The organism is Endobacter medicaginis, from assembly GCF_014192375.1.
Lineage (GTDB): Bacteria > Pseudomonadota > Alphaproteobacteria > Acetobacterales > Acetobacteraceae > Endobacter > Endobacter medicaginis.
Genome location: NZ_JACHXV010000005.1, coordinates 112,404 through 168,841, shown reverse-complemented (window position 1 = coordinate 168,841; position 56,438 = coordinate 112,404). Strand labels below are relative to the sequence as shown.

Below are 56,438 nucleotides of genomic sequence, written 5' to 3'. Positions count from 1 at the left end.
ACCGCCGGCCGGTCGAGCAGCCCGGCGCGCAGCAGGTTGACCACCGGCACGCCACGCCGCTTGAGCGCGCGCAGCAGCAGCCTGTCCAGCGCAGTACGCCGCCGCACCAGCACCAGCATGTCGCCGGCGGTGATCGGCCTTCCCTCGGCGCCGGGCGTGCCGATGCGGGTGGCGATACGCTCGGCCAGCGCCTCGGCAAGCTGCTCGACCGGGGTGATGCGGCGCAGATTGCCCCCCGGCGCCCGCCACGGGCCGTCCGCCACGTCCGCCTCGCTTTCCGGCTCACCCTCATCCTGCGGCAGCGCCAGCGGCCACAGCTCGATGCGGCCGGGCACCCCGGCGCGGGAAGCAAGATGGCGCGGCACCGGCTCGCCCGGCTCGGCGACGCCGTCGGCGGCGACCGGATCGGCGAACACCCGGTCGACCAGGTCGAGCACGGTCTGGGTGGAGCGGAACGACACCACCAGCTCCGGCCGGCGCCACAGCAGCCCGGCGCCGGTGACGCGCTGCTCGAAGCGCTCGCGCCAGTCGCGGAACGCCTCCGGGGCCGCCCCCTGGAAGCCGAAGATCGACTGCTTGAAATCGCCGACCGCGAACACCGTTCGCGGCGACGCCGCGTCGTGCTGGCCGGCGCCTGCGAAGAAATCCGCCGTCAGCGCGCCGGCGATCTGCCATTGCAGGTCGGAGGTGTCCTGCACCTCGTCGAGCAGCACGTGGTCGAGTCCGCCATCGAGCTTGAACAGCACCCAGGCCGCCCCGGGTTCTTCCAGCAGGTCGCGCGTGCGGGCGATCAGGTCGTCGAACTCGACCGCACCGCGCGCCTGCTTGGCGAGACCGTGCGCCGCCAGCGCCGGCTCGCCGATTGCCAGCAACAGCCCGGTCAGCCGCACCGCCTCGGCCCCGCACAGCGCGGCATGGGCGGAGGCGACACGCTCGGCCTCCATGCCCAGCGTGTCGGCCAGCCCGTCGATCTTCCTGCCCAGCGCCTCGTAGCCGAGCGTACGCGGCTTCTTCGGCTGCATCTTCTCGGTCAGCCACGCCTTGCGCCAGACCGGCCAGTCGCGCGCCTGAGGCGGCAGGGCGAGCTGGTCGAGCAGCTCCAGCGCGATGCGCCGCCCTCCCTCGGCGCCCTTTTCCGACAGCACCATCAATGCGGCGCGCAGCCCGTCCGCGTCCGGCGGGCTGACCGCGGAGAGGCGCAGGCTGGCAAGATCGCCACCCGCCAGTTCGAGCGCGCGGCCCAGGGCCGCAACGAACAGCTCCGCCCCGCGCCCCTGCAAGGCGAAGGCCGGCAGCAGCCGCGCCTGCGCCGAGCGCAGCAGGCCGATCAGCTCGCGGAAGCCCGGCAACGCCGCCAGCGGCGCGAGCGCGTCGATCCCGGCCACCGCGCCCGCCAGCACCGCATCGGTCGCCTCGTGCAGGCTGCGCTCCGATTCGCCCTGTTCGATCAGCCGGAAATGCGGGCTGATCGCCGCCTCGAGCGGAAAGCGGCGCAGCAGCGACTGGCAGAAGGCGTGGATGGTCTGGATGCGCATGCCGCCCGGCAGGTCCAGCACCTGCGCGAACAGCGCCCGCGCCGCCGCCCGCCCGGCCGGCCCACGCAGCGCGCCGAGCTTGCCTAGGGCCTCGTCAAGTCGGGCATCGTCCAGCGTCACCCAGCCGCCAAGCTCGCGATTGAGCCGGATCGCCATCTCGGCCGCCGCCGCCTTGGTGTAGGTCAGGCACAGGATCCGCGTCGGCGCGGCACCCGCCACCACCCGGCCGGACGCAGCATCGCGCCGCGGCAGCATCAGACGCAGCAGCCGATCGATCAGCAGCTTGGTCTTGCCCGAGCCGGCGGAGGCGGACACGAACACCGAGGCCAGCGGATCGGACGCGGCGAACTGCGCGGCGAGGGCGGACGAGCGCTCCATGCTCAGGACGCCTCGCCGATCGTCGCCGCCCACTCGCCGTGGCGGGCGAGTTGCCGGTAGTCGGCATAGCGTGGCTCGCGGCCGGGACGCGGATGCGACAGATAGGCGCGTGCGGGATCGTCATACTCGGCGATCAGACGCAGCAGCCCCTCCCAGGCGGCCTCGGCAAGCGCACCCGGATCGCCCTTCAGCGGCTTCGACTCGCCGGCCGGCTCGCCACCGGACAGCTTCCAGTACGCCATCGCCTCGACGGTGGTCGCGGCGACGCCGGCGAACGCCCCGCGCAGCGCCATCGCCGCCTCCAGCGGAAGCTGCGACATCCAGCCGGCGGCGACATCCTTGTCCTGCGGCACCGTGCCGGTCTTGTAGTCGAGCAGCGCGACGCCGCCCGTCCGCGTGACATCGAGCCGGTCGGCGCGGCCGCTGAGGGTGAAGGGCGCATGCCCGTCCGCCGGCGTGAAGCGGACCTCGCCCCGGCACTCGGTGCGTGTGTCGGTCACGCCGAGCTCCGCCCGCCAGTCGCGTTCCGCCCCCGCCACCCACCCGGCGATGCGCCGCAGACGCGGCCGCCACCACGCGCCGAGTGCCGCCGAGACACGGGGATTGCCGGCCAGCCGCGCCGCCAGCGCCGCATCGAGCGCCTCGGCCAGCGCCGCCTCGGGCGCCGCACCGGCGACGAGCCCGGCCAGGCGCGGCCCGTCGCCAAGGATGTCCGCGAGCCCCTCATGCACGATCTGGCCGAAATCGCTCGCATCGGCACTCTGCTGCGGCGGGTCGAGGCGGCGCAGGCGCAGGATGTGCTTCGCGTGGATCGCATACGGATCGGCCTTGAGCGTGTCGATCTCGGTGACCGAGAGCGTGCGTGGCCGCAGCGCCACCGGCGGGCAGGGCTGCGGCGGCCGGACCGGCTCCGCGACACCCCCCTCCGGCCGGTCGAGCGCGCGCGCCCAGCCCAGCGCGGGATGCGCCGGCACCGCCTGCCCGCGCCCGGCGAGGAACGCATCCAGCCGCACCAGCCAGCGCGACGGCACCAGAGGCGCCCCCTCGCGACGGCGCGACACCGACAGCACGATCTCGGGCGCGGCACAGGCGAGGGCAGCAAAATCCGCCGCCGCCGCGCCCACCGCGCGCTCCGGCGAATCGAGCCCGAAGCTGCTGCGCATCGGCCGGCTCAGCCACGGACCCGGATCGGTCGCCGCCGGCCACACCCCCTCGCCCAGCCCGGCGAGAATCACCATGTCCACGCTCTGCAGCCGCGCTTCCAGCAACCCCCAGACGAACAGCCGCGGATGCTCCGCCGCCACGCCGCGCCCGCGCAATGCGCGCCGTGTGCGCACCGTCTGAGGCACGAGGGCCGTGTCGAGGAACCGCCCCAGCGAATCGCGGCGCATCGGCGGCAGCCACTCACTCTCGCCGATCAGCGCCGCCAGCGCGGCCGAGAGTGCTGCCCCCTCCTCGCCCGACCACAGCCCGCCACCGTCCGATACGCTCAGCGCCTCCGCCGCCTCGATCACGGCGGTGAGCAGCGTCGCCAGTTCCCCCTCCGCGCAGCCGAGCAGCGGTGCAACCGCCTGCTCGAGCCGGTCGATCAGCCCGACCAGTGCAGGATCGTCGCCTTGGCGCGAGGCCGCCAGCGCCGCCCGCAGCCCGGCCAGCCCCGGCGCCGGGCGCGGCCCGCGCAGGCAGGCCAGTTCCAGCCGCCGCGCCAGCGCCCGACATGACGCCGCGCCGAGCCCGAGCGTGACCAGGGGATGTTTGAGCAGGGCGAGCAGCGGCACCGGCGCGAAGCTTTCGTTCACCGCCTCCAGCAGCAGCCGGATCAGCACCGCCGGCGGCGTGGCGGAAAGTGGCTCGCCGACCGAATCCTCGACATGCACGGACCAGCGTCCCAGCGCGGTCACCACCCGTGCGGCGAGCGCGCGATCGGGCGTGACCAGCGCCGCCCGTCGCCCCGGGATCTCCAGCGCGTCGCGCAGTGCGAGCGCGATCGCCTGCGCCTCCTCCTCGGCATCCGCCGCCTCGATCCGCGACACTCCCGCAAGCTCGGCCGGGGCCCGATCGGCCAGCCAGTCGCCCAGGCCGGTCTCCGGCAGCAGCACCTGACGCAGCAGCGCCGTCCGCCCCTGCGGGACCACCGTCGATGCCGGCCACGCGACGACCTCCTCCCGCCGCGCACCGAGCGCTTCGAGCAGACGCCGCAGATCGGCCTGCGGGTGCGTCTCGCCCAGCGCCGACCAGTCGCGCTCCGTCAGGTCGAGATCGAGCCCCGGCAGCACCACCACGCCCTGCGGAGCGCGCGCGACCGACGCCAGCAGTGCTGCCGAAGCCGGGTTGGTGACCGAGATGCCCGCCGCGACCAGCCGCCCCGGAGGCGGCCTCTCACTCCAGGCCTGCGCCCGTAGCCGCAGCGCGCGCATCTGCCGCTCGACCGGGTCGATCAGCCCCTGTTCGGCCAGCCAGTCGGGCCAGAAGCGGGTGACGATGTCGAGAAACTCCAGCGTCACCCGCCAGTGCTCGGCGAAATCGGCCGCGAACCCCTCGCCGAGTGCGCCGCGCAGCGCATGCCCGAGATCGATCTCGGCGCGCTGCGCATCATCGAGCAGCCGCGCCAGTTCGCCCGCCATCTGCCAGGCCAGATCCGGCGGCAGCGCCCGGCCCGCCGCCCGCTCGCGCGCATCGATCAGCCGCGACAGCACCGCCAACCGGCGCACCGGCTCGACCGCCGGCGGCAAGGCCAGCACATCCGCACCGAAACCCGACCCCAGTGCCAGCGACTCGTCATCCAGCCCGCCGATCGCCGCGATCCTCGGCAGCAGCAACGGCCGCCCCTGCGTTACCCGCAGGAACGCCTCGCCCAGAGCACGCGCCGCACGCCGCGTCGGCAGCAGGATCAGCCCGTCGCCCGGGTCGTCCGGCGCGGCCAGCCAGACAGCGGCGAGCGTATCAAGAAAAGGTGCCCCCGACGGGATGGTCGCGATATGCATGCCAGCCTTGATTGTTCTTTCCCGAAAGAAAGAACCAAAGAACTTTCAAACGTCTTTTTGCTTCTTTTTCTTCAGAAAAAGAAGGTCCCTACCTCAGGTCGTCGGCACCAGATTGGCCGCGTCACGCAGCATTTTCTCCGCGTCCGGCAGGTCGAGCGGGCGGGTGAAGTGAAACCACAGCGAATCATGCACCAGCCCGCGCAGCCGGCCCGCCTCCAGCGCACGGTCCCAGGCCAGATTGAGGCTGAACGGCCCGGCAGGCATGTCCGCGACCAGGGCGGCGGTGGCGATCTGCACCCCGGCATAGAGATAGGGCACGATCTCGCGCTCCTTCGGTCGGCGCGGGATGCCGAGCGGATCGAGGGCGAAATCGCCGCGCGGCGAGGCGCTGCCGGTGACGAACGCCCCGCGGGTCAGCAGCATCAGGCTGTCCTCGCGCGCCGGGTCGAACGCCTGCGCCAGCCGGTGCAGGACGGGAATCGGGCCGTCGAGCCACACGCTGTCGGCGTTGACGATGAAGAACGGCGCCTCCGCCGGCAACAGCCCCTCGGCGAGGGCGGCGCGCACTGCCCCGCCCGTATCCAGCAGCGACGCCTCGCGACGCAGCGTGATGCGTGGATGCCCGGGCTCGCGGGCCTCGCGCGCGGCCAGGCGGGTGGCGATCTGGTCGGCGTGCCAGTGCGCATTGACCACCACCTCCGACACCCCGGCGGCGGCGAGCCGGTCGAGCGCGCGGTCGAGCAGCGAGCGGCGCTGCAGCGTCAGCAGCGGTTTCGGCAGCGTCTCGGTCAGCGGGCGCATCCGCCGACCCAGACCGGCGGCGAGCAGCATCGCCCGGCTCGGCATCGCGACCGCCATCAGCGCGGCCAGATCGCCGGGATCGCCGGCATCGGCGCCCCCGACAGCCGCACCACACGCGCCTCGGCCTCGCCGCCGAGTTCGATATGGATACACAACGCGCGTCCGGGGCGCAGGGTCTCGAGCCGCTCCGGCCATTCCACCAGCACCACGCCCTCACGCGCATCGTCCCAGCCGAGTTCCTCCAACCCGTCCGGCCCGGTCAGCCGCCACAGGTCGAAATGCGAGACGGTGAAGGGGCCGTGCTGCGGATGCAGCACCTCATAGGACTGCACCAGGGTGAAGGTCGGGCTCGGCACGTCGAGCCCGGGATCGGCGGCCAGGCCGCGCAGGATCGCACGCACGAGCGCGGTCTTGCCCGCACCGAGCGCGCCGTCGAGCAGCACGCAGTCGCCGGGTGCCAGCACCTCGGCAATCGCCGCGCCCAGTTGCGCGGTCGCCACCTCGGACGGCAGCGCACAGGACGTCGCGGAGTCGGTCATCGGCGGATGATGGTCCGGCCGGTCGACGGGGGCAACGGGCAAGCGCGGCGGCGCGGGAGACGGGGCGATCTAGAGGGTTTTATGACCCCGCGTTTTCAGGCCTGCAAACCGCGCATTTGCTGCGCTTCGATGCTCGAAAACGCACGGTTTTCGGCTCAGACTCCGCAAGTCCATAACATCTTCTAGAGTGTCGGGATCAGGGCGTCGAGCTGCGCGAACTGCTCCCCCCAGCCGCTGGTCGCGCCCGAGGCCAGTGCCTCGTCGAGCGCCTGTGGGGACGGGTAGCGCTCATGCACGACGATCCGGGTCGCGCCGCCCTCCGACGTGAAGCTCACCGTCGTGACCTGCCCCTGCTCGCCGGCTTCCTCGTTGGTCCAGACGATGCGCGACCCGGCGACCACCTCGACATAGCGACCGAAGAACGCCATCGGCTCGGGCAGCGAGGGATGCGCCATCACCAGGCGATAGCTCCCGCCGGTCCGCATGTCGGCCTCGTAGGACAGGATGGTGCCGCCGAACGAGGCCGGTGCCCACCATTGCCGGAACAGCTCCGGCTGCGCCCAGGCCGCAAAGACAGCCTGCACGGGCGCGTCGACGCGCCGCGTGACGACGAACTCGGTGGGCGAGAGGCGCTCGGCCGTGGTCGGCCGGTCAATATCGGTCATTGTCGTTCTCCCTGTCGTTCGGCCAGACCTGTCACGAGCGTGTCGAGAGCGTCGAACCGCGCCGCCCAGACCTGGCGGCAGGCGTCGATCCACGCCGCTTCCCGGTCCAGGCGCATTGGGCCCAGCCGGCAGGTGCGGACCCTGCCGGTCTTGTGCGTGCTCACCAGCCCGGCCCGCTCCAGCACGCCCACATGCTTGCTCATGCCGGTCAGCGTCATACCGAAACGGCCGGCCAGCGCGCCGATCGACGCATCGCCGCGACCGAGTTGCTCGAGGACGCCCCGACGGGTCGCATCGGACAAAGCCGCGAACGAGGCATCGAGAGACGAACACTGAACCATGTGGTTCAGTGTTATAGCGATGCGCCCGTCACGTCGCAAGGCCTCGCGGGGCGGCGCGTTTTGCGGCATCCTGCGCGCAGGACAGGTCGATACATCGCGAGGAGTGCTCCTTGAGCGGAACGGGTCATCACAGCATCGGTGCCGATGTGGCCATCATCGGCGCCGGGCCGGCCGGGCTGTTCGCAGCCTTCGAATGCTCGATGCTGCGGCTGTCCTGCGTGCTCGTCGATTCGCTCGGCGAGACCGGCGGGCAGTGCGCAGCGCTCTATCCCGAAAAGCCGATCTACGACATTCCCGCCCATCCGGCGATCGAGGGCGGCGCGCTGGTGGCCGCACTCGAGGCGCAGATCGCACCGTTCTCGGTGCCGCGCCTGCTCGGCCGTCGGGTGGAGCGGCTCGAAGGGCAGGCCGGAGACTTCACCCTCGGCACCGACCGCGGCGACGTCATCCGCGCCAAGGCGGTGGTGATCGCGGCCGGCGCGGGCGCGTTCGGGCCGAACCGGCCGCCGCTGGACGGGCTCGATGCGTTCGAGGCCACCGGCTCGGTGCAGTATTATGTCCGCCGGCGGGAGGATTTCCGCGGCCGGCGCATCGTGATCGCCGGCGGCGGCGACAGCGCGGTGGACTGGGCGCTGTCGCTCAAGGACATCGCCGAGCGGATCTGGCTGGTGCACCGCCGCGACCGTTTCCGCGCCGCGCCCGAAAGCCTCGCCCAGCTCGAGGCCGCCGCCGCGGAGGGGCGCATCGAGAAGGTGGTCCCGTTCCAGCTCCACGGGCTGCACGGCACCTCCGGCACGCTGGAAGCGGTCTCGGTCGCCGATCTCGACGGCAAGGTCCGCCAGATCGACGCCGACCGGCTGCTGCCGTTCTTCGGGCTGTCGACCGATCTCGGCCCGCTCGCCGCCTGGCCGCTGAACGCCGAGCGCCATCACATCCCGGTCGCACAGGCGACCTGCGAGACGGCGATCGCCGGCGTGTTCGCGATCGGCGATGTCGCGACCTATCCGGGCAAGCTGAAACTGATCCTCCAGGGGTTCAGCGAAGGGGCGATGGCGGCGCATGCGATCCATCCGATCGTGCATCCCGACACCGCGCTGCATTTCGAATACTCGACCTCCAAGGGCGTTCCGGGGGGCGTGCCGGGGGGCGCATCGTCGGGCGTGGCGGGCACGCTCGTGGAAGCGGCCGGAGCCTGACCGCACCCATGCCTCGCGCGGCGCCCGACCCCGCCCTGCTCGACGAGAAGGAGACGCGGGTCAGCGCGGTGTCGGGCGTGCTGGAAATCGATCTCGGCGCGATCGCCGCCAACTGGCGCACGCTGGCGCAGCGTGCGCCAGGCGCGGAGATGGCGGCGGTGGTGAAGGCCGATGCCTACGGACTCGGTGCGAGGCGCGTGGTACCGGCCCTGCGCGCCTGCGGGGCGCGCAGCTTCTTCGTCGCACAGCTCGGCGAGGCGCTGGAGATCGTCGACCTGATCGGCGACGGCGCCGCACTCTATGTGCTCAACGGCCTGATGCCCGGGCTGGAAGGCGCGTGCGCGGAGGCCGGCATCCGGCCGGTGCTCAACAGCCTCGACCAACTCGATGCCTGGGCGGCGGAAGGCCGCAGGCGGGGCCGCGACCTGCCGGCCGCGCTGCAGCTCGACAGCGGCATGTCGCGCCTCGGCCTGTCGCCCGATGAACTCCAGCGCCTCCGCCTGCGTCTCGACGCGCAGGACGGCGACACATCCCCGCTCGACGGCGTGCGGATCACGCTGGTGATGAGTCATTTCGCCTGCGCGGAAATCCCCGAGCATCCGGCCAATGCCGCGCAGGCGGCGGCGTTCGAGCATGCGCTTTCGGGACTGTCGGCGATCCTGCCGGACGTGCCGCGCAGTCTCGCCAATTCCTCGGGCATCTTTCTGGGCCCGGCGGTGCAGTACGAGCTGTGCCGGCCCGGCATCGCGCTCTATGGCGGCAATCCGACGCCCGGGTGGCCGAACCCGATGCGGCCGGTAGTGCGGCTGTATGGCCGGGTGATCCAGACCCGGGTGGTGCCGGAAGGCGCGGCGGTGGGCTATGGCGCGACGTGGCGCACCGCGCAGGCCAGTCGCATCGCCACCGTGGGCATCGGCTACGCGGACGGGTTCCTGCGCAGCAACTCCAATCGCGGCCATCTGGTCTGGCCGGAACGGCCCGGGATCGCCCTGCCGATCGTCGGCATCGTGTCGATGGACTGCCTGACCGTCGACATCAGCGCACTCGGCCATCAGGAGCTGCCGGCGGGGACCGCGCTGGAGCTGATCGGACCGCAGCGCAGCCTCGATGCCGTCGCGCAATCGGCCGGCACCATCGGCTACGAGCTGCTGACCGGGCTCGGCCGACGTTACCAGCGAATCTATCTCGACGCAGAGGAGCAGAATTCTTGCGGGTGATCGTCCTTGGCGCCGGCGTGATCGGCGTAAGCTCGGCATGGTATCTGTCCCAGCTCGGCCACGAGGTGGTGGTGATCGACCGCCAGCACGGGCCGGGCTTCGAGACCAGCTTCGCCAATGCCGGCCAGGTCTCGCCGGGCTATTCGACGCCCTGGGCCGCGCCCGGCCTGCCGCGCAAGGCAATCCGGTGGCTGCTGGCCAGGCACGCGCCGCTGGTGATCCGTGCACGCGCCGATCCGGCGATGCTGCGCTGGATGATGCAGCTCTATGCCAATTGCACGCCCGCCGCCTACGCCCGCAACAAGACGCGCATGCTGCGCCTGGCAGACTATTCGCGCGACTGCCTCGACGCGCTACGCGAGGAAACCGGCATCGCCTATGACGGGGCGCAGAAAGGGCTGATCCAGCTGTTCCGCACGCAGGCACAGCTCGAGCACGCCGCCGAGGACATGGCGATCCTGCGCGAATCGGGCATCGAGCACGAACTGCTCACCCCAGCGGCGATCACCCGGTTCGAACCCGCACTGGCGCGGACACAGTCGCTGCTCTCCGGCGGCCTGCGCCTGCCGGGCGACCAGACCGGGGATGCGCATCTGTTCACCCGCAACCTCGCGGAAATGGCGCATGCGGCCGGGGTGGTGTTCCGCTACGACAACGCGATCCACGCGCTGATCAGCGACGGCCACAGCATCGAGGGCGTGCACGTCGCCACCCCCACCCACTCGGGCAGCGGCGACGAGATCGTGCGCGGCGATGCCTATCTGGTCGCACTCGCCTCCTATACCCCCGCGCTGCTCGCTCCGCTCGGCATCAAGGTGCCGGTCTATCCGGTGAAGGGCTATTCGCTCACGCTGCCGCTGACCGACGCCGCTTCCGCACCCGCCTCCACCGTCAACGACGAGACCTACAAGGTCGCGATCACCCGCCTCGGCGAGCGGATCCGCATCGGAGGCACGGCGGAGCTGACCGGCTGGACGCTGCGGCTGTCACCGGACCGCCGCGAGACGCTGGAGAAATCTTTCTCCGAACTGTTCCCCGGCGGCGGCGATCTGTCGAAAGGCCAGTATTGGACCGGCCTGCGCCCCAACACGCCGGACGGCACCCCCATTGTCGGGGCGACGCGCTATCACAATCTCTGGCTCAATACCGGCCACGGCACGCTGGGCTGGACGATGGCATGCGGCTCGGGCCGGCTGATCGCCGACCTGATCTCGGGACAGCGGCCCAACATCGAATACCAGGATCTGGCGATCGGGCGTTACCGTTGAGCGAAGCGTGCAACCCGCGCGGCGCTGCGGTGCTGATAGTATCAAGGCCGATATGCGGTCCGACGCCGATGGCCTATACTGTTCGTGAACGAAATTAACCCGGAGGACTGGTCTCGATGAGTACGGCAACGATGGCGACCCAGGCGGCAGAAAAAGGGGGGTTCATCGCGGCACTCGACCAGAGCGGCGGTTCCACCCCCGGCGCGCTGAAGCTTTATGGCATTCCCGAGAGTGCGTATTCGTCGGAAGACGAGATGTTCGCCCTGATGCACGAGATGCGCGTGCGCATCATGACTGCGAAGCCCTTCTCCGGCGACAAGGTGATCGGCGCGATCCTGTTCGAAAAAACCATGGACGGCACCGTCAACGGCACCCCCACCCCCACCTATCTGTGGGAAACCAAGGGCGTGATCCCGTTCGTCAAGATCGACAAGGGTCTCGAGGCCGAGGCGGACGGCGTGCAGATGATGAAGCCGATGCCCGGGCTCGACGAGCTGCTGGCGCGGGCGGCGAAGCTCGGCGTGTATGGCACCAAGGAGCGCTCGGTGATCCGGCTGGCCTCGGAAAGCGGCATCAAGGCGATCGTCGCGCAGCAGTTCGAGATCGGCGCCCAGGTGGCGAAGCACGGGCTGGTGCCGATCCTGGAGCCGGAAGTGCTGATCAAGAGCCCCGACAAGAAGGCGGCCGAACAGATCCTGCACGACGCGGTCAAGGCGGAGCTCGAGAAGCTGCCGGCCGAGGCACGCATCATGCTCAAGGTGACGATCCCCGAGGTGCCGGACCTGTATGACGACATCGCCGCCGACCCACGCATGGTGCGTGTCGTCGCACTGTCCGGCGGCTATCCGCTCGACGAGGCCTGCGCCAGGCTCAAGCAGAACCATCGGATGATCGCCTCCTTCTCGCGCGCGCTGATCAGCGATCTCAAGAAGGACATGCCGGACGCCGAGTATGAAGCGACCCTGGGCAAGGTCATCGACGAGATCTACGACGCGTCAGTCAACAAGGTCTGACGACCCGCCGACGATGGCACCGAGGCGGGTCCGCACCGCCTCGGTGAGCGGCTGATAGACCACCAGGGCGAGATCGGGCCGGCCCTCGACCGCAAAGACCGAGTATTCGAACTCGACCGTGCCCAGAAGCGGATGGTGGAGCGTCTTGACGATCTCTCCAGGCGGTTCGCTCACCTCGCTGACCTTCCACAATTGGCGAAACAGCTCGCTGCGCGCGCAAAGCTCCTCGACCAGCGGCCGCATCTGCGCTTCCGCCCCGGCGCGGGCGGCATCGATGCGGAACGCGCCGACCACGTGCCGCGCCACCGCCGCCCAGTCCGGCTGCATCGCCCGGGCGCGGGGATCGAGGAACAGGGTGCGCAGGATGTTGCGTTCGCTCGCCGCAAGCGCGCCGTAATCGGCCAGCATCACCGTCGCACCCCGGTTCCACGCCAGCACGTCCCAACTCAGGCCGCGGATGATCGCCGGCACCGGGTCGAGCGCGTCGAGCACACGCTGCAGGCGCGGCGTCACCCCGCCGCCATCGCGCAGCAGCACCTCCGGACGACGGTTCAATCCGAGCAGGAACAGGTGTTCACGCTCGGTCTCGGTCAGCATCAGCGCCTGTGCGAGGCGGTCGAGCACCTCCGCCGACGGCGGACCGCCCCGCCCCTGCTCGAGCCAGGTGTACCAGGTCGGGCTGATATGGGCGCGCTGCGCCACCTCCTCGCGCCGCAGGCCCGGCGTGCGGCGGCGGCCCTTCGCCAGCCCGAGTGCGGCCGGGTCGAGACGCGCACGGCGCTCGCGCAGATAGGTGCCAAGGCACATGCCGCCGTCGGGATGCTGCCTCACCCGGCCTCCAGCCTATGGGTCATTATACCACGATAATGTTCCCCATTTTATAGCATACGCACCCGCGCCAGATGAAGCCGGTCCACCAGAACGGGGTTCGTCATGCGTATCTTTCTCACCGGTGCCACCGGCTTCATCGGCCTGCCGACGGTCGGCGAATTGCTGGCGGCCGGCCATCAGGTGCTCGGCCTGGCCCGTTCCGAGGCCGGGGCCGCCCTGCTGCGGGCCAGGGGGGCTGCCATCCAGCGCGGCGAGCTCGGCGATCTCGACAGCCTGCGTACGGGCGCGGCACAGGCCGACGCGGTCATCCATCTCGGCTTCATCCACGACTGGGCGAATTTCGCCGAGAGCTGCGCGGTCGACCGGCGCGCGATCGAGGCGATGGCGGAGGTACTGCGCGACACCGGCGGCCGGCTGCTGGTGACCGGCGGGCTGGTCGGCATGGCCCCGCCGGGACAGGCCGCGACCGAGAGCGACCGGATCGACCCCGATCACCCGTTTCCGCGGGTGTCGGAACAGACCGCGCTCGCTTTGGCCGCGGACGGGATCAAGGCGTCGGTGATGCGCCTGCCGCAAGTGCATGACCGCCGCAAGCAGGGCCTGATCACCCCGCTGATCGAGGTGTTCCGCGCCCGGGGCGCCTGCGCGATGGTCGGCGAGGGCCGCAACGTCTTCTCTGCGGCGGCGGTCGCCGACGTCGCGCGGCTGTACCGGCTGGCAATCGAGCACGATGCGCCGGGCGCGGTCTGGCACGCGGTGGCCGAGACCGGGGTGAAGATGGCCGACATCGTGCGCACGCTCGCGGCGCGGCTGGATCTGCCGGTGAAATCGCTGACGCCCGCGGAGACCGACGGGTTCTTCGGCCATATGGCGCGATTCGCCACCTTCGACCTCCCGGCGACGAGCAGGATCACCCGTGAACGCCTGAGCTGGACGCCGGTCGGCGCGGGTTTGCTGGAAGACCTGGCGGAGCTGATGCTGGAGGCCGGCTGAGACGACTCTCGGAAGTGGCCTGTTCGACCATATCGAGGTCGATTTGGCCACTTCCGAGGAACAACCTGCCGACGGACGCGCCACGCATCGTTATTTTCCATTTAATTACAATGCTTTATAAAACTGGCACGGTGGCTGCATAGAGCCCGGCAGGACCAACGTCCTTCAGGAGTTCACCGACATGACCACCCTCGCCACTCATGGGGCCGCCACCCTCCCGGGCTTCGATCTCAATCCGCGCGACGTGCTCGCCGCCATCCGCCGCCGGATGCCGACGCCGCTGGTCGCCCCGCAGCTGATCAGCGCCTCGCTGCATGTCGCGACCTTCGCAGTGTCGCTGCTTCCGAGCGCAGCTATCGCCGGCATGTTCATCCTCCGCTGATGCGCGGCGGCACCCCGGCGGGAAACCGGCTCAGCAGGTACATCATCAGGGCGATCGACGGCAGGCAGCAGGCCAGCGCGAACAGGTAGAATTCGTGCATGCCAATCGCGGCCGCGATCGCCCCCGACGAACCGGCAAGCGTCCGCCAACCGAGTGCCGACAGCGCCGACAGCAGCGCATACTGGGTTGCGGCAAACTCCCGCGCGCAGAGCAGCGACAGGTAGGACAGAAATACAGTCTGCGCGGTCGACTCCGCCAGCTCCTCGATCACAGTCTTGGCGATCAGCAGCCCGCCCGAGGGCGGCCGGCCGAGCAGGACGAAATACACGCACAGCGACGCCATCTGCACCAGCGTGCATCCCACCAGCGCCCGGCCCAGCCCGAGGGCGCGGACAAGCACGCCCGCCAGCGCCGCCCCGGCCAGGGCGGCGATCAGGTTCGGCACGCCGATGGCGGCGGCGACCTGGTCGTGGCCGTAGCCGAGCCGGTGATAGAGCGGGATCGCCAGCGTATCGGCGAACTGCGTGCCAAGGTTGAAGGTGGCGACGAAGGCGAGGACCAGGACCGCCGCAGGCCGCCGCAGCAGATCGGCGAACGGGACCGCCACCGAACGACGCAATGCGTCGACCAGGCGCTCGTTCACGTGTGCGGGGGCGTGAGGCTCGGGCAGCGACAGGCACAGCGCCGGTCCGGACAGGCTGAGCAGCGCCATCGCCGCATAGGCGCCGTGCCAACCGAGCGGATTGGCGACAGCCAGCCAGATCGTGCCTGACAGGGCCAGCACCAGGGCGATCCGGTAGCCCCAGACATACAGGCCGAGCGCGGCCGTCTGCCGGGAGGGAGCGAAGCTCTCGATCCGCCAGGCATCGATGGCGATATCCTGGCTGGCCGAGAAGAAGGCGAGCGCGACCGCTGCGTCGACCAGCCAGACAGCGTCGCGGCGTGGATCGGCGCAGGCGATAGCGGCGATCGACAGGCTGACGCCGAGTTGCGCCAGCAGCAGCCAGCCCCGCCTGCGCCCCAGAACGCGGAACGGCGGCGGCGGCGCGCGGTCGAACAGCGGCGCCCACAGGAATTTCAATACGTAAGGCAGGCCGATCACGCCCACCGCGCCGATCGCGGCAAGCGACAGGCCGCTTTCGCTCAGCCATTGCTGAAGCACCCGATTGGTCAGGAACAGCGGCAGGCCGGAAGCGAAGCCAAGGCCGATCATGGTGGCCAGCAGGCGCGGGGGCAGACGGGCGCGGCCACTGTCGGCCGGGTCCGACTCGATGCGTGCGATCATCGGATGTCGATAGCAGGAAACGACAACGCCCGCCCCGGAGGTCCGGGACGGGCGCGATCATCAGACCGGATCAGACCGATCGGAAAGGCTTTCGGAGATTACTCCGGGGCCGCGCCGGTCGACTTCACGATCTTGTGGTGGTGCTTCTTGCCGCCATGATGCTTGGCGCTCTTCTTGCCGGTGGTCTTCTCGGCAGGAGCAGCGGCCTCCGGGGTCGCGGCGGGCGCCGGGGTCGCGGCCGGGGCGGGGGTGGCGGCCGGAGCGGCGGGCTCGGCGGCCGGGGCGGTCTGGGCGAAGGCCGGCGCGGCGGCGAGCATGCCGACCGAGAGCAGGGCGGCCGAAAGACGGGTGGTGATGGTCATCGAAAGTCTCCGTGGGACTGTACGAATGGTTCTTTGGTCGGAGGCGGCGACGAGGTTTTCGGCACGACCTGGCCGACGCCTGTTAAAGCCCCCGAATGGGGCGCAGCTCGGGCAGGATTGCGACGAAATATGTCAGTCCGTGTTCCGGACCGACGGTTTCGCACCAGCTTCGTTACATTCGTAACAGAGTTGAAATCCCGTGCGGCCGGAAAGACGAACGGCCCGCGGGCGGGTGCCCGCGGGCCGTTCGATCAGGCGACCTCGCTCTCGGTGCGGCGCTCGGCCTTCTTGCGCTCGTGCGGATCCAGATAGCGCTTGCGCAGGCGCACGGAGGTCGGCGTCACCTCGACCAGCTCGTCATCCTCGATATAGGCGATCGCCTGCTCGAGGCTCATCCGGCGCGGCGGGGTGAGCAGAAGTGCCTCGTCCTTGCCGGCGGCGCGGATGTTGGTGAGCTTCTTTTCCTTGACCGGGTTCACGTCGAGATCGTTCTCGCGCGAATGCTCGCCGAGGATCATGCCGACATAGACCTTCTCGCCCGGATCGACGAACAGCACGCCGCGATCCTGCAACGAGAACAGCGCATACTGCACCGCGACCCCGTCCTCCGACGAGATCAGCGAGCCCTTCACGCGCCCGGCGATCGGCCCGGCCCACGGCTTGTAGCCGTCGAAAAGGCGATTCATGATCCCGGTGCCGCGCGTGTCGGTCAGGAACTCCGAGTGGTAGCCGATCAGGCCGCGCGACGGGATCGAGAAGGTCAGGCGCACCTTGCCGCCGCCCGAGGGGCGCATGTCCTGCATCTGTCCCTTCCGCAGGCTCATCTTCTCGACCACGACGCCGGAGAACGGCTCGTCGACATCGACCAGGACCTCCTCATAGGGCTCCTCGCGCTCGCCGGTCGCCTCGTCGGTGCGGGTCAGCACGCGCGGACGCCCGATGGTCAGCTCGAACCCCTCGCGGCGCATGGTCTCGATCAGCACGCCGAGCTGGAGTTCGCCGCGGCCTGCCACCTCGAACGCCTCGCTCTCGGGGCTCTCGGTGATCTTGATCGCGACATTGCCCTCGATCTCGCGGAACAGGCGGTCGCGGATCTGGCGCGAGGTCACCTTCTTGCCCTCGCGGCCGCCGAGCGGACCGTCATTGAGACGGAAAGTCATGGTCAGGGTCGGCGGATCGACCGGGATCGCCTTGAGCGGCTCGGTGATCTCGGGTGAGCCGACCGTGTCGGGGATGGTGGCGTCGGTCAGGCCGGCGATGGCGATGATGTCGCCCGCCTCGACCTCGTCGACCGGCACCCGGTCCAGCCCGCGGAAGCTCATCAGCTTGGTCAGCCGGCCGGTCTCGACCAGGGTGCCGTCCTGACGCAGCACCTTGAGCGGCATGTTGACCTTCGCGCGACCCTGCTCGACTCGCCCCGTCAGCACGCGGCCGAGGAAGTTGTCGTAGTCGAGGATGGAAGCGACCATCGCGAACGGCGCGTCACGGTCCAGATCCGGTGCGGGCACGTGGCGCAGCACCAGATCGAACATCGGCGAGAGATCCTTGCGGGCCCCCTCGAGTTCCTCGTCCGCCCAGCCCTGACGGCCGGAGGCATAGAGCATCGGGAAGTCGAGCTGCTCGTCGGTCGCACCCAGGGCGGCGAACAGGTCGAACACCTCGGTGTGCACCTCGTCGGCGCGGGCGTCCTGGCGATCGATCTTGTTGACCACCACGATCGGCTTCAGCCCGCGCGCGAGCGCCTTGCCGACCACGAACTTGGTCTGCGGCAGCACGCCCTCGGCGGCATCGACCAGCACGATCGCGCCGTCCACCATGTTGAGGATGCGCTCGACCTCGCCGCCGAAATCGGCGTGGCCCGGCGTGTCGATGATGTTGATGCGGACATCCTTCCACACCACCGAGGTGCACTTGGCCAGGATGGTGATGCCGCGTTCGCGCTCGAGATCGTTGCGGTCCATCGCGCGCTCGGCCACCTGCTGGTGGTCGCGAAAGGCGCCGGACTGCTTCAGAAGCTGGTCGACCAGCGTAGTCTTGCCATGGTCGACATGCGCGATGATGGCGATGTTGCGGATATCCATACGGATTCTGTGGCCCCCAAGCCGGTCTTTGCGGCCCCTCTGCGCATGTTGCGGTGCATCACGCGGGGGGCGTAATGCGGGGGTAGATACTGTGCGAGGCCGCGATTTGCACCCTTAAAGTGAACTCAGTGGCCGTTTGCAAACGTGCCTGAAGGCACGCCTGCGTGTCCGGCACCAGCCTGCACCCCACCCGGCCACCCACGACAATCTGCTGAAATGGGAGGCCGGGTGGGGGTGCGGGCCGGCGCCGGACTTCGAAACGGGGCACTCAGGCCATAGCGGCGGCCACCTCCGCGCGCAGATCGCGTTCCGGGCGCGCGCCGTAATGCGAGATCACCTCGGCTGCGCACGCGGCGGCGGTCAGGCCGCAATCGCGCAAGGACCGACCGGCGGCGAGACCGGCGAGGAAGCCGGCGGCATAGGCGTCGCCGGCGCCGGTGGTGTCGACCACCTCGGTCGGCAGGGCGGGGATCTCGATGCGCTCCCCGGCCGACAGGATCACGCTGCCGAGCGGGCCGCGCGTCAGCACCGCCACCGGCAGCGAGGCGACAGCGCGTACCGCGCCCTCGAAATCGGTCTGAAACAGGCTTTCCGCCTCGAGCTCATTGGCGAACAGGATATCCACATCGGCCAGCAGCGCCCGGAAATCGGCCCGATGACGGTCGGCGCAGAACGGATCGGAGATCGACAGCGCCACGCGCCGTCCGGCCTGCCGCGCGATCCTTGCCGCCTTCCTGAACGCTGCCTTGGCGGCCGGATCGTCGAACAGATAGCCCTCGAGATAGATGATGGCGGAGGCGCGGACGATGTCCTCGTCGACCTGCGCCTCGGTGAACGCCGTGCAGGCGCCGAGATAGGTGTTCATCGTTCGGCTGCCGTCGGGGGCGACCAGGATCATGCAGCGCGCCGTGCCGCGCGCATCCGCGCCCGACAGCCGCGCCGAGGGGAAATGCACCCCGGCGCGCGCGATGTCGTCGGCGAAGATGTCGCCCAGCGAGTCCTCGGCCACCGTGCCGAGATAGGCGACCCGTGCGCCCAGCGCGGCCGCGGCCACGCAGCTGTTGGCGACCGATCCGCCAGAGCTCTGCGCCAGGGCGTGACCCGCGCCCGGCCGGGCGGCCATCTCGCGCAGGGCGGCATAGAGAAGCTCGGCGCGCTCGGCGTCGATCAGGTTCATTGCGCCGGGGATCATCCCGTATTCCGCCAGCGTCTCCACGCTCGCCGGCGCTAGGACATCGACGATGGCGTTGCCTAGGCCGAGCAGATCGAAACGCGCGGGCGATGAGGGTGTGGTCTGGGTCAACGGTCGGGGCCTTCCGGTCGGATGCATGCCTCTTTGGCAAGCCGCGCGCAGCACTGCAAGTCGTGTGCCCGACACAGTTCGCGCATGGCACGAACTCGATGCGGCAAGCAATTGATCGCGCAGGCTCATAACGAAATCAAACCGAGGCGCAGGATTGACGGCGGCGGACCGGTGCGACGGCTTGTGAGGCCGATGGCGACCGTGTAAGGCGGTTGTCAGGCGCCACCGCGCAAGCCGCCGATATCGCGGTATCCGCAGCCTGAGGCCCGTTTCCGTCCGGATCGATCCCGGCGGGTGACGGGTGGCGGATGCCACGGTCCTTGGCACCAGCCTGAACGTACGAGCGGGGTACACTTGTTCAAGAAACGCCAACCGCCAGCGTCACCGTCACCGGCCTCGCCGCCGGCCGGCAGCGCGTCCCACACACCGACGGCGCCGAAAGACGCCGCAGCCACGCCTCCCCCCGGCCGGGGGGACACCAGGCCGACCGAGCCCAAGGAGACAGCCGTCATGACCCGCACCCCGTTCCCCGCCGCCCCCTCGCCCGCGACCCCGCCCGCGCCGGCCACCCCGGCCGCGCGTCAGCCGGGCACGCCGATCGGCGGCCCGATCCCGGGCGCCGCCGCCGCCCCCCGCCCGGCGCTGAACGAGCGTCGCACGCTCGTTGTGGGCCGCGGCATCAGCGTGCAGGGCACGGTGCAGGACGCCGAGCGCCTGGTGGTCGAGGGCACCGTCGAATCGAGCCTGATCGCCGCCGCCGAGCTCTCGGTCGCGCAGGGCGGCGTGTTCCGTGGTGCGGTCGAGGTCGAGGATGCGGAAGTGGCCGGCACCATCGACGGTACGCTGACCGCGCGCGGCAATCTGATCGTGCGCGCCACCGGCCGGCTGATCGGCACCGCCAAGTGCCGCCGCCTCCAGGTCGAGGATGGCGGCCAGGTCAGCGGCCACCTGGAGATGATCACCGGCGACGCCCCGAAGCCGGCCGAGCCCGCGCGCACCCCCTCCGAAGCCCCCTCCCCCGCCGCAGCCCCCGCGCCCGCCCCGGTCTGACGTTCGCGGCCGACACGAAAAACCCGCCCGGACCGCCCGGGCGGGTTTTTTATGGAAAAATCATCGCCTCGCCGAACACCGCTGCGAAAATCGGTTCTGGCGAGTCAGAGGCGGCGCACTGCGCCGCCGCCCGTCGGTGATCCGCGAGCATCGGAGCGGAGCGGCCTGACGGGCCGTGAGCACCGAAGCGCAGCGGATCGCCGTCGGATGGCCGCCAGAGCCGATTTTCCCGTTCAGGCGATTTCGCGGCGGTCCTTGATGCGGACATAGGCCAGCTGGGCGTGCTCGAGGCAGTAAGGCTTGCCCGGCACCGTCTCGCAGCCGCAGAAGCGGAAGCTGCGGGTGCCGGGCTCACCCAGCGGCCAGCAGCAGGAGGTCAGCCGGCGGACCGAGCGTTCCGCCCGCGCCTCGGCGCGTTCCTCGGCGCGGGGACCGGGGTCGAAGGGGTCGGCGCGGCGCGGTTCGGCGGGGGCGCGATTCTCGGCCGGGGCGGCGGGAGCGCGCAGCATCGTCACGACATTGCTCGCGGACGACGCGGGCTGCGGGCGCGGCGCAGGGCGCTCGGCGACGGGCGCCACCGCCGGACGGGGCGCCGGCTTGACGGCGGCGGGGCGAGGCGTTGCGGGACGCGGCGGGCGGGGCGTGGACTCGCGACGGATCGGCGAGGGTCGCGCCGGCAGCTCGAGCCGATGCGCCTTGCCGACCACGGCATTTTTGCTGATCCCCATCCGCCGACCGATCTCGGCAGTCGAGTGGCCCTCCTGCCAGAGGGCGCGAAGTCGCTGGATCGTCTCCTCGGTCCACTCCATCTGGTATTCCTCCCTCGGTCTGGCCACTAGATGAAGTGTAGACCACGGGCGATCACAGCTACAATGGCTGGTTGTGGTGGAACAGGGTGGAAGCTGGGGACAACTGCGTCGTCGACGCGATTCGGGGCTTGCGAATCAGGAGGGTCGCGCCACCAGCACGATCTTGCGGCCATCGACGGCCAGCGCGCGCTCGCCGCTCTTGAGCGCCAGCGCGTCCCGTCCGTAGAGCTCGAAACGCCAGCCGTGCAGGGCGGCGATGTCGGGGTGGTCCTCGGTCGCGAGGCGGTCGATGTCCTCGGCGTTGGCGAGCAGCTTGGGTGCGACACCATGCGCCTCGGCATTGGCGGCCAGCAGCACCTTGAGCAGCGCGACCAAAGCCGGCGACGGGCGAGGACCGTCCTTGTTGCGGGCCGGGGCGGGCCACTCGCCTTCCGGCGTCGCCAGCGTGTCCTGCATCGCGGCCAGCAGGGCAGCGCCGTGGCGCCCCTCGGCGAAGCCGCGGCCGACGCCGCGCACGCGCGTCAGGGCGGCGGCATCCGACGGCAGGGTGGCGGCGATCTCCAGCAGGGCTTCGTCCTTGAGCAGGCGCTGACGGGGGATGTCGATCTTCTGCGCCTCGAGCTCGCGCCAGGCGGCAAGCGCGCGCAGCACCGCCAGCATGCGGCGGTTGCCGGTGCGCGGGCGCAGCTTCTCCCACAGGGTGAACGGATCGGGGCGGTAGGTGGTGGGCTGCGCGAGGGCCGCCATGTCCTGGGCCACCCAGTCGGCACGGCCGTCGGCGGCGAGCCGGGCCAGCAGTCGCGTGTAGACCTCGCGCAGCCACGTGACGTCGGCGGCGGCATAGGCGATCTGTGCCGCGGTGAGCGGCCGGGCGGACCAGTCGGAGAAGCGGTTGGCCTTGTCGATCTGGCCGCCGGTGAGCGATCCGACCAGACCGTCATAGCCGACCTGGTCACCGAAGCCGGCCACCATCGCCGCGACCTGGGTGTCGAACAGCGGGTTGGGCAGCCGGCCGAAGATATGCAGGAAGATCTCAAGGTCCTGCCGCGCGGCGTGGAACACCTTGGTGACGGCCGGGTTGTCGAACAGGGCGGCGAGCGGGGCGAGGTCGAGCCCCGCGGCGAGCGCGTCGATCACCGCGACCTCGCGCTCGCCGGCGAGCTGCACCACGCACAGCTCCGGCCAGTAGGTGCGCTCGCGCATGAATTCGGTGTCCACCGTCACGAAGCGCTCGCCTGCAAGACGTTCGCACAGCTCGGCGAGGGCGCGGCTGTCGGTGATCAGGACGGGGTCGGGGAATCGCGGACGGGGAGAACGGGACATGGCGGTCACATCTAACGCCTGTGTGGCTTGACACAAGCCGCACGCGGCGTGTTCCTCCGGGTCCGCTCCGATTCATGACCATTCTCGTCAGGACCCGCCCGATGCACGCCTACCGTACCCATGATTGCGGCGCCCTGCGCGCCACCGAAGCGGGCAGCGTCGCCCGGCTGTCGGGCTGGGTGCACAGCAAGCGCGATCATGGCGGGCTGCTGTTCATCGACCTGCGCGACCATTTCGGCATCACCCAGATCGTGTTTCCGCCCTCGCTGCTGCCGCAGGTCGAGCATCTGCGCGTCGAGAGCGTGATCACCGTCACCGGCGAGGTGGTGCTTCGCGAAGGTGCGACCGTCAATGCGAAGCTGCCGACCGGCGAGATCGAGCTGCGCGCGAAGGAGGTCTCGGTGCAGTCGGCCGCCGACGTGCTGCCGCTGCAGGTGGCGGGCGCGGAGAACTATCCCGACGAGCTGCGGCTGAAATACCGCTATATCGACCTGCGCCGCGACAAGGTGCATCGCAACATGATGCTGCGCGCGCAGGTGATCGCCTCGCTGCGCCGGCGGATGATCGAGCAGGGCTTCACCGAGTTCCAGACCCCGATCCTGACCGCCTCGTCGCCGGAGGGCGCGCGCGACTTCCTGGTGCCCTCGCGCATCCATGCCGGCAGGTTCTACGCCCTGCCGCAGGCACCGCAGCAGTTCAAGCAGCTGGCGATGGTGGCCGGCTTCGACCGCTATTTCCAGATCGCGCCGTGCTTTCGCGACGAGGCCTCGCGCGCCGACCGCAGCCCGGGCGAGTTCTACCAGCTCGATTTCGAGATGAGCTTCGTCACGCAGGAGGACGTGTTCGCCACCCTCGAGCCGGTGATGGCCGGGGTGTTCAGCGAGTTCGGCGGCGGCCGCCGCGTGACCGAGGGCGCCTTCCCGCGCATCCCCTACGACGAGGCGCTCCGTCTCTACGGCTCCGACAAGCCCGACCTGCGCAACCCGCTGAAGATCGTCGACGTCACCGAGCATTTCGCCGGCTCCGGCTTCGGGCTGTTCGCCAAGATCGCCGCCTCGGGCGGCATCGTGCGTGCGATCCCCGCCCCGGGTGCGGCCGACCGGCCGCGCGGCTTCTTCGACAAGCTCAACGACTGGGCACGCGGCGAGGGCGCCGGGGGGCTGGGCTACATCCAGTTCGCCGCCGACGGCCCCAAGGGCCCGATCGCGAAGAACCTCGAGGCCGATCGTGCCGAACGCCTGCGCGTCGCATGCGGGCTCGAGCCGGGGGATGCGGTGTTCTTCGCCGCCGGCAAACCGGACGAGGCGGCGAAATTCGCAGGCGCCGTGCGCACCCGCATCGGCACCGAGCTCGACCTGATCGAGAAGGACGCCTTCCGCTTCTGCTGGATCGTCGACTTCCCGATGTACGAGCTCAACGAGGAGACCGGGCTGATCGATTTCAGCCACAATCCGTTCTCGATGCCGCAGGGCGGGCTGGAGGCGCTGAACTCGCAGGATCCGCTGACCATCAAGGCCTTCCAGTACGACATCGTGTGCAACGGCATCGAGCTGTCCTCGGGCGCGATCCGCAACCACCGCCCCGACATCATGATCCGCGCCTTCGAGATCGCCGGCTACCCGGCGAGCGAGGTCGAGGCCCGGTTCGGCGGCATGCTCAATGCCTTCCGCTTCGGCGCCCCGCCGCATGGCGGCTCGGCCCCGGGCGTGGACCGGATGGTGATGCTGCTCGCCGACGAGCCGAACATCCGCGAGGTGATCCTCTTTCCGCTCAACCAGCAGGGCGAGGACCTGATGATGGGCGCGCCCGCCCCGGTGGCGCCCGAGCGGCTCAAGGAGCTGTCGCTGCGCGTCGAGCTGCCGCCGAAGATGGTCAAGGGCTGAGCGACGCCAGCCGGGAAAGACGCCGCCGGTCTGGCCATGGGCCGGCCGGTGCATTCCGTGATTGCAATGTCTCTAATTTACGACGATATTTTCCACCTGAGATAACGTCTCGAATTCGCGTCACATTGCTGCGTCACATTGCTGTCGGATGGAAATCGCCCCGTTGTCCAGCGTCGCCTCATCCTGCACCTCCGGAGCGCCGCAGACCACCGAGCCGCTTCGCGGCCATGTCCGGGCGCTGGACGGGCTGCGGGCGGTCGCCGTCGGGCTGGTGATGCTCGTGCACGTCTCGAACCGGCGATTTCCGGGCGGGGATGTCGGTGTCGACATCTTCTTCGTGCTCAGCGGCTTCCTGATCACCTCGATCCTGATGCGGGAACTGCGCGAGCGCGGCTCGATCCATCTCGGCGCGTTCTATCTGCGCCGCGCCCTGCGCCTGATGCCCGCGCTGGTGTTCATGGTGATCGGCGATCTGCTGATGACGCGCTTCATGGGCGCGGGCAGTGCGCATCCGGTGTGGGATGCGGTGGCGGCGCTGACCTACACGATGGATGTCCTGCGCGCGTCCTCGAACTACCATTCGTGGACGACGCTGGGGCACACCTGGTCACTGGCCGTCGAGGAACAGTTCTACCTGCTGTGGCCCTGGCTGCTGCTCGGCCTGACCCGGCTGGGGGCGCGGTGGCGGCTGCCCGCACTTGGCGGCGCGATCGTCGCCATCGCCCTCTGGCGCACGCATCTGCTGCTGACGGCGCCGGATTTCGCACGTGTCTATTTCGGCTTCGATGCGCGGGCCGACCAGTTGCTGATCGGCTGCGCGCTGTCGCTATGGCTCGTGCAGCACGGCGCCGCGCGCGAGAGTGTCGGGGCGCTGGCGCGGGCCTGGCCGCTGGCGGTGGGACTGATTGCCGTGTTCGTGCTGCGCGGCGCGCCATCGGACCCGTTCGCGCTGAGCTGCACGATGCTTGGCATCGGGCTGTGCGCCGCCGTGGTGATCCTGAGCCTCAGCCAGCGCCCGGGGAGCCGGTTCGGCCGGGTCCTGTCGCTGCCGCCGCTGGTGCTGCTCGGCAAATGGTCATACGGCATCTATCTGTGGCATTTCACCCTGCTGGTGCATCTGCGGATGGATCCGCATCTCCAGCTCAAGGTGCTGGCGTCGATCCCGCTCAGCATCGCGATGGCGGCGTTGTCCTATCATGTCGTCGAACGCCCGTTCCTGCGGCTGAAGGATCGTTTCGAGCCCGCATACAGGCCACAATCCGGTCGCGTCCGGGTCGCGAATTAGAGCATGATCCGCGGTCTGCTCCTGTGACAGGGTGCGGACTTGTGGACCGGAGCGGCGGCAAGACCGCCCGGTCGGGAGGTACGCGGTGCCGGATGTATCCCTCGCAGGCGTGCGGCACCTGCTGCACTGGGCCATGGGCGATGACGTGGACTGGAAGAGCGTCCTGCTCGTTTCCGTCACGCCGATCCTGCTGATCAGCTTCGCCATCGAGTATCAGATCATGCGCGGCCGGGGCCGCCGGGTCCGCTACGACTGGGGCGAGGCGCTGCTGAATGCCAATCTCGGTGGCCTGTACCAGATCGCCGATATCGGCGCCCATATCCTGTTCGTCGGCGCGGCATCGCTGCTGGTCTATCGCTTCCGGCTGTTCGACATTCCGGTGACGGGATGGACCGTCCTGCCGATCATGCTCGGCGTCGAGTTCTGCTATTACTGGTTCCATCGCGCCAGCCACCGGATCCGCTGGTTCTGGAGCGCGCATGTCGTGCATCACAGCTCGACGCGGATGGATCTCTCCACCGCGATGCGACAGGGCGTGCTGTATCCGGTGACCGGCTGGTGGCTGTTCTTCCTGCCGCTGGTGTGGCTCGGCGTGCCGCCGGGTGTGGTGTTCCTGCTCTACGGCGTGGACCTGTTCTATCAGTTCTTCGTGCACACCGAGTCGGTCGGTCGCCTGCCGGGCTGGATCGAATATGTCTTCGACACGCCCTCGAACCACCGCGTGCATCACGGGCGCAACGCCGGCTATCTTGACCGCAATTACGGCGGCATGATCGTCATCTTCGATCGCTGGTTCGGCACCTACGTCGCGGAGACCGTCCCGGTCGAATACGGCATCGTGCCACCGCGCCATCTCGGTGGCGCGGTGGCGCGGTGGCAGGCGGGATGCGCAACCCGCTCGCCGTCAACCTGCACGAGTTCGTCGCGATGTGGCGCGACGTCGCCCGGCCCGGCCGGTGGGCGGACCGGCTCGGCCATCTGTGGCGGCCGCCAGGCTGGACGCGGCCGGAGCGGTAGGGTCGTCCGGCGACAGGCTTGCGCCCCTAGCCGACCGCGTCGAGGAAATCGGCGGTCGGCACGAAATAGAGGTTGCCCGTCACCGCGCGGCTGAAATCCAGCAGCCGGTCATGATTGCCGGGCGGGTTGCCGATGAACATGTTGTCCAGCATCCGCTCGATCGTGCCGGGAGCGCGCGCGTAGCCGATGAAGAACGTGCCGAATTCGCCGCGCCCGATCTCGCCGAACGGCATGTTGTCACGCAGGATCTGCAGCGGATTGCCGTGCTCGTCGCTGATCGAGGTCAGCGCGTTGTGTGCGTAGGAGGGTTTGACGTCATCGAGCAGCTCGATGTCGGAAAGCTTCCGACGCCCGATGATCTTCTCCTGGGTCTCGACCGGCAGGGCGTTCCAGGCGGGCAGGTCGTGGAGGTATTTCTGGGTAATGACCCAGGAGCCACCCGCAAAGCCCGGATCCTCGTTGCCGATCAGCACGGAAGCGTCGATCGCCGGGCCGGTCGGGTTCTCGGTGCCGTCGACGAAGCCGATCAGGTCGCGGTCGTCGAAATACTTGAAGCCATGCACCTCGTCGACGACCCTGCTGACCCCGCCGAGCCGCTCCATGAGCTGGGCCGCGATCTCGAAACACAGATCCATCCGTGTGGCGCGAAGATGCAGCAGGATGTCGCCCGGTGTGGCTGGGGCGTGGTGAACACCGTCGATGGGGCGGAAGGCATGCAGGTCCTTCGGCGTCGCGTCCGGGAACAGCCGCCGCCAGGCGGCATCGCCGAAGCCCATCACGCAGGACAGCGCCCCATGGAGGTCACGGAAGCCCACAGCGCGCTTGATGCCGGAGAGATCGGCGCACAGCGCACGGACGGTCTTGTCCACATCCGGGCCGTCGCCGAGAGTCAGGGTCAGGAAGATCGCCGCCCGGCTCAGCGGAGCGGCGACGGGCTGGGGCACAGGAGAAGACATGCCGGGATCCTTGCTTGCGCCAGGCACTCTGGCCCACCGGAGGAGGGATGCAAAGCCGCACCGGCGGCAACGCGCCGGGCTGCTCGCCACCCTGGCGCTGCTGCTGGCAGGATGCGCGACCAACGAACTGGCCGCACGCGGCCCCGGCGACCATCCGCCGAGGCGCACGGTGCTGCTGGTGTCGATCGACGGGTTCCGGGCCGACTATCTCGATCGCGGGCTGACACCGACCCTGTCGGCGCTGGCGGCGGGAGGCGCGCGGGCGGTGGCGATGCGGCCGGCGTTTCCGTCGATCACATTTCCCAACCACACCACGCTGGTCACCGGACTCGATCCAGATCATCACGGGGTGATCTCCAACCGGATGGAAGACCCCGCCGATCCGTCGCATCGCTTCGAGATCGACGATGCGCGGGCGGTGCACGAGCCGTTCTGGTGGCAGGAGGCGACACCGATCTGGGTCACCGCGGCACGGCAGGGCGTGCGCAGTGCCATCGAGTTCTGGCCAGGCTCGACGACGCCCAATCACGGCATCCTGCCGGCGGCGAGCAGTGAATATGACGGCCATGCAGCCTATGCGACTCGTGTGGATACGGTGCTGCACTGGCTCGATGCGCCGGATGACGGCACGCGGCCGGGGTTGCTGGCGCTGTATTTCGAAGGCGTCGATTCCGCCGGCCACCGCGACGGGCCGGACAGCAGCGGAGTGAACGATGCGATCCGGCGCGTGGACGCGGCCCTCGGCCGGCTGGTCGAAGGGCTGCGGGCGCGTGGCCTGCTCGACAGGATCGATATCGTCGTGGTGTCGGATCACGGCATGGAGGCGGTCCCGCGGGGTCAGGTGATCCGGCTGGACCAGATGCTGGGAAGTTCGAGCGCCGACATCCTCACCGACGGGCCGATCGCCGATATCCGCCCGCGCGAGGGGCGCGAGGCGAAGGTGGCGCGCATCCTGCTCGCGCCGCACGCGCACATGCAGTGCTGGCGACGGCAGGACATCCCGAAGCGACTCGATTTCGGGAGCAATCCGCGCGTGCTGCCGTTCTTCTGCCTCGCCGGATCGGGCTGGGTGATCGCTGAGCGTCCGAGCCAGCTGGAAGACAGCGATGGCGGCGCGCATGGCTATGACATCGCCGACCCGGAGATGGCAGCACTGTTCTTGGCACACGGGCCGGATTTCCGCCCCGCCTCGGTGCTGCCGGAATTCCCCAACGTGGATGTCTATGCGCTGCTGGCGGCCCTGCTCGGCATCCGCCCCGAGCCCAGCCAGGGCGAGACGCGCGTGTTCGACCCCGCGCTCACCGACGCCGCGTTAACCTCGCATTAACTAATTCTCCGTCAGGATCGTGGCGGAGATCGGAACGGAGCACGCCGGTGACCATCATGGCCGCAATGCCTGTCGGGGCGAACGCGCCATCCGGCGGCGGCGTGGCCGCGCCGGTTGGTTCATCTTCAGCGCAGGCGACCCGCGATCGCCAACGATCGCTCCATGCCAGCACCAGCGTCGATACAGTCACGCTGTCTGATGCCGCACAGACGGCCTATCAGCAGCTTTCGGCCAGGCTTGCGACAGACACCGCGATCATCAGCGACCCCGGCGCGTCGAAAGATGCGCGCCTGGCCGCCTACAACGACGCCAGCATGTCGCAGACCCGCTATCTCAAGACGGTGGTCCCGGCTCAGTTCGCCGCGACACAGGCGATGATGAGCACAGTCAGCGCGTCGTACAGCGAGACGAATTCCACCGTTTCGCAGGCCGATAACGAGCAGACATCCGCCGACGATACCGCCGACCCGGACGAAACGACGACCGATTCCACGACATCGACCGGCGTTTCTGCCGGGGATGGCGGCACCGCGGCGCGCACCAGCCGCCACGGCCACGGGCTGGCCGGGTGGACGACAACGGCCGCTCACGCAGCCGGACCGCCCCACCCGACCGCGCGGATCAGTTATTGGGATCGTTCTTGAAGACGATGCTGTCGGGCAGATGGGTGATGACTGTCACCTTGGTCGCGTTGCCGATCATGCCCTGATGGCCGGTAATGCCCCATTCCGACCGCTTGAACGTGCCGGAATTGGTCAGCACATGGTCCTTGAACGTGACCTGCAGCTCGAACGGATGCGTCTGGCCGTGCACGGTGAGGTCGCCGGCCAGCACCGGGCCATCGGCGCCGGGCTTGCACGCGCCGGTGAAAGAGCTGGTCGGGTAGGTGTCGGGGTCCATGAAGTCCTTGGCCAGCACGGTGCTGGTCACCATGCCCATGTCAAGGCTCTTGACCTGCATCACCAGGTTGACCTTGCAGAAATTGATATTGTCCGGGTCGATGGTCAGCGTGCCCTTGTAGTCGTGGAAGGCGCCGCTGTTGGGGATGAAGCCGACGCCGTAGCCGGTCAGCTTGACCTGCGAATGGCCGGGATCGAGGGGAAAGGTGATCGGCGCGGCCAGGGCCGGGACAGCGAGCAGCGTCGGGGCAAGCAGGCTGGCCGAGAGGAAGCGGGCAAACGTCGAGGTCCGTGTCATGAGGCCCATCCGTGAAATCAGTCAATACTTCAGACAAGGTGTTCCGCAGGTTGCCCTAAACGTCAATTCACTGGCGCGAAATTGGCGGTTTTTTTGCAGGGCAACAAATGTCAAACCTGTGAATGTCGTGGTGTTACCTTGGCTCGGTCTTGACATCCCCGGTGCGTGCGCCCCCCGTGCCCGTATCCCCCAGCCCACGTCCGCGCCCCACCGCCGCCGCGCCGAAACGCAGGCGCAGTGCGTCGATCGCCTGTTGGGTCGCCACGCGACGCGGCAGCGCCGGGTCGGACAGGTCGGCGCGATCGGCTTCCGCGCCCGGCCGGATCGGCGCCGCACCGATGCCGATCAGGCGGAATTCGGTGCCGTCGATCTCGCGGGCGAGCAGTTTGCGGGCGGTGGCGAACAATGTGTCGGGCAGGCGGGTCGGCGCATGCAGGCGCTGCGTGCGGGTGCGGCTACGGAAGGCGGCGGTCTTGAGCTTGAGCACCACGCCGCCCGCGGCGAGATCCTTGTCACGCAGCCTCGCACCGAGACGCTCGCACAGCCGCCACAACTCCGCCTCCAGTGCCGGCAGCGTGCGCAGATCGCGATCGAAGGTGGTCTCGGCACTGACCGATTTCGTCTCCCGCGCGGGATCGATGCGCCTGGTGTCGATCCCGCGCGCCCGCAGCACCAGCGCCGGGCCGTCGGGGCCCAGACGCGACTGTGCCTCGCGCGGGCCCAGCGCCTGGAGTTGGCCGAGCGTGGTGAAGCCGCGCGCCACGAGCGCACGTTCCTGGGCCGGGCCGATGCCCGGCAGGGTGCGCACGCCGCGCGCGGCCAGCCAGTGCGGCGCCTCGCTGCCCAGCACGGCGAAACCGCGCGGCTTGTCGATCCCGGCGGCGAGCTTGGCAAGCAGGCGGTTCGAGCTCAGCCCGATCGAGACCGTGATTCGCTCCTCCGCCTCGACGCGGGCGGCGAGACGGGCCAGCATCACCGCCGGGGGTGCGCGATGCAGCGCCTCGGTTCCAGAAAGATCGAGCACCGCCTCGTCGATCGACAGCGGCTGCACCAGCGGAGTCAGCGCCTCCATCATCGCGCGCAAGGAGCGCGCGACTCGGGCATAACTGGCGAAATCAGGCCGAATCACCACCGCATCGGGACAGGCGGCGAGCGCGGTGAACATCGGCATCGCACTGCGCACACCGCGCATGCGCGCGATGTAGCAGGCCGAGCTCACCACGCCGCGACTGCCGCCGCCGACGATCACCGGCCGGTCGGCCAGCTCCGGGCGGTCGCGCTTCTCGACACTGCAGTAGAAGGCGTCGCAATCGACATGCGCGACCGCCAGCCGGTCGAGCTCGGGATGTGCGACCAGCCGGGACCGGCCGCAGCGCGGGCAGCGCACGGGCGCACCCTGCTGCTCCCGCCAGAAGTGAAAGCAGGCCCGGCAGAGGACCGTGACCGGCCCGGGCGGCGGCCCGATGCGAGGGGCCTGCGTCAGACGGTCTTCGGCGCAGAGACGGTGCCGACCGGCTCGGAGGCCCCCGCCTTCGGTCCGTCCGCCCCCCACAGCCACGCCGCGCCGCGCACGCCGGAGCTGTCGCCGTGCAGGTTGCGCAGGATCGGGGTGGTGAAGCGCGGACTGATGACGTTGCGGGCGACCAGTTCCGGCACCTGCGCATAGAGATGGCTCATGTTCGACAGCCCGCCGCCGATGACGATCGCATCGGGATCGAGAATGTTGACCAGCATGGCGATGCCGCGCGCCAGACGGTCGGCATGGCGGGTGAGTGCGGCGATGGCGCGCTCGTCGCCGGCCTCGGCACGGGCGGGGATCTCCTTGGCATCGCGATGGCCCGGCCCGTCGCAATCCTCGGCCAGCGCCGAGCCGCACAGATAGCGCTCCATGCAGCCGGAATTGCCGCAGAAGCATTTCGGGAACGGCATGTCGGCCTCGTTCGGCCAGGGCAGCGGCACATGACCCCATTCGCCGCAGATATGGTGCGGACCGCTCAGCGGCCGACGATCGACGATGATTCCGCCGCCCATGCCGGTGCCCAGGATGATGCCGAACACGGTGCGGTAACCCGCACCCGCACCGTCCACCGCCTCTGACAGCGCGAAGCAGTTGGCATCGTTCTCGACCCGCACCTCGCGCGCCAGCGCCTCGGAGAGGTCATGCCCGAACGGCTTGCCGTTGAGCCAGGTGGAGTTGGCGTTCTTCACCAGCCCGCTATCGGGGCTGATCGCGCCGGGAATGCCGATGCCGACCGAGGCGCGGCCGCCGATCTCCGCCTCCGCACCCTCGACGAGGCCGACGATCGCCACGATCGCCGCCTCGTAGGAGCCCGGGTTGGGCACCCGCCGGCGCATCAGCGTGGTGCCGTCGCGGCCCAGGGCGGCGATCTCGATCTTGGTCCCGCCGAAATCGATCCCCGCGCGGAAATCGACATCGCTGCTGCTGCGCGCCATCCTGTCTCGTACTCCCTCTTCGCCCCTGGCCCGGTGGCGTCTCTAGCTGCGCCGAGACTAGAGCAATGGACGCGGCGGGGAAATTGCCGGATCGTGCGCCGTCATGACCACGCCCGCCCTCCCGATTGCCGACACGATCCTCGACCTGCGCGGCCTCGCCTGCCCGCTGCCGGTGCTCAAGGCCAACCGCCGCCTGCGCGAGCTCGGTCCCGGCGCGCGGCTGCGCGTGCTGGCGACCGACCGCGCCGCCCCGGGCGATTTCACCGCCTTCTGTCGCGAGACCGGCCACCGGCTGATCTCGGTCGGCGAGGAAGCGGGCGTCTTTACCTTCGTCATCCGTCGCCGCGAGGACTGAGCGAGGATTTGGCAACGCCCGGCCCAGGGTCTATGCCCCGGGCTGCTGACTGTCTGGAGTTCTCTACCGATGCCCGAGCCGCACGCCGATATCGCCCGCCTGTCCTTCGAGGACGCGCTTGCCGAGCTCGAGCGCATCGTGCGGGGTCTGGAGGGCGGCCAGCAGAAGCTCGACGACGCGATCACCGCCTATGAGCGCGGCGCGGCCCTGCGCAGGCATTGCGAGACGAAGCTCGCCGAGGCGGAGACGCGGATGGCGGCCATCGTGGTCGCCCAGGACGGTTCGGTCAGCCTCCACGACGAGCCCGGTGGACAGGCCGCGTTCGGCGCGCAGGGAGGCGCACGATGAATCAGACCCTGGCCGAACCTGGTGCGCGCCTCGAGCTGGGTGCGCGACTGTCACAGACCGCGCGCGAGATCGAGACGGTGCTCGCGGCCCTGCTGCCGCTGCCGGCCGGCCCTGAGAGGCGCGTGGTGGAGGCGATGCGCTACGCGGCCCTCGGCGGGGGCAAGCGTCTGCGCGGCTTCCTGATCGTCGAGGGCGCGGCGCTGTGCGGCGCGCCCCGCTCGGGTGCGCTGCGGGCGGCGGCCTCGGTCGAGATGCTGCACGCCTACTCGCTGGTGCATGACGACCTGCCGGCAATGGACGACGACGACCTGCGCCGCGGCCAGCCGAGTTGTCACCGCCGTTTCGACGAGGCCACCGCGATCCTCGCCGGCGACGCCTTGCAGACCCGCGCCTTCGAGGTGCTGGCCGATGCCGCCACCGCGGAGGATGCGGCGGTCCGCTGCCGGCTGATCACCGCCTTTGCCCTCGCTTCGGGCGCGGACGGCATGGTTGGCGGGCAGATGATCGACATGGAGGGCGAGAAGACACGCTTCGATCTCGACCAGGTGCGACGCCTGCATGCGCTCAAGACCGGCGCGCTGATCCGTTTCTCCGCCGAGGCCGGCGCCATCCTCGCCGATGCGCCGGTCGCGGTACGCGACAGCCTGCTCGCCTATGGCCGCGACATCGGCACCGCCTTCCAGGTGGCCGACGACGTGCTGGACGCGACCGCCCCGGCCGAGGTGCTGGGCAAGACCGCCGGCAAGGACCTCGCCGCCGGCAAGTCCACCTTCGTCAGCCTGCTCGGCATCGACGGCGCGCGTGCCGAGGCGCTGCGGCTGGCGCAGGCCGCGGTCGCGCATCTGGGCAGCTTCGGGCCGGAGGCGGATGCGCTGCGGGCGCTGGCCGTGCATATGGTCGAGCGCAAGAGCTGATGTTCCTTGTTGAAAAAAAGAACCAAGAAACTTCGATCCGCTGGACGAATGCGTGCGGGTGCGCGCATCCTTCTTTGGGTAGAAGTCTTGTTGTGTTCTTTTTTTCAGAACAAGAAGAGTAATTGGCCAAGATCCGCGCCGACCAGATGCTCGTGACCCGCGGTCTGGTCGAGAGCCGGGCGCGTGCGCAGGCACTGATCCTGGCCGGACTGGTGTTCACCGGCGAGAAGCGGGTCGCCAAGGCGGGCGACCTGCTGGCCGAGGACGCCCCCCTCACCCTGCGCGGTCAGGATCATCCCTGGGTGTCGCGCGGCGGGCTGAAGCTCGATCACGCCCTGTCGGCATTCGACCTGTCGCCCGAGGGGCGGATCGGACTCGATATCGGCGCCTCGACGGGCGGATTCACCGATGTGCTGCTCGCCCGCGGCGCGGCCAAGGTCCATGCGGTCGATGTCGGGCATGGGCAGCTCGCCTGGAAGCTGCGCTCGGATCCTCGCGTGGTGGTTCTGGAGAAGACCAACGCGCGCACGCTCGATGCATCGGTCATCGCCGACCCGATCGGCTGCCTGGTGTGCGATGCGAGCTTCATCGGGCTGCGGACGGTGCTGCCGGCGGGGCTGGCGCTGTGTGCGCCGGGTGCCTGGGCGGCGGTGTTGATCAAACCGCAGTTCGAGGCCGGTCCGGGCCAGGTCGGCGCGAAGGGCGTGGTACGCGATCCGGCCGTTCATGCGGCAGTCTGCGCCACCATCGAGACGTGGTGGCGTGGCTTGCCGGGCTGGACGGTGAAGGGGATCGTCGAGAGCCCGATCACCGGCCCGGAAGGCAATCGCGAGTTCATCCTGGGCGCGAGCTACGCGCCCTGAAACGCTCAGGCGCGCGCTTCGAAACCGCCGAGATCATGCTGCGAGACCTCGAGAAGCAGAGACCAGACCCGGCTGGGCTCCATCTCGACCACGTCGTCGTTCAGCAGATGATCGAGTTCCTCGAGCTTGGCGTTGTATTCCAGATCGTCCATGCCACCCTCCCCTGCGCCGAAGTGCTGCACCGAAAGCACAACGAGAACGTGGCAATCCTGTGACGGTTCACGACGCTTCGTGAGCGCGGACCGTACGATCGGAGACGTCGTCGCGACCGGAACTCCGGGCCGAATTGATTGGAAAAAACGGGCGTCAGCGGCTATTGCGCAAGGAGCGCCGGTGCAACCTCACGGCCGCCATGGCAGCGAGGAACACAGGCTTGTGATGACGAGAGGGTACGGTTTGGATGTGATCGACAGCGGCGTGGGACGGCCGGCCGACGCAGGCGTGCGGGACTCGCGCGAGGCTGCCTCGCTCGGCGAGGCGGAACGCGCTCGGATCCTGGCCAAGTCGGCCCTGTTCGCCCCGCCGGCGGCGCGCACCGCCGACGGTCGGCGCGATCTGGTGGGGCTGAGCCGCGAGGAGCTGGCAGCGGCGCTGGCCGAGATCGGCGAGAAGCCGTTCCGGGCCAAGCAGCTCTGGCACTGGATCTATCATCAGGGCGCGACCGATTTCGCCACGATGACCTCGATCGCCAGGCCGCTGCAGGCGCGGCTGGCCGAGCATTTCATCGTCGGGCGGCCGGAGATCGCCACCGAACAGACCAGCCGCGACGAGACCCGCAAATGGCTGTTCCGTTTCCGTGACGGGCAGGAGGCGGAGACCGTCTACATTCCCGACCGGCGCGAGGATCGCGGCGCGGTGTGCATCTCGTCACAGGTGGGATGCACGCTGTCGTGCCGCTTCTGCCATACCGGCACCCAGGCACTGGTGCGCAATCTGGGTCCGGCCGAGATCGTCGGCCAGTTCATGGCGGCGCGCGACCGCTACAGCGAGTGGCCGAGCCCGAAGGGCGAGACGCCGCGGCTGCTGTCGACCATCGTGCTGATGGGCATGGGCGAGCCTCTCTACAATTACGACAATGTCGCGCGTGCGATGCGCATCGTGATGGACAACGAGGGCATCGCGCTGTCGCGCCGTCGCATCACGCTTTCGACCTCGGGCGTGGTGCCGATGATGGACCGCTGCGGCGAGGAACTCGGCGTGAACCTGGCGATCTCGCTGCATGCGGTCACCGACGATCTGCGCGACGAGCTGGTGCCTCTGAACCGCAAATATCCGATCCGCGAGTTGATCGCCGCCTGCCGGCGCTATCCGGCGGCCTCGAACGCGCGGCGCATCACCTTCGAATACATCATGCTCGACGGGATCAACGATTCCGAGGCGGAGGCGCGCGCGCTGGTGCGGCTGATCGCCGGGTTGCCGGCAAAGGTCAATCTGATCCCGTTCAATCCCTGGCCGGGCAGCAGCTACAAGCCGAGCACACCGCGCAATCTGGAGAAATTCGCCAATATCGTCATGGAGGCGGGGTTCTCCTCGCCGATCCGCACGCCACGCGGGCGCGACATCCTCGCCGCGTGTGGGCAGCTTCGCACGGAGGGCCGCCGGCAGCGCGGCATACCGGTCGGAGCGGAGCCGGTCGCGTGAGCAGCGACTGTCGCTACTCGCGCTTGACCTCCATGACGCCGTCGGCGTCCTCCTGCACGACCGTGACATGCGGCCGCCCGTCGCCCAGGCGGGCGCGCAGAGCGGAGACCACCGCGATTGCCGCGATCACGACGACGATGAGCGTGAGAGCCAAGGTGACAGCCAGCATGTCGGGGGTCTCCTGCAAGGGGGGCGTGGCCTTGCCGCAACAGGGCCGTGGAAACTGTTCTACGATCGGTACAGTTGCGGGTTTCCGCAGCAAGGGGCGGCGGCTTGACGCGTTCCCGTCCGGGACGCAGAACAACCAGCGATGGGATTAGGTAGGAAAGCTGCCTTTTTTCGGTGCCGTCAACCGTCTCCCTGAGGCGGAGCGGCGATCACCAGCAAGCGACGAGGCTGAGACATGAGGCTGACACCGGGTTCTGGCAGAGCAGGGAGGGTGCCCGCAGGCGGGGTGCTGCGGCGCGTGTCGCCGGCGGCACTGCTGTCGCTCGCCCTGCCCCTGGGCGGGTGCGAGGGCGTGCTCAACCCGATGGGTGCGGTCGGCGAGGCCGAGCGTACACTGATCTTCACCGCGGTCGGCCTGATGCTGCTGGTGGTGGTGCCGGTGATCGTGCTGACGCTGTGGTTCGCCTGGCACTACCGCGCCTCGAACACCCGCGCGCGCTACCTGCCCGACTTCCATCACTCGACGGCGATCGAGATCACGGTGTGGGCGGTGCCCTGCCTGATCATCGCCATCCTCGGCTACATCACCTTCGAGACGACCCACTCGCTCGACCCTTACCGGCCGCTGACCACCGCCGAGGCCGGCGTGGTCCCCGATCCGGCCGCGGCGAACAAGCCGCTCGAGGTCGAAGTGGTCGCGCTCGACTGGAAGTGGCTGTTCATCTACCCCGAGCAGCATGTCGCGACGATCAACGAGGTCGCCTTTCCGGTGAACCGGCCGGTCGATTTCGTCATCACCTCCGACACCGTGATGAACTCGTTCTTCATCCCGCAGCTCGGCACGCAGATCTATGCGATGGCCGGCATGAAGACCCAGCTTCATCTGATCGCCAACAAGCCCGGAACCTATTTCGGCCAGTCGGCGAATTTCAGCGGCGACGGCTTCTCCGACATGCACTTCAACGCGATCGCCACCGCGACTCCGGCCGATTTCGACACCTGGCTCGACCATGTCCGCGCCAGCGGGCGGGCACTCGACGCCGGTGCAATCGCAGAGCTGGAAAAGCCGACGATCGCGGTCCCGGCGACCTATTTCGGTTCGGTCGAGGGCAATCCTTTCCAGGCTTACATCGACAAATTCATGGGCAAGGGCGAGGCGATGCGTGACGCCATGCATGGTGCGGATGCTGCACCGGCGGGTGAGACGATGCCTGGCATGAGCGGCCATTCAGGCATGGGGAACTAAGGTCATGCTCGGCAAACTCAACTGGTCATCCATTCCATTCGACAATCCGATCGAGCTCGGCGCCGTGGCCTTCATGGGGCTGGTGGTGCTGGCCGTGCTCGCGGTGGTCACCAAGGCGAAGGCCTGGGGCTATCTGTGGACGGAATGGCTCACTTCCGTCGATCACAAGAAGATCGGCGTGATGTATATCGTGGTCGCCTTCGTGATGCTGCTGCGCGGCTTCGCCGATGCGATCATGATGCGCAGCCAGCTGGCCCTCGCCGGGCCCGGACACAAGGGCTACCTGCCGCCCGAGCACTACGACCAGATCTTCTCGGCGCACGGCACGATCATGATCTTCTTCGTCGCGATGACCTTCGTCATCGGGCTGATGAACATCGCGACCCCGCTGCAGATCGGCGCGCGCGACGTGGCGTTCCCGTTCCTGAACTCGGTCAGCTTCTGGCTCACCGCGGTCAGCGTGGGTCTGATCAACCTCTCGCTCGCGCTCGGCGCCTTCGCCCGTAACGGCTGGCTCGAATACCCGCCGCTCTCGGGCATCCAGTTCAGTCCGGATGTCGGTGTCGACTACTGGATCTGGTCACTCCAGATCTCGGGTATCGGCACGCTGCTGACGGGTGTGAACTTCTTCGTCACCATCCTCAAGATGCGTGCGCCCGGCATGACCTTTTTCCGTATGCCGGTGTTCGTGTGGACGATCCTGTGCACCTCGGTGCTGATCATGGCCGCGTTCCCGGTGCTGACGGTGACGCTGACGATGCTGTCGCTCGACCGCTATCTCGGCTTCCACTTCTTCACCAACGAGCTGGGCGGCAACCAGATGATGTATGTGAACCTCATCTGGGTGTGGGGTCACCCCGAGGTCTACATCCTGATCCTGCCGGCGTTCGGCGTGTTCTCGGAAGTCACCTCGACCTACTCGCAGAAGCGGCTGTTCGGCTACACCTCCATGGTGTGGGCGACCATCGCCATCACCGTGCTCTCGTTCATCGTCTGGCTGCACCACTTCTTCACCATGGGGTCGGGTGCGAACGTCAATGCCTTCTTCGGCATCGCGACGATGATCATCGCCGTGCCCACGGGCGTGAAGATCTTCAACTGGCTGTTCACCATCTATGGCGGGCGGGTGACGTTCCAGACCCCGATGCTGTGGACCGTGGGCTTCATGGTCACCTTCTCGATCGGCGGCATGACCGGCGTGATGCTCGCCGTGCCGGGCATCGACTTCGTGCTGCACAACTCGCTGTTCCTGATCGCGCACTTCCACAACGTCATCATCGGCGGCGCGGTGTTCGGCTACCTCGCCGGCGTGACCTACTGGTTCCCCAAGGTGTTCGGCTTCAAGCTCGACGAGAAATGGGGCAAGCGGGCGTTCTGGTTCTGGCTGACCGGCTTCTACTTCGCCTTCATGCCGCTCTATGTGCTCGGCTTCCTGGGTGCGACGCGCCGCATGCAGCACTATGACAACCCGGCCTACACGCCGTGGATGCACATCGCGCTGTTCGGCGCCGTGCTGATCATGTGCGGCATCATCTGCCAGCTGGTACAGATCGTGGTGTCGATCCGCCACCGCGCTGAGCTGGCCGATGTCACCGGCGATCCGTGGCACGGCCGCACGCTGGAATGGGCGGTCTCCTCGCCCCCGCCGTTCTACAACTTCGCCACCATCCCGGAAGTCGACAGCGCCGAGCCGCTGTGGACGGCGAAGAACCGCGGTGAGATCATCTTCCACACCCGTGACAACTACCAGCCGATCCACATGCCCAAGAACACCGCGGCCGGGCTGTTCATCGGCATCTTCGCCGGCGTGATGGGGTTCGCGCTGATCTGGTCGATCTTCTGGCTCGCCGCGATCGGCCTGCTCGGGATCATGTTCACGCTGATCATCAAGACCTGCAACGACGACATCGACTACTACGTGCAGCCCGACGAGGTGGCCCGTATCCAGAATGCGCATTACGCGCGCATCGACGCCCTTGCTTCGGAGAAGCACTATGCTGACTGAGTCGGCGAGCGCTCACCACGCGCACGACCACCACCACGAGGAAGCCGGCGCCACCAAGGTCTTCGGCTTCTGGCTCTACCTGATGACCGACTGCGTGCTGTTCGCGACCCTGTTCGCAGGGTTCGCGGTGCTGCACGACCAGTTCGCCGGCGGCGTGACCGGGCGCGACATCTTCGATCTCAAGGATGTCGGCATCGAGACGGCGTTCCTTCTGTTCTCGTCGGTCACCTACGGCTTCGCCATGCTCTCCGCCCACAGGGGCAGCAAGCCGGCGGTGCTGGCATGGCTGGCGATCACCTTCCTGTTCGGCGCGGGGTTCATCGGCATGGAAATCCGCGAGTTCTCCTCGCTGATCGCCGAAGGCCACGGACCCGACAAGAGCGCCTTCCTGTCGGCGTTCTTCACCCTGGTCGGCACCCACGGCGGTCACGTCACCTTCGGGCTGATCTGGATGGCCACGCTGATGTTCCAGATGACCGTGCTCGGCAAGCCGCTCAACGCGGTCTATATCAGCCGGCTCGCCTGCCTCAGCCTGTTCTGGCACTTCCTCGACATCGTCTGGATCTGCGTCTTCACCGTCGTCTACCTGATGGGAGTGCTGTGATGGCCACCCCGATTTCCGCCAAGGACCTCCACGCCGGCGAGAGCCACACCAGCCATGATGCCGGCGCGCATCACGGCTCGGTCACCTCCTATGCGATCGGCTTCATCCTGTCGGTGATCCTCACGGTCGCCGCCTTCTGGATGGTCATGCACGGCGGTTTCTCGCGCGGCACGATCGTGTCTGCGATCGTCGCCCTCGCCATCATCCAGGTGTTCGTGCACCTGGGCTTCTTCCTGCATCTCAACTTCGCCCCGGACCAGCGCTGGACGCTGGTCTCGTTCGGCTTCGCGGTCATGGTGGTGGCGATCATCCTGATCGGCTCGCTGTGGATCATGCGCAACATCGCCGACAACATGACCGACATGACGAAGATGACCCCCGCCCAGGCGATCAACTCGCCCGGCTGAACGACCCTTCTTCGGCACAACACGAAAGCCCGGGCTTCGGCCCGGGCTTTTTTGTTAGGGTCACGGGTGCTAGATGCGCAAGCCAGGCCAACAGGAGACCGCAGCCCGTGAGCAGCCCGCCGAAACATCGTGACGTCAAGAAGGTGGTGCTCGCCTATTCCGGCGGCCTCGACACCTCGGTGATCCTGCGGTGGCTGCAGCAGCATTACGGCTGCGAGGTCGTCACCTTCACCGCCGATCTCGGCCAGGGCGAGGAGCTCGAACCCGCGCGCCGCAAGGCCGAGATGTTCGGGGTGAAGGAGATCTTCGTCGAGGACCTGCGCGAGACCTTCGTGAAGGACTTCGTCTTTCCGATGTTCCGCGCCAACACCCTCTACGAGGGACAGTACCTGCTCGGCACCTCCATCGCGCGCCCGCTGATCGCCCAGCGCCAGATCGAGATCGCCGAGGCCGTGGGTGCGGACGCCGTCGCCCATGGCGCGACCGGCAAGGGCAACGACCAGGTCCGCTTCGAACTGAGCTATTACGCGCTCAAGCCCGACGTGAAGGTCATCGCTCCCTGGCGCGAATGGGATCTCACTTCACGCACGAAGCTGCTCGAATTCGCCGAGACCCACCAGATTCCCGTCACCAAGGACAAGCGCGGCGAGGCGCCGTTCAGCGTGGACGCGAACCTGTTGCACTCCTCCTCCGAGGGCAAGATCCTCGAAGACCCCGCCTCCCCGCCCGACGAGATCGTGTTCCAGCGCACGATCTCGCCCGAATCCGCCCCCGACCGCGCCACCGAGATCAGCATCGATTTCGTCCATGGCGACCCGGTGGCGATCAACGGCGAAGCCCTCTCCCCCGCCGCCCTGCTGACGAAGCTCAACGCGCTCGGCCGCGAGAACGGCATCGGCCGCCTCGACCTGGTCGAAAACCGCTTCGTCGGCATGAAGTCGCGCGGCATCTACGAGACCCCCGGCGGCACCATCCTGCTCGCCGCGCACCGCAACATGGAAACCATCACGCTGGATCGCGAGGCGGGCCACCTCAAGGACAGCCTGATGCCGCGCTATGCCGAGCTGATCTACAACGGCTTCTGGTTCAGTCCCGAGCGTCGCATGCTGCAGGCGCTGATCGACGAGAGCCAGCACAGCGTGACCGGCCGCGTGCGGCTGAAGCTCTACAAGGGCAACGTCATCGTCACCGGCCGCGAAAGCCCCAACTCGCTCTACGACACCCGCGTCGTCACCTTCGAGGACGACCAGGGCGCCTACGACCAGGTCGACGCCCAGGGCTTCATCAAGCTCAACGCCCTCCGCCTGCGCCTCGGCGCCATGGTGGGCCGTCGGGGCGGCGCGCTCTGAGACCGGCGCGGGGGCGCTGCCCCCGCACCCCCGGCAAAGGGCTGAGCCCTTTGCGATCCCGTTTGATGAGAAAAAGGGGATGGGCAAGCCCATCCCCTTTTTCTCATGGACCGAGGTGCAGGAGGCCGAGCCTCCTGCCGGGGTGCAGGGGCAGCGCCCCTGCGACCGGTCTCAGTGATCCGTCCAGCCGACATAGGACGCGACGTTCTGCTGGGTCACCAGCCTGGGCGGCAGCAGGGTGACGGTCTGCGCGGGCGGGTGGCCGTCGAGGATGTCGCGGCCGGTGGTGAAGCCCAGTCTGCCCATCGCATAGGGGTCCTGCGAGGCGGAGGCGATGATGGCGCCGCCGTGCTTGAGCGCCGAGACGATGTCGGGGGCGCCATCGACAGACGTGATCTTGATACCGGTGCGGTGCGCCTGGCGCATGGCGAGGTCGGAGCCGATCGCCTGCGGGTCGTTGATGGTGAACACGCCGGCGACCTCGGGGAAGCGCACCAGCAGGCTCTGCATCACGGCGAGGCCACCGTCGCGCGAACCCTTGCCGTCCTGGGCGGCGTCGAGGATGTGAACGGCATTATCCTTGCCGAGCGCCTCCTTGCAGCCATTGACGCGGTCGATGACGGCGGAGACCTGAGGGCCGTTCTCGATGATGACGTTGCCCTTGTGGCCGATGGCGTCGGCAAGGTAGGCGCAGGAGATGCGGCCGGCGGCGACATTGTCGGTCTGCACGGTGGCGTTGGCCCCGTCGGCGGCGACATCGACGGCGACGACGATCACGCCCGCCTTGTTGGCACGGGCGATGGCGGGTTTGAGCGCCTTGGGGTCGACCGCGTTGAGCAGGATGAGCTGCGCGCCGGAGGCGATGAAGTTGTCGATCTGGGTGAACTGCTTGTTAAGGTCGTAATCGGCCGAGACCGCGGTGACGCGGATCGACGGATCGAGCGCGTGCGCGGCGTCTGTCGCACCCTTGGCGAGGGTGACGAAATAGGGGTTGCCGAGCGAGCCGACGGAGATGCCGACGGTGGTGAGTTTCCTGCCGTCCGCATGAGCCGGCAGGGCAGCCCCCGCGCACAGCGCGAGTGCGCTGCCGATGCGGAGCAGGGTCTTGAACATGGCGGTCGTTTCCTCTTGTTCTCGTTTTACGTGCGTGCGCCGCCCTGTTGGCGGAAGCGATCGAGGGCCACGGCACCGATGATGACCAGGCCCTTGATGATGAACTGCCAGATGTCGGACACCCCGATCAGGATCAGCCCGTTGGTCAGCACGGCGATGATCAGCGCACCGACAAGCGTGCCCCAGATCGAGCCGACACCGCCGACGAAGGAGGTGCCGCCGAGAATCACGGCGGCGATCGCGTCGAGCTCGTAGCTCTGGCCGAGCTGCAGCCCGTTGGCGGCGTACAGCCGCGCCGAGGCCATCACCGCGCCCAGGCCGGCGAGCCCGCCCGAGACGGCATAGACGAACAGCAGCACGGCGGTCACCGAGATGCCCGACAGACGCGCGGCGGCCGGGTTGCCGCCGACGGCATAGATGTGCACGCCGAGCACCGTGCGGCGCAGCACGAACCACGACACCACGATCACCGCCAGCGCGATCACCGCCAGCCACGGAACGGTCAGGCTGCCGACCGGGATGCCGCCATTGCCGATCCAGGCATAGGCGAGGTCGGGATTGAAGACGGTGTTGTCGGCCCCCATCAGCCTTGCCACGCCGCGGATCGCGGTGAGCGTGCCCAGGGTGACGATGAAGGGCGGCAGCTTGACCAGCGCGACCAGCGAGCCGTTGATCACACCAATCAGCAAGCCGATGGCGAGTGCGGCCGGGATGGCGAGCGCGGCCCACCAGCCGGGCCAGAGCGACACGATCAGCGCGCCCATCGCCGCGGCAGCAAGAATCGAGCCGACCGAGAGATCGATGCCGCCTGTGAGGATGACGAAGGTCATGCCCGCGGCGAGCACGGTGTTGATCGAGGCCTGCTGGGCGACGATGGAGAGGTTTTCGCCGGTCAGGAAGCGGTGGCCGCCGAACAGGTGGAAACCGATCGCCAGCAGGACGAGCACCGGCAGCATGCCGAGCGATTGCAGCATCGCGCGGATGCGGACCTGGCGCTCCGACAGGCCGGCACCGCCCCCGGGTCGATCCTCGGGTCGGGGCGGCGGGTCGACCATGCCGGCGGCGTTGGTCGGCGGCAGCGAGTCGATCGTGTCGGCGGTCATGTCCGCAAGGCTCCTTCAGGCCGCCAGACCGGCCGCGAATTGCATGATCCTGCGCGAGCTGAGCGCCCGCGCGCCGGTCTGCGGGTCGGGCTCGGGGCGCACCTCGCCGACCAGCCGTCCCTCGCGCATGACCAGCACGCGGTCGCAGATGCCGATGATCTCCGGCAGATCCGACGAGATCACCACCACGCCGAGCCCGCGCTGCGCCTGCGCGTCGATCAGCCGGTAGATCTCGGATTTGGCGCCGACATCGACGCCGCGGGTCGGCTCGTCGAGGATCAGCACGCGCGGCTCGGCCTCGAGCAGCCGGCCCAGCAGCACCTTCTGTTGGTTGCCGCCCGACAGCGAGCCGACATTGACCAGCGGCCCCGGCGCGCGCACCCGCATCGCTCGGAACGCGGCAAGCGCGCGCTCACGGCCACGCCTGAGATTCAGGCGGCCGAAGCGCGCATCGCGGCCAATGACGCCGAGATTGATGTTCTCGCCGCAGCTCATGTCGAGGAACAGCCCCAGCACCTTGCGATCCTCGGTCAGGTAGGCGATGCCGGCATCGAGCGCGTCGCGCGGCGAGGCGATGGCAAGCGTCCGGCCGTCGAGCGATACCCTCCCCGCCTCGGCGCGATCGGCGCCGAAGATCAGCCGCGCCAGCTCCGTGCGCCCCGCGCCGACCAGACCGGCAATGCCCAGCACCTCGCCGGCATGCAGGGTGAAGCTCGCCGGATGCACGCGCCTGCCGCCATCGGTGAGCCCGTCCACCTCCAGCACGACGGGGGCCGTCCGCGCATCGTCGGCATGCTGCTTGAGGTAGAAGCTCGACAGGTCGCGGCCCACCATCATGCGCACGATGGCGTCGGCGGTGAGCTGCTCGCGCGTGAGCGTGCCGACGGACGCGCCGTCGCGCAGCACGGTGACGCGGTCGGCGAGCGCATAGACCTCTTCCATCCGGTGCGAGATGTAGATCAGCGCGACACCCTCGGCGCGCAGCGTGCCGATCAGCGCGAACAGCCGCTCGGTCTCGCGCGCCGACAGCGCGGTGGTCGGCTCGTCGAGGACCAGGATGCGGGAGCGGCCATGCAGCGCGCGGGCGATCTCGACCATCTGCTGCTCGGCAACCGACAGCGAGCCGACCTGCGCGCGCGGGCCGAACGGAGCGCCCAGCCGGGCCAGGATCGGCGCACAGGCCGTCTCCATGGCGGCGCGGTCGACCCTGCCGCCGCGGCGCAGCTCGGCGCCGAGATAAATGTTCTCGGCCACGGTGAGGTTGGGCGCGAGGGCCAGCTCCTGATAGATGATGGCGATGCCGGCGCGCCTGGCCGCCGCCGGCCCGTCGATGGCGAGCGGCTTGCCGCCGACGAGGATCTCGCCGCCCGCATCGGCCAGATAGGCCCCCGACAGCACCTTCATCAGCGTGGACTTGCCCGCGCCGTTCTCGCCCATCAGGGCAAGCACCTCGCCGGGCCAGGCCTGGAGACTGACATCGCGCAGCGCACGCACGCCGGGAAAGGTCTTGCTGATATGGCGCATCTCGAGCGCCGGACCCGGGCTCACGCTCCCGCCGCCCGACGCAGACACCGCGGCAGCGCCGTGGGTCATGACCCCTCCCCCCGCGGCTGCATCGTTGTTGTGCGCATGCCGTCGTTTCCCTGCCATTACATCTCCCGACCCCCCGGGCGCAACTCTGGCGAGGGCGCGCAGACCGTTAACCGCTGGACGGACCCTGCAGGGGATGACAATGCTGTGGCGGACCCTTCATCCCACGGAGACACGATGCCCGCACCCCGCGCGTCAGCGGCAGCCAGGACCGACCCCGAGCCCACCCCGACACCGACCCAAAGCAGCGACCTGCTCGCCAGCCCGGACATGCTCCAGGTCGCCGACAGGCTGCGGCCCCTGATCCTGCGGCTGGGTCGACACCTGCGGCGCGAGGCACAGCTTCTGGGCGTTTCGGCGCTGGATGCGTCGTTCCTGGTCACGATCAACCAGCGGCCGGGGACCGGCGTGTCGGAACTGGCCGATCTGGAGCAGATGAGCCGGCCGGCGATGAGCGCGCACGTCAAGCGGCTGGTGAAGGCGGGTCTGGTCAAGGTGCAGGACACCGTCCCCGGCGCCGACAAGCGCCGCATCGGACTGGCGATCTCGCCGACCGGGCTGCAGATGATCCAGGAGGTCAGCCAGCGCCGCAACGACTGGCTCGCCGCCAATCTCGGCCGGCTGTCACCGCGCCAGGTGCGCGACATCGAGGCGGCGATCGAGCCGCTGACCCAGATCCTGCTGCTCAACGCAAACTGAAACAGACGGAAATACCAGCCTGATGCGTCGCCTTCTGCTGCTGTCCACGTTGCTTGCCTTCGCATCGGGATGGGCAGCGCCCGCCCACGCGGCGGAGGCGGGTGACGGGCACACGTTGACCCGTTTTCCGACCCTGCACGGCGGCACCATCGTCTTCGCAGCACATGGCAATCTGTGGCAGGTGGCGCGCGCCGGCGGTGTCGCGCAGCGGCTGACCGCGGATACCGGCGAGGACGTGATGCCGCGCTTCTCGCCGGACGGAAAGTGGATCGCCTTCACCGCCAGCTATGACGGCAATGGCGATGTCTACGTCATTCCCGCAGGCGGCGGTGCGGCGCGGCGGCTGACGTTCCACTCCGACGTGACCCCCAAGGCGCCCGACCGCTGGGGTCCGAACAACATGGTGCTCGGCTGGACGCCAGATTCGACGAAGATCGAATTCCTGTCGCGCCGGATGGCCTGGAACGACAGCTACATGCGCCCGTTCGAGGTGCCGCTCGCCGGCGGTCTGCCGGGGCCGATGACGCTCGATCGCGGCGGGCTGATGAGCTGGGCGCCGGACGGGCACACCATCGCCTATACCCGCATCATGCGCGATTTCCGCATCTGGAAACGCTATGACGGCGGCATGTCGCAGGACGTCTACACCTACGACTTCAATACGAAGAAGCTCGACAGGATCACCGACTTCGCCGGCACCGACACCGCGCCGATGTGGTACGGCAATCGGATCTACTTCCTGTCGGATCGCGATGCGAACCGCCGCGCGAATATCTGGTGCTATGACCTCGGCACGAAGCAGTTCCGCGAGATCACGCATTTCACCGACTACGACATCGATTTCCCGTCGATCAGCGGCCCCGGAGGCGATGATGCGGGCATCGTCTTCCAGCAGGGCGGCAGCCTGTACGTGATCGATCTGCCGTCGGAGACCCTGCACAAGGTGGATGTGCGCGTGCCCGATGACGGGACGCGGACGATGACGCGCACGGTGAAGACGGCGAAATACGTCACCGAGACCGACACCTCGCAGACCCTCGACTATGCGATCTCGCCCAATGGCAAGCGTGCCGCCCTGGTCGCGCGCGGCGATCTCTACACCCTGCCGGCAGAGCATGGCGCGACGCGCAACCTCACCGACAGCTCCGGTGCCTTCGAGGACCATCCCTCGTGGTCGCCCGATGGCAAGACCATCGCCTACACCACCGATGCGAGCGGCGAGCGACAGATCGCCGTCCGTCCGGCGGAAGGCGGGGCGGAGAAGCTGCTGACCCATTTCAGCGCCGGGTTCTTCTACAAGCCGGTCTTCTCGCCGGACGGATCGAAACTGGCCTTCTCCGACAACGAGCACCGGCTGTGGATCGTGCCTGTCTCGGGCGGCGATCCGAAAGCGGTCGCGCATGATCCCTACAGCGAGATCCACGACCAGAACTGGTCGCCGGACGGACGCTGGCTGGCCTGGAGCCAGCTCGGGCCCAACCAGCAGCGCACGATCTGGCTGTATGACAGCACCACAGGTCATGCCGAGCCGGCCGCCGACCCGATGAACAGCAACTGGTCGCCGGTCTTCTCGCCGGATGGAAGATATCTGTGGTTCATCTCCAACCGCCACGAGAACCCGGCCGCCTCCGACCGCGATTTCGACTTCACCGACGCGAAATCCAACGGGCTGTATCTGGCGACACTCTCTGCGGACACACCCTCGCCGTTCGCGCCGCGCTCCGATGAGGGCACGGTCGGCAACGATGCCAAGCCCGGTCACGACGACGGCAAATGGCATCCCGGCAACGGGCCTGCGGTGCATCTGACGACTGACGGGCTGATGTCGCGCGCGACCGCCCTGCCGGGCACGGAGGGTGCGAATATCCTCGGCATCGATGCCAGGGGATCGAAACTCTACTGGCAGACCGCCGGTGTCACGGGATTCGAAGGCCCGCTGCCGGGCGAGAAATCGACGCTGCACGTCTATGATCTCGCCGATCGCAAGACGGAGACGGTGATCGACGCGCTCGACAGCTACGAGATCTCTGCCGATGGCAGTGCGATCCTCTTCAAGCACGACGATGACTGGACGATCACCGAAGCCAAGCCCAAGGGCGAGGCGCACAAGCTGTCGCTCGACGCGATGGTGGCGCAGGTGACGCCTCCGGCCGAGTGGGCGGAGATGTTCGAGGATGCGTGGCGGCTGGAGCGCGATTTCTTCTATTCGACGAAATACAACGGCGTGAACTGGCAGGGCGTGCACGATGCCTATGCGAAACTGGAGCCGCTGGTCGGTTCGCGCGGCGACCTGACCTATGTGCTCGGCCAGATGCAGGGCGAGATGGGCAACTCCCACACCTATGCCGGTGGCGGCGACGATCTCGACCCGACGCCGCATGTCGCGACCGTGCTGCTCGGTGTCGATTACGCGCTCGACGCGGCCAGCGGACGCTACCAGTTCGCCAGGATCTATCCCGGCGACAACACGCGCCCCGCCTATCGCAGCCCGCTCACCGAACCGGGCATCAATGTCCATCCCGGCGACTATCTGCTGGCCGTCAACGGCCACGAGCTGAAGGCGCCCACCAACCCCTACAGCCTGTTCGTCGGGCTCGAGGGCCCGGTGACGATCACCGTGGCCGCGCAGGCCACGGGCGCGCGACGCGACATCACCGTCGACCCGCTGAAGAGCGAGCTCAACGTCCGCGAGCTGGACTGGATCGATACCAAGCGGCGCACCGTGGACAGGCTGTCGGGCGGGCGTGTCGCCTACATCTACATGTCGGACATGGAATCGCTCGGGCTGGAGCAGTTCATGCGCCAGTTCTACCCGCAGACCGACAAGCGAGCGCTGCTGATGGACGACCGCTTCAATGGCGGCGGTTTCGTCGACCAGCTCGTGCTGGAGCGGCTGCGTCGGGTGCTGGTGGGCATGTCGACCAACCGCCAGCGCATCGCCGCCCCGATCCCGCAACTGCTGATCGACGGTCCGAAGGTGGCGCTGCTGAACCACTATTCGGCCTCGGACGGCGACATCTTCCCGTTCTTCTTCCGCAAATACGGGCTCGGCAAGCTGATCGGCACCAGAAGCTGGGGCGGGGTGCGCGGCATCCGCGGCTACTGGGGCCTGCTCGATGGCGGCTACATCACCGTCCCCGAGGACAGCCTCTACGGGCTCGGCTCGGAATGGGTGATGGAAAACCACGGCGTCGATCCCGACATCACCGTCGAGGACACGCCCGACGCGATGCTGTCCGGGCATGACCCGCAGCTTGCACGCGGCGTGTCGGAACTGCTCGACGAGCTGAAGTCGCGTCCGGCATCCTTGCCTCCGGCTCCGCCACTGCTGCCGGCCTATCCGCCGGCGGACCAGAACCAGGGCGCGGGTGTGAACTGAGGGAGAGCAAGACCATGACCGGGCATCGCGTCAGCATCCATTTCTGCACCCAGTGCAACTGGCTGGCCCGTTCCGCCTGGATGGCGCAGGAGCTGATCTCAACCTTTTCCGACAGCCTCGCCGAGGTGGCGCTGTGCCCCGATACCGGCGGCCGCTTCGAGATCACACTGGACGGCGCGACGATCTGGGAGCGCAAGCGCGATGGCGGCTTTCCGGGGCCGAAGGAACTCAAGCAGCGCGTGCGCGATCGGATCGAGCCCGATCGCGATCTCGGACATATCGACCGCCCGGGCGGCCCCTCCGCGCAGGACGCGCAGACGCCGGCCGGAAACGATTGATTTCCAGCCGATCGTCTTTCGCGGCCAGCCCACCCCACCCTATGTCTCCGGCATCGACTTCGACACCACGAAAGGACATTTCATGACACGCTCGGCCCTGCTGCTCTGCGCCGCCGTCTCGCTCGCCACCGCCACGCCGGCGCTGGCCCAGACCGTCACCAACCCGGCCAGCGTGACCGCCGGCACCTATGCGATCGAGCCCGGCCATACCCAGATCGGCTTCTCGGTGCTGCATTTCGGCTTCACCTGGTACAGCGGTTCGTTCTCGAACGTCTCCGGCAAGCTGTCGCTCGATCCGAAGAAGCCGGCGGCCTCTGAGCTGAGCGTCACCATCCCCATCACCTCGGTGCAGACCACGTCCGACAAGCTGACCTCCGAGCTGAAGGATGCCGACTGGTTCGACGCGGCGAAATTCCCTGATGCGACCTTCGTGTCCACCTCGGTGGTGCCGACCGGCAAGGGCGAGGCGACCGTCACCGGCAATCTCACGCTGCATGGCGTAACCAAGACCGAGACGCTGAAGGTGAAGTTCCTCGGCGCGGGGACCAACCCGATCGACCACAAATACACCGTCGGCTTCGATGCCGCCGGCATCATCAAGCGCAGCGATTTCGGTGTGACGAAATACGTCCCCTATGTCAGCGACGAGGTGCGGCTGCACATCGCCGGTGCCTTTGAAAAGCAGGACTGATCCGAAGTGTCGGCGAACGCGTCCGGGACAGCCATCCGATCGTCCGGGACGCGTTCGCGAACAACCCGCTAATGCCTCGCTGAGACGATGCCGGATTGCCGCGCGAGGCGGCGTTCGGCGAACCGGGCCAGGCGTACGAACGGCAGGCCGAGCAGCAGATAGGCCGCTGCGACCATCGCGCCGGGGCCCAGATAGTCGAAATAGGTGGTGGAGAGCTGCTCGTAGGTCTGACTGAGCTCGGTCAGCGTGATGACGCTGACCAGCGACGAGTCCTTCAGCAGCGAGATGAAGTCGTTGGTCATCACCGGCAGCACGGTGCGCAGCGCCTGCGGCACCACGACGTAGCGCAGGCCCTGCATCGGGCTCAGGCCGAGGGCGGCCGCCGCTTCCGCCTGGCCGCGCGGCACCGCCTCAAGGCCCGCACGGTAATTCTCCGCCTCGTAGGCGGCGTAGTTCAGCCCCAGCGCGATCACCCCGGCGGCGAGTGGGTTCAACTGGATGCCGAGCTCCGGCAGCCCGTAGAAGATGAACAGGATCTGCACCAGCAGCGGCGTGCCGCGCACCAGTTCGATGAACGCGGTCGCCAGGGCCGCGAACGGCGCCACCGCGTAGCGCCGCAGCAGGGCGAGCGGCAGGCCGACCACCACCGCCACCGCCATGCCCAGCACGGAGACCAGCAGCGTCATCCACGCACCGCGCAGGATCATCGGCAGGAACTGCGCGTAGCGATGCAGCCGCGCCCGCCAGCCCGAGACCGGTGCGGTGGTCGCCACCCAGTGCTGCCACATCACTGGCGCGACGCCCGGCACGGACTGCCCCTCGGGCAACAGGTTCCACCTCGCGAGGATACGCGCCAGCGTGCCGTCATCGCGCATCGCGGCGAGCGCCTCGTCGATCCGGTTGCGCAGCGCGGTATCGGTCTTGCGGAGCGCGATGCCGTAGCTGATCGGAGCGACCGGCGGCCCGACGAGAGCGAGCGCCGGATCGACTCCGGCATAGTAGCGCGCGATCGGCGCATCGAGCAGGACGCCGTCGAGCCGGCCGTGGCGAAGGTCGGTATAGGCGTCGAACTCCTCGTCGTACAGACGGATGTCGAAACCGGGATGTTCGGCGGCGAAGGCCTCGAGGATGCGGTTGGCGGTGGTGCCGCGCAGCGTGCCGACGCGGCCGTGCGCGAGGGCGGCGAGGCTGTCGCGCGGATCGCTCCGCCGCACCACGAGCTGTTCCCAGGTGGTGTAATAGGGGGTCGAGAACGCCACCGCCCCCTCATGCTCGGGGGTGATCTCCAGCCCGTCCATGGCGATGTCGTACTGGCCGGCCTGCAGCCCGGGGATCAGCCCGTCGAACTCGTTCTGCACGAATTCGGGGCGGCGGTGCAGCCGACGCGCCACCTCCTCGGCGATCTCCACCTCGTAGCCGATCAGCCGCGACGGATCGGACGGGTCGTGAAACTCGTAGGGCGCACCGGAGCGCGCGTCGCCGGCCCAGCGCAACGTCGGTTGCGCCACCGGCTCGCCGGCGCGCGCAGCCTGCAGACCCGAGGCCAGCAGCAGCAGGGCGGCCAGCAGCCGCCTCATGCCTGCATGCTGCCCAGAAAATTGCGTGTCCGCGCGTCCCTGGGCGCGGCCAGCACCTCGGCCGCCGGGCCGCTCTCGACGACGCGGCCGTGATCGAGCACCACCACCGTGTCGGCCGCCTCGCGCACGAAGCGCATCTCGTGCGTGACCACCACCTGCGTCATGCCGCCCGCATCGAGGTCGCGCATCACCGCCAGCACCTCGCCGACGCGCTCGGGGTCGAGCGCCGAGGTGGGCTCGTCATACAGCATCGCCCGCGGCGCCATCGCGAGCGCACGGGCGATCGCCGCACGCTGCTGCTGGCCGCCCGACAGCGTGGCGGGCGCGCGGGATTCGAAGCCCGACAGCCCGACCCGGGCCAGAGCGAGCCGCGCATCGGCCTCGGCCTGTTCGCGCGAGCGATGACGCACCACGCGCGGCGCGAGGGTGAGGTTGGACAGCACCGAGCGGTGCGGAAACAGGTTGAAGCTCTGGAACACCATGCCGACCCGCCCGCGCAGGCGCGCCGCATTGCCCGGTCCCAGACGTTCGCCGTCGATCTCGATCTCGCCCGAATCCGGCGTCTCCAGTCCGTTGAGGCAGCGCAGCAGCGTGGACTTGCCGCAGCCCGACGGCCCGATCAGCGCCACCAGCGCACCCTCCGGCACGTCGAGATCGATGCCGTCGAGCACGATGTCGCCGCCGAACCGCTTGACCAAGCCCCTGACCCGGATCATCGCCGCGTCAATAGGCGTGGTAGCCGCCCACCGCGCCGCCTGCGACCGGCCCCGGACCGGCGGTGCCGGGACCGATCGCGGCCGGGCCGAGCGAGGTCGGGCCCCAGTTCGAGACCGAGCCCGCCGGGCCGGTGCCAACCGCGCCGACACTGACCGGGCCGGGTTCGGCGGCGACCCCGGCGCCCCGCTCGAGCCCGTTGGACGAATAGCCCGGCAATTGCGGCGCCAGCGGCGAGGGACCGCATCCGGCCAGCCCGACCGCGAGGCCGAGGCCCAGGACAACCTGTCGCCGCATCACCGTACCCCTCCCGTCTCGGACTCCGCATCGGCGTCGATCATGGCGTCGAAGCGGCGGAATGCCCATCCCGACGCCTCCTCCGCCGGCTTCGCGGCGGATGCAGGGTCGGTCTCGGGCATGGCTTCGGGTGCCTGCCCGTCGAGCGACGCGTCGCGCTCGTGCGCCGCACCGGGCGCGAGGGTGGCCGGATCGACGATCACCGCTCCGGGCGGCGGCGCGCCGGCGCGTCCGAGCAGGCTGTATTGCGGCTCGAGCGGCGCGGGCGGACGCGCCCCTTCGGGCAACGCGGGATCGGGGGGCAGCGGGGCTTCCGGAGCATGATCGACCAGGGTCGGCGGGCGCTTCTCGCCGCGTCCGAACAGCAGATAGTGATACAGGGGCGGCATGCCGGCCTCGCGTACGTCGCCGCTGCGCTCGATATAGGCCAACCCGTCGAAAGCGCCGATGCGGCGCTCGACGCCGTCGCGCAGCGGCAGGCGCAGGCCGAGCCGGCCGCCGAGCTGGACGGGATAGTCGGCCGGCCCGTCGATCGCCTCCGCCGGCACGCCGAGTGCCGCCATCAGGTCGGTGAATTCGGGCATGGCGACAGCGACCGCATCGTCGTAGCGGGTGCGGTAGCCGGTCTCGTCCATGAAGAAATAGCCGACCAGATGGTGCCCCGCGCCGCGGAACCGCCGCAGCGCCTCATGGTCGGTGACGTCGACCAGACCTTCGAGCTTGCGCGCCGCATGGCGCTGCATGTCGGCGAACGGGCGGTTGTGGAAGTGCAGGTAGGCGAACGGGGTCTCGATCGAGCGGTCGTCGATCCGCGAGCGCGGCAGGTGGAAGCCGTGATCGAGCTCGGCGATGGTGCCCGCGGCGAGGAAGCCCTTGCGGTTGCCGTCGGGAAAGAACCAGCCGGTCCGGCCGGGCAGGTTGTAGAACGACAGCTCGATGCTGAACGCATGCTGGCGCCCGATCATCGCATCGAGCGAGGCATGGATGGCCTGGCGCGCGCAGCTCATGCCGTCCTGCGTCAGGGCAACGATGAATTCATCGCAATCGACCGGGAGGGCGAAATCGTAGCCCTGCGCGCCGATCGTCTCGTCGAGATGGCGGATCGCGCCGCCGATGATCGCGCCCTTGTGCTGGAAGGCGGCATTGTCGGCGAAATCGCGCAGCACGGTGACCCCGGCCCGCGCGTATCGCGCCAGGGTGTCGAGCACCGATGGCTCCACGGAGCCGTTGTCGAACACGACCAGGTTCTCGTAACCGAACAGGTAGCCGTAATAGCGGAGCCAGGGCTCCAGAAACACGGCCTCGTCCCGCTGCATCATCAGGCATCGCACACGCGCCAAACCCTGATCCCCCCTCGTCTGCGCCTCACATAGCCCAGAACCGCGCCCGCTTCACGTGCGCGGGCAGAAAACAGGGAACGATGCCGCGCCAAGGTGGTTACGCCGCAACTTCATGGAACAGACCGGCGAGGAGCAACCCGTGCCAGAGACCGAGCAGATCGCCCTAGCCTTCAACGCCACTTCCCGCCCGGTCGCGATGACGGTCAACGGCGAGAAACGACGCATCGACGTCGCGCCCTGGACGACACTGCTGGACGCATTGCGCGACCGCATGCGACTGACCGGCACCAAGAAGGGTTGTGATCACGGCCAGTGCGGCGCCTGCACGGTGCTGGTGGACGGGCGGCGGGTGAACTCCTGCCTGACGCTGGCGGTGATGCATGAGGGCTGCGACATCCGCACCGTCGAAGGGCTGCCCGGCCTCGACGACAGCGCCGGCGGGCTGCATCCGCTCCAGGCGGCGTTCATGGCGCATGACGCGTTCCAGTGCGGCTACTGCACGCCGGGGCAGCTCTGCTCGGCCGCCGGCCTGCTCGGCGAGGCGGCGGCATCGGGGCTGGTTCTCGACGACGCGACGATCCGCGAGAAGATGAGCGGCAATCTGTGCCGCTGCGGTGCGTATCCCAACATCGTCGCCGCAATCGCCGAGGTGGCGAGGGCCGCCCAGGCCGCGAGCGCCGAAGTGGAGAGCGTCTGATGCGCAGCTTCGGCTATGCCCGCGCCGGCAGCCTCGCCGAGGCGATCGCCGCGCGCGCCGCGGGTGCGACCCCGATCGCCGGCGGCACCAACCTGATCGACCTGATGAAGCTCGACGTCGCCCGGCCCGACCGGCTGCTCGACCTCAACGGGCTCGACCTGCGCGGCATCGAGATCGGCCCCGAGGGCGCGCGGATCGGCGCACTGGTCAGCAACGCCGACCTCGCCGCACACCAGCAGATCGCGGCACGCTATCCGCTGCTGGCGAGCGCGCTGCTGGCGGGGGCCACAGGACAGCTCCGCAATGCAGCGACCACGGGCGGCAATCTGATGCAGCGCACACGCTGCTATTATTTCAACGAGGCCGACACGCCCTGCAACAAGCGCAGCCCCGGCGCGGGTTGTGTCGCGATCGGCGGCGTCACCCGCATCCATGCCATCCTCGGCGCGTCCGAGCACTGCATCGCCGTGCATCCCTCCGACATGTGCGTGGCCCTCGCCGCACTCGATGCGCAGGTCATCGCCG

General features: G+C 68.8%; 54 protein-coding genes (2 of these 54 cut by a window edge). 28 read left to right on the top strand and 26 right to left on the bottom strand.

What is annotated here, in order from left to right; genetic code table 11:
- The 6 genes from addA to FHR90_RS08280 all read right to left on the bottom strand — a co-directional run.
- A protein-coding gene (gene addA / locus FHR90_RS08305; RefSeq protein ID WP_183275035.1) for a double-strand break repair helicase AddA crosses the window boundary here: on the bottom strand, window positions 1-1,913 show its 5' portion. The gene continues 1,648 nt to the left of window position 1, outside the view; the window shows 1,913 of its 3,561 coding nt (coding positions 1-1,913); the start codon lies at window positions 1,911-1,913; its stop codon lies beyond the left edge, outside the window.
- Window positions 1,914-1,915: 2 nt separating this feature from the next.
- Entirely contained in the window at window positions 1,916-4,897 is a 2,982-nt protein-coding gene (addB, locus tag FHR90_RS08300) for a double-strand break repair protein AddB (RefSeq protein WP_183275034.1), read from the bottom strand.
- Between the two features lie 93 nt (window positions 4,898-4,990).
- A complete protein-coding gene (locus tag FHR90_RS08295) occupies window positions 4,991-5,755 on the bottom strand; it encodes a nucleotidyltransferase family protein (protein ID WP_183275033.1) in 765 nt (254 codons plus the stop codon).
- Window positions 5,755-6,237 (bottom strand): tRNA (adenosine(37)-N6)-threonylcarbamoyltransferase complex ATPase subunit type 1 TsaE, encoded by a 483-nt coding sequence (gene tsaE, locus FHR90_RS08290; protein ID WP_176626137.1) that lies wholly within the window; start codon window positions 6,235-6,237, stop codon window positions 5,755-5,757. The genes FHR90_RS08295 and tsaE overlap by 1 nt, the downstream gene beginning before the upstream one ends.
- A 182-nt stretch (window positions 6,238-6,419) precedes the next feature.
- Window positions 6,420-6,902 (bottom strand): SRPBCC domain-containing protein, encoded by a 483-nt coding sequence (locus FHR90_RS08285; protein ID WP_176626139.1) that lies wholly within the window; start codon window positions 6,900-6,902, stop codon window positions 6,420-6,422.
- Window positions 6,899-7,243 carry an ArsR/SmtB family transcription factor gene (locus tag FHR90_RS08280; RefSeq protein ID WP_176626143.1) on the bottom strand — a complete coding sequence of 115 codons (345 nt, stop codon included), beginning with the start codon at window positions 7,241-7,243 and terminating at the stop codon, window positions 6,899-6,901. Before FHR90_RS08280 ends, FHR90_RS08285 begins: the two co-directional genes overlap by 4 nt.
- A 110-nt stretch (window positions 7,244-7,353) precedes the next feature.
- Here FHR90_RS08280 and FHR90_RS08275 point away from each other — a divergent pair, with 110 nt between their 5' ends.
- From FHR90_RS08275 to FHR90_RS08260, 4 genes are all read left to right on the top strand, one after another.
- The gene (locus FHR90_RS08275; RefSeq protein ID WP_183275032.1) at window positions 7,354-8,439 is read left to right on the top strand and encodes an NAD(P)/FAD-dependent oxidoreductase; all 1,086 of its coding nucleotides are present in this window, start codon (window positions 7,354-7,356) and stop codon (window positions 8,437-8,439) included.
- A gap of 8 nt (window positions 8,440-8,447) precedes the next feature.
- The gene (gene alr / locus FHR90_RS08270) at window positions 8,448-9,656 is read left to right on the top strand and encodes an alanine racemase (RefSeq protein ID WP_176624533.1); all 1,209 of its coding nucleotides are present in this window, start codon (window positions 8,448-8,450) and stop codon (window positions 9,654-9,656) included.
- A complete protein-coding gene (locus FHR90_RS08265) occupies window positions 9,647-10,924 on the top strand; it encodes a D-amino acid dehydrogenase (protein ID WP_176624534.1) in 1,278 nt (425 codons plus the stop codon). The genes alr and FHR90_RS08265 overlap by 10 nt, the downstream gene beginning before the upstream one ends.
- A gap of 116 nt (window positions 10,925-11,040) precedes the next feature.
- A complete protein-coding gene (locus FHR90_RS08260; protein WP_176624536.1) occupies window positions 11,041-11,937 on the top strand; it encodes a fructose bisphosphate aldolase in 897 nt (298 codons plus the stop codon).
- Here FHR90_RS08260 and FHR90_RS08255 read toward each other — a convergent pair.
- Window positions 11,920-12,744, bottom strand: coding sequence for a helix-turn-helix transcriptional regulator (locus tag FHR90_RS08255; RefSeq protein ID WP_183275102.1), 825 nt, complete (start codon window positions 12,742-12,744; stop codon window positions 11,920-11,922). The genes FHR90_RS08260 and FHR90_RS08255 overlap by 18 nt on opposite strands.
- A 126-nt stretch (window positions 12,745-12,870) precedes the next feature.
- On the opposite strand from FHR90_RS08255, the gene FHR90_RS08250 reads away from it, so the two are divergent.
- Both FHR90_RS08250 and FHR90_RS08245 read left to right on the top strand, forming a co-directional pair.
- Window positions 12,871-13,761, top strand: coding sequence for an SDR family oxidoreductase (locus FHR90_RS08250; protein WP_176625557.1), 891 nt, complete (start codon window positions 12,871-12,873; stop codon window positions 13,759-13,761).
- 181 nt (window positions 13,762-13,942) lie between these two features.
- The gene (locus FHR90_RS08245; protein ID WP_176625559.1) at window positions 13,943-14,143 is read left to right on the top strand and encodes a hypothetical protein; all 201 of its coding nucleotides are present in this window, start codon (window positions 13,943-13,945) and stop codon (window positions 14,141-14,143) included.
- Here FHR90_RS08245 and FHR90_RS08240 read toward each other — a convergent pair.
- From FHR90_RS08240 to FHR90_RS08225, 4 genes are all read right to left on the bottom strand, one after another.
- A complete protein-coding gene (locus FHR90_RS08240; RefSeq protein WP_176625561.1) occupies window positions 14,130-15,428 on the bottom strand; it encodes an AmpG family muropeptide MFS transporter in 1,299 nt (432 codons plus the stop codon). The two genes, FHR90_RS08245 and FHR90_RS08240, sit on opposite strands and share 14 nt — an antisense overlap.
- A 98-nt stretch (window positions 15,429-15,526) precedes the next feature.
- Window positions 15,527-15,790: a hypothetical protein gene (locus FHR90_RS08235; RefSeq protein ID WP_183275031.1), complete on the bottom strand. Its 264-nt coding sequence runs from the start codon at window positions 15,788-15,790 to the stop codon at window positions 15,527-15,529.
- 251 nt (window positions 15,791-16,041) lie between these two features.
- Entirely contained in the window at window positions 16,042-17,871 is a 1,830-nt protein-coding gene (gene typA, locus FHR90_RS08230; RefSeq protein WP_176625851.1) for a translational GTPase TypA, read from the bottom strand.
- Between the two features lie 268 nt (window positions 17,872-18,139).
- On the bottom strand, window positions 18,140-19,201 hold the full coding sequence (locus tag FHR90_RS08225; protein WP_183275030.1) for an adenosine kinase: 1,062 nt from the start codon (window positions 19,199-19,201) through the stop codon (window positions 18,140-18,142).
- Between the two features lie 483 nt (window positions 19,202-19,684).
- Between FHR90_RS08225 and FHR90_RS08220 the strand changes: the two genes are divergently transcribed.
- Window positions 19,685-20,224, top strand: coding sequence for a bactofilin family protein (locus tag FHR90_RS08220; protein WP_183275029.1), 540 nt, complete (start codon window positions 19,685-19,687; stop codon window positions 20,222-20,224).
- Between the two features lie 233 nt (window positions 20,225-20,457).
- Here FHR90_RS08220 and FHR90_RS08215 read toward each other — a convergent pair whose 3' ends face one another.
- Together FHR90_RS08215 and rnd are read right to left on the bottom strand one after the other, a co-directional pair.
- On the bottom strand, window positions 20,458-21,033 hold the full coding sequence (locus FHR90_RS08215) for a GcrA family cell cycle regulator (RefSeq protein WP_183275028.1): 576 nt from the start codon (window positions 21,031-21,033) through the stop codon (window positions 20,458-20,460).
- 135 nt (window positions 21,034-21,168) lie between these two features.
- Window positions 21,169-22,356, bottom strand: a complete 1,188-nt coding sequence (rnd, locus tag FHR90_RS08210; RefSeq protein ID WP_183275027.1) for a ribonuclease D — start codon at window positions 22,354-22,356, stop codon at window positions 21,169-21,171.
- Window positions 22,357-22,457: 101 nt separating this feature from the next.
- Between rnd and aspS the strand changes: the two genes are divergently transcribed.
- The 3 genes from aspS to FHR90_RS08195 all read left to right on the top strand — a co-directional run bounded on the left by aspS (window position 22,458) and on the right by FHR90_RS08195 (window position 26,635).
- The gene (gene aspS / locus FHR90_RS08205; RefSeq protein WP_176622965.1) at window positions 22,458-24,239 is read left to right on the top strand and encodes an aspartate--tRNA ligase; all 1,782 of its coding nucleotides are present in this window, start codon (window positions 22,458-22,460) and stop codon (window positions 24,237-24,239) included.
- 163 nt (window positions 24,240-24,402) lie between these two features.
- Window positions 24,403-25,524, top strand: coding sequence for an acyltransferase family protein (locus tag FHR90_RS08200; RefSeq protein ID WP_176622963.1), 1,122 nt, complete (start codon window positions 24,403-24,405; stop codon window positions 25,522-25,524).
- Between the two features lie 85 nt (window positions 25,525-25,609).
- Window positions 25,610-26,635: a sterol desaturase family protein gene (locus FHR90_RS08195; protein WP_218061981.1), complete on the top strand. Its 1,026-nt coding sequence runs from the start codon at window positions 25,610-25,612 to the stop codon at window positions 26,633-26,635.
- Here FHR90_RS08195 and FHR90_RS08190 read toward each other — a convergent pair.
- Window positions 26,568-27,497, bottom strand: a complete 930-nt coding sequence (locus tag FHR90_RS08190) for a Dyp-type peroxidase (RefSeq protein WP_176622961.1) — start codon at window positions 27,495-27,497, stop codon at window positions 26,568-26,570. The genes FHR90_RS08195 and FHR90_RS08190 overlap by 68 nt on opposite strands.
- Between FHR90_RS08190 and FHR90_RS08185 the strand changes: the two genes are divergently transcribed.
- Entirely contained in the window at window positions 27,496-28,824 is a 1,329-nt protein-coding gene (locus FHR90_RS08185; protein WP_176622959.1) for an alkaline phosphatase family protein, read from the top strand. The genes FHR90_RS08190 and FHR90_RS08185 overlap by 2 nt on opposite strands.
- A 47-nt stretch (window positions 28,825-28,871) precedes the next feature.
- Window positions 28,872-29,468, top strand: a complete 597-nt coding sequence (locus tag FHR90_RS08180) for a hypothetical protein (protein ID WP_176622957.1) — start codon at window positions 28,872-28,874, stop codon at window positions 29,466-29,468.
- Here the strand turns inward: FHR90_RS08180 and FHR90_RS08175 are convergent.
- The 3 genes from FHR90_RS08175 to FHR90_RS08165 all read right to left on the bottom strand — a co-directional run bounded on the left by FHR90_RS08175 (window position 29,446) and on the right by FHR90_RS08165 (window position 32,475).
- Window positions 29,446-30,021, bottom strand: coding sequence for a YceI family protein (locus FHR90_RS08175; protein WP_176622955.1), 576 nt, complete (start codon window positions 30,019-30,021; stop codon window positions 29,446-29,448). The genes FHR90_RS08180 and FHR90_RS08175 overlap by 23 nt on opposite strands.
- A gap of 133 nt (window positions 30,022-30,154) precedes the next feature.
- The gene (locus FHR90_RS08170; RefSeq protein ID WP_183275101.1) at window positions 30,155-31,486 is read right to left on the bottom strand and encodes a DNA polymerase IV; all 1,332 of its coding nucleotides are present in this window, start codon (window positions 31,484-31,486) and stop codon (window positions 30,155-30,157) included.
- Window positions 31,487-31,500: 14 nt separating this feature from the next.
- Window positions 31,501-32,475, bottom strand: coding sequence for an ROK family protein (locus tag FHR90_RS08165; RefSeq protein ID WP_176626670.1), 975 nt, complete (start codon window positions 32,473-32,475; stop codon window positions 31,501-31,503).
- A 103-nt stretch (window positions 32,476-32,578) separates the two neighbouring features.
- On the opposite strand from FHR90_RS08165, the gene FHR90_RS08160 reads away from it, so the two are divergent.
- From FHR90_RS08160 to FHR90_RS08145, 4 genes are all read left to right on the top strand, one after another.
- Complete coding sequence (locus FHR90_RS08160; protein ID WP_221188236.1) at window positions 32,579-32,830, top strand: sulfurtransferase TusA family protein; 252 nt, start codon at window positions 32,579-32,581, stop codon at window positions 32,828-32,830.
- Window positions 32,831-32,899: 69 nt separating this feature from the next.
- Window positions 32,900-33,178 (top strand): exodeoxyribonuclease VII small subunit, encoded by a 279-nt coding sequence (locus FHR90_RS08155; RefSeq protein WP_176627198.1) that lies wholly within the window; start codon window positions 32,900-32,902, stop codon window positions 33,176-33,178.
- Complete coding sequence (locus FHR90_RS08150; RefSeq protein ID WP_183275026.1) at window positions 33,175-34,092, top strand: polyprenyl synthetase family protein; 918 nt, start codon at window positions 33,175-33,177, stop codon at window positions 34,090-34,092. The genes FHR90_RS08155 and FHR90_RS08150 overlap by 4 nt, the downstream gene beginning before the upstream one ends.
- A gap of 122 nt (window positions 34,093-34,214) precedes the next feature.
- On the top strand, window positions 34,215-34,955 hold the full coding sequence (locus FHR90_RS08145; protein WP_176621877.1) for a TlyA family RNA methyltransferase: 741 nt from the start codon (window positions 34,215-34,217) through the stop codon (window positions 34,953-34,955).
- A gap of 5 nt (window positions 34,956-34,960) precedes the next feature.
- Here the strand turns inward: FHR90_RS08145 and FHR90_RS08140 are convergent, their stop codons facing one another.
- The gene (locus tag FHR90_RS08140; protein WP_176621876.1) at window positions 34,961-35,107 is read right to left on the bottom strand and encodes a peptide chain release factor 1; all 147 of its coding nucleotides are present in this window, start codon (window positions 35,105-35,107) and stop codon (window positions 34,961-34,963) included.
- Between the two features lie 265 nt (window positions 35,108-35,372).
- Between FHR90_RS08140 and rlmN the strand changes: the two genes are divergently transcribed.
- Entirely contained in the window at window positions 35,373-36,596 is a 1,224-nt protein-coding gene (rlmN, locus tag FHR90_RS08135; RefSeq protein WP_266152808.1) for a 23S rRNA (adenine(2503)-C(2))-methyltransferase RlmN, read from the top strand.
- A gap of 13 nt (window positions 36,597-36,609) precedes the next feature.
- Here the strand turns inward: rlmN and FHR90_RS08130 are convergent, their stop codons facing one another.
- Window positions 36,610-36,765: a hypothetical protein gene (locus tag FHR90_RS08130; RefSeq protein WP_176621874.1), complete on the bottom strand. Its 156-nt coding sequence runs from the start codon at window positions 36,763-36,765 to the stop codon at window positions 36,610-36,612.
- 270 nt (window positions 36,766-37,035) lie between these two features.
- Between FHR90_RS08130 and cyoA the strand changes: the two genes are divergently transcribed.
- The 5 genes from cyoA to FHR90_RS08105 all read left to right on the top strand — a co-directional run bounded on the left by cyoA (window position 37,036) and on the right by FHR90_RS08105 (window position 42,375).
- Entirely contained in the window at window positions 37,036-38,010 is a 975-nt protein-coding gene (gene cyoA / locus FHR90_RS08125; RefSeq protein ID WP_266152807.1) for a ubiquinol oxidase subunit II, read from the top strand.
- A 4-nt stretch (window positions 38,011-38,014) separates the two neighbouring features.
- Entirely contained in the window at window positions 38,015-40,015 is a 2,001-nt protein-coding gene (cyoB, locus tag FHR90_RS08120; protein WP_176621873.1) for a cytochrome o ubiquinol oxidase subunit I, read from the top strand.
- On the top strand, window positions 40,005-40,619 hold the full coding sequence (cyoC, locus tag FHR90_RS08115) for a cytochrome o ubiquinol oxidase subunit III (protein WP_176621872.1): 615 nt from the start codon (window positions 40,005-40,007) through the stop codon (window positions 40,617-40,619). The genes cyoB and cyoC overlap by 11 nt, the downstream gene beginning before the upstream one ends.
- On the top strand, window positions 40,619-41,026 hold the full coding sequence (gene cyoD, locus FHR90_RS08110; RefSeq protein ID WP_176621871.1) for a cytochrome o ubiquinol oxidase subunit IV: 408 nt from the start codon (window positions 40,619-40,621) through the stop codon (window positions 41,024-41,026). The genes cyoC and cyoD overlap by 1 nt, the downstream gene beginning before the upstream one ends.
- A gap of 107 nt (window positions 41,027-41,133) precedes the next feature.
- Complete coding sequence (locus FHR90_RS08105) at window positions 41,134-42,375, top strand: argininosuccinate synthase (protein ID WP_176621870.1); 1,242 nt, start codon at window positions 41,134-41,136, stop codon at window positions 42,373-42,375.
- Window positions 42,376-42,546: 171 nt separating this feature from the next.
- On the opposite strand, the gene FHR90_RS08100 is transcribed toward FHR90_RS08105, so the two are convergent.
- Genes FHR90_RS08100 through FHR90_RS08090 form a run of 3 tightly spaced genes read right to left on the bottom strand, consistent with a single transcriptional unit; the run spans window position 42,547 to window position 46,184 of the window.
- The gene (locus FHR90_RS08100; RefSeq protein ID WP_176621869.1) at window positions 42,547-43,488 is read right to left on the bottom strand and encodes an ABC transporter substrate-binding protein; all 942 of its coding nucleotides are present in this window, start codon (window positions 43,486-43,488) and stop codon (window positions 42,547-42,549) included.
- A gap of 26 nt (window positions 43,489-43,514) precedes the next feature.
- A complete protein-coding gene (locus FHR90_RS08095) occupies window positions 43,515-44,591 on the bottom strand; it encodes an ABC transporter permease subunit (protein ID WP_246330120.1) in 1,077 nt (358 codons plus the stop codon).
- Between the two features lie 15 nt (window positions 44,592-44,606).
- Window positions 44,607-46,184, bottom strand: a complete 1,578-nt coding sequence (locus FHR90_RS08090) for a sugar ABC transporter ATP-binding protein (protein WP_246330119.1) — start codon at window positions 46,182-46,184, stop codon at window positions 44,607-44,609.
- 174 nt (window positions 46,185-46,358) lie between these two features.
- On the opposite strand from FHR90_RS08090, the gene FHR90_RS08085 reads away from it, so the two are divergent.
- The 4 genes from FHR90_RS08085 (at window position 46,359) to FHR90_RS08070 (ending at window position 51,288) form a co-directional block, all read left to right on the top strand.
- The gene (locus FHR90_RS08085; RefSeq protein WP_176621868.1) at window positions 46,359-46,880 is read left to right on the top strand and encodes a MarR family winged helix-turn-helix transcriptional regulator; all 522 of its coding nucleotides are present in this window, start codon (window positions 46,359-46,361) and stop codon (window positions 46,878-46,880) included.
- 22 nt (window positions 46,881-46,902) lie between these two features.
- Window positions 46,903-50,259 (top strand): S41 family peptidase, encoded by a 3,357-nt coding sequence (locus tag FHR90_RS08080; protein ID WP_176621867.1) that lies wholly within the window; start codon window positions 46,903-46,905, stop codon window positions 50,257-50,259.
- Between the two features lie 14 nt (window positions 50,260-50,273).
- Entirely contained in the window at window positions 50,274-50,597 is a 324-nt protein-coding gene (locus FHR90_RS08075; protein ID WP_176621866.1) for a SelT/SelW/SelH family protein, read from the top strand.
- A gap of 82 nt (window positions 50,598-50,679) precedes the next feature.
- Window positions 50,680-51,288: a YceI family protein gene (locus FHR90_RS08070; RefSeq protein WP_176621865.1), complete on the top strand. Its 609-nt coding sequence runs from the start codon at window positions 50,680-50,682 to the stop codon at window positions 51,286-51,288.
- A gap of 68 nt (window positions 51,289-51,356) precedes the next feature.
- Here the strand turns inward: FHR90_RS08070 and FHR90_RS08065 are convergent, their stop codons facing one another.
- The 4 genes from FHR90_RS08065 to FHR90_RS08050 are packed head-to-tail and all read right to left on the bottom strand — an operon-like array spanning window position 51,357 to window position 55,207.
- Complete coding sequence (locus tag FHR90_RS08065; protein ID WP_183275025.1) at window positions 51,357-52,865, bottom strand: ABC transporter substrate-binding protein/permease; 1,509 nt, start codon at window positions 52,863-52,865, stop codon at window positions 51,357-51,359.
- Window positions 52,862-53,581 (bottom strand): amino acid ABC transporter ATP-binding protein, encoded by a 720-nt coding sequence (locus FHR90_RS08060; protein ID WP_183275024.1) that lies wholly within the window; start codon window positions 53,579-53,581, stop codon window positions 52,862-52,864. Before FHR90_RS08060 ends, FHR90_RS08065 begins: the two co-directional genes overlap by 4 nt.
- Window positions 53,582-53,588: 7 nt before the next feature.
- Window positions 53,589-53,876, bottom strand: coding sequence for a hypothetical protein (locus tag FHR90_RS08055; RefSeq protein WP_183275023.1), 288 nt, complete (start codon window positions 53,874-53,876; stop codon window positions 53,589-53,591).
- Window positions 53,876-55,207, bottom strand: coding sequence for a glycosyltransferase family 2 protein (locus FHR90_RS08050; RefSeq protein ID WP_266152809.1), 1,332 nt, complete (start codon window positions 55,205-55,207; stop codon window positions 53,876-53,878). Before FHR90_RS08050 ends, FHR90_RS08055 begins: the two co-directional genes overlap by 1 nt.
- A gap of 148 nt (window positions 55,208-55,355) precedes the next feature.
- Between FHR90_RS08050 and FHR90_RS08045 the strand changes: the two genes are divergently transcribed.
- Both FHR90_RS08045 and FHR90_RS08040 read left to right on the top strand, forming a co-directional pair.
- Window positions 55,356-55,913 (top strand): (2Fe-2S)-binding protein, encoded by a 558-nt coding sequence (locus tag FHR90_RS08045; RefSeq protein ID WP_394367840.1) that lies wholly within the window; start codon window positions 55,356-55,358, stop codon window positions 55,911-55,913.
- Window positions 55,913-56,438 carry the 5' portion of an FAD binding domain-containing protein gene (locus tag FHR90_RS08040; protein ID WP_176624169.1) on the top strand. The gene runs 494 nt beyond the window's last position, so only the first 526 of its 1,020 coding nucleotides appear in the window; it begins with the start codon at window positions 55,913-55,915; its stop codon lies off the right edge, out of view. The genes FHR90_RS08045 and FHR90_RS08040 overlap by 1 nt, the downstream gene beginning before the upstream one ends.

Coding starts and splice junctions, on each gene's coding strand:
- FHR90_RS08165 (WP_176626670.1), bottom strand. CDS start 32,475: ATGGCGCGCAGCAGCAGCGATGTCGATTTCCGCGCGGGGATCGATTTC.
- FHR90_RS08100 (WP_176621869.1), bottom strand. CDS start 43,488: ATGTTCAAGACCCTGCTCCGCATCGGCAGCGCACTCGCGCTGTGCGCG.
- FHR90_RS08175 (WP_176622955.1), bottom strand. CDS start 30,021: ATGACACGGACCTCGACGTTTGCCCGCTTCCTCTCGGCCAGCCTGCTT.
- FHR90_RS08095 (WP_246330120.1), bottom strand. CDS start 44,591: ATGACCGCCGACACGATCGACTCGCTGCCGCCGACCAACGCCGCCGGC.
- FHR90_RS08090 (WP_246330119.1), bottom strand. CDS start 46,184: ATGACCCACGGCGCTGCCGCGGTGTCTGCGTCGGGCGGCGGGAGCGTG.
- FHR90_RS08245 (WP_176625559.1), top strand. CDS start 13,943: ATGACCACCCTCGCCACTCATGGGGCCGCCACCCTCCCGGGCTTCGAT.
- cyoD (WP_176621871.1), top strand. CDS start 40,619: ATGGCCACCCCGATTTCCGCCAAGGACCTCCACGCCGGCGAGAGCCAC.
- FHR90_RS08055 (WP_183275023.1), bottom strand. CDS start 53,876: ATGCGGCGACAGGTTGTCCTGGGCCTCGGCCTCGCGGTCGGGCTGGCC.
- FHR90_RS08240 (WP_176625561.1), bottom strand. CDS start 15,428: ATGATCGCACGCATCGAGTCGGACCCGGCCGACAGTGGCCGCGCCCGT.
- FHR90_RS08075 (WP_176621866.1), top strand. CDS start 50,274: ATGACCGGGCATCGCGTCAGCATCCATTTCTGCACCCAGTGCAACTGG.
- FHR90_RS08130 (WP_176621874.1), bottom strand. CDS start 36,765: ATGCTGGCTGTCACCTTGGCTCTCACGCTCATCGTCGTCGTGATCGCG.
- FHR90_RS08280 (WP_176626143.1), bottom strand. CDS start 7,243: ATGGTTCAGTGTTCGTCTCTCGATGCCTCGTTCGCGGCTTTGTCCGAT.
- aspS (WP_176622965.1), top strand. CDS start 22,458: ATGCACGCCTACCGTACCCATGATTGCGGCGCCCTGCGCGCCACCGAA.
- typA (WP_176625851.1), bottom strand. CDS start 17,871: ATGGATATCCGCAACATCGCCATCATCGCGCATGTCGACCATGGCAAG.
- FHR90_RS08255 (WP_183275102.1), bottom strand. CDS start 12,744: ATGTGCCTTGGCACCTATCTGCGCGAGCGCCGTGCGCGTCTCGACCCG.
- FHR90_RS08250 (WP_176625557.1), top strand. CDS start 12,871: ATGCGTATCTTTCTCACCGGTGCCACCGGCTTCATCGGCCTGCCGACG.
- FHR90_RS08140 (WP_176621876.1), bottom strand. CDS start 35,107: ATGGACGATCTGGAATACAACGCCAAGCTCGAGGAACTCGATCATCTG.
- FHR90_RS08160 (WP_221188236.1), top strand. CDS start 32,579: ATGACCACGCCCGCCCTCCCGATTGCCGACACGATCCTCGACCTGCGC.
- FHR90_RS08225 (WP_183275030.1), bottom strand. CDS start 19,201: ATGCATCCGACCGGAAGGCCCCGACCGTTGACCCAGACCACACCCTCA.
- cyoC (WP_176621872.1), top strand. CDS start 40,005: ATGCTGACTGAGTCGGCGAGCGCTCACCACGCGCACGACCACCACCAC.
- FHR90_RS08070 (WP_176621865.1), top strand. CDS start 50,680: ATGACACGCTCGGCCCTGCTGCTCTGCGCCGCCGTCTCGCTCGCCACC.
- FHR90_RS08190 (WP_176622961.1), bottom strand. CDS start 27,497: ATGTCTTCTCCTGTGCCCCAGCCCGTCGCCGCTCCGCTGAGCCGGGCG.
- FHR90_RS08065 (WP_183275025.1), bottom strand. CDS start 52,865: ATGAGGCGGCTGCTGGCCGCCCTGCTGCTGCTGGCCTCGGGTCTGCAG.
- addB (WP_183275034.1), bottom strand. CDS start 4,897: ATGCATATCGCGACCATCCCGTCGGGGGCACCTTTTCTTGATACGCTC.
- FHR90_RS08285 (WP_176626139.1), bottom strand. CDS start 6,902: ATGACCGATATTGACCGGCCGACCACGGCCGAGCGCCTCTCGCCCACC.
- FHR90_RS08215 (WP_183275028.1), bottom strand. CDS start 21,033: ATGGAGTGGACCGAGGAGACGATCCAGCGACTTCGCGCCCTCTGGCAG.
- rnd (WP_183275027.1), bottom strand. CDS start 22,356: ATGTCCCGTTCTCCCCGTCCGCGATTCCCCGACCCCGTCCTGATCACC.
- FHR90_RS08155 (WP_176627198.1), top strand. CDS start 32,900: ATGCCCGAGCCGCACGCCGATATCGCCCGCCTGTCCTTCGAGGACGCG.
- FHR90_RS08085 (WP_176621868.1), top strand. CDS start 46,359: ATGCCCGCACCCCGCGCGTCAGCGGCAGCCAGGACCGACCCCGAGCCC.
- tsaE (WP_176626137.1), bottom strand. CDS start 6,237: ATGACCGACTCCGCGACGTCCTGTGCGCTGCCGTCCGAGGTGGCGACC.
- cyoB (WP_176621873.1), top strand. CDS start 38,015: ATGCTCGGCAAACTCAACTGGTCATCCATTCCATTCGACAATCCGATC.
- alr (WP_176624533.1), top strand. CDS start 8,448: ATGCCTCGCGCGGCGCCCGACCCCGCCCTGCTCGACGAGAAGGAGACG.
- FHR90_RS08150 (WP_183275026.1), top strand. CDS start 33,175: ATGAATCAGACCCTGGCCGAACCTGGTGCGCGCCTCGAGCTGGGTGCG.
- FHR90_RS08080 (WP_176621867.1), top strand. CDS start 46,903: ATGCGTCGCCTTCTGCTGCTGTCCACGTTGCTTGCCTTCGCATCGGGA.
- FHR90_RS08295 (WP_183275033.1), bottom strand. CDS start 5,755: ATGGCGGTCGCGATGCCGAGCCGGGCGATGCTGCTCGCCGCCGGTCTG.
- FHR90_RS08185 (WP_176622959.1), top strand. CDS start 27,496: ATGCCGGGATCCTTGCTTGCGCCAGGCACTCTGGCCCACCGGAGGAGG.
- FHR90_RS08260 (WP_176624536.1), top strand. CDS start 11,041: ATGAGTACGGCAACGATGGCGACCCAGGCGGCAGAAAAAGGGGGGTTC.
- FHR90_RS08060 (WP_183275024.1), bottom strand. CDS start 53,581: ATGATCCGGGTCAGGGGCTTGGTCAAGCGGTTCGGCGGCGACATCGTG.
- FHR90_RS08235 (WP_183275031.1), bottom strand. CDS start 15,790: ATGACCATCACCACCCGTCTTTCGGCCGCCCTGCTCTCGGTCGGCATG.
- FHR90_RS08220 (WP_183275029.1), top strand. CDS start 19,685: ATGACCCGCACCCCGTTCCCCGCCGCCCCCTCGCCCGCGACCCCGCCC.